General features: G+C 69.6%; 56 protein-coding genes and 3 tRNA genes. 26 read left to right on the top strand and 33 right to left on the bottom strand.

Annotated elements, in window-relative coordinates:
• Positions 1-292: CGNR zinc finger domain-containing protein (locus WBA97_RS04775; RefSeq protein WP_424229448.1), on the top strand; the 292-nt coding region annotated here is incomplete at its 5' end.
• Here WBA97_RS04775 and WBA97_RS04780 read toward each other — a convergent pair.
• Positions 257-1,537 carry a DUF445 domain-containing protein gene (locus WBA97_RS04780; protein WP_424229449.1) on the bottom strand — a complete coding sequence of 427 codons (1,281 nt, stop codon included), beginning with the start codon at positions 1,535-1,537 and terminating at the stop codon, positions 257-259. The genes WBA97_RS04775 and WBA97_RS04780 overlap by 36 nt on opposite strands.
• A gap of 29 nt (positions 1,538-1,566) precedes the next feature.
• Between WBA97_RS04780 and WBA97_RS04785 the strand changes: the two genes are divergently transcribed.
• Both WBA97_RS04785 and WBA97_RS04790 read left to right on the top strand, forming a co-directional pair.
• Positions 1,567-2,727 (top strand): pyridoxal phosphate-dependent aminotransferase, encoded by a 1,161-nt coding sequence (locus tag WBA97_RS04785; RefSeq protein ID WP_424229450.1) that lies wholly within the window; start codon positions 1,567-1,569, stop codon positions 2,725-2,727.
• Between the two features lie 242 nt (positions 2,728-2,969).
• Positions 2,970-3,734 (top strand): hypothetical protein, encoded by a 765-nt coding sequence (locus WBA97_RS04790; protein ID WP_424229451.1) that lies wholly within the window; start codon positions 2,970-2,972, stop codon positions 3,732-3,734.
• A gap of 369 nt (positions 3,735-4,103) precedes the next feature.
• Here the strand turns inward: WBA97_RS04790 and WBA97_RS04795 are convergent, their stop codons facing one another.
• Entirely contained in the window at positions 4,104-5,516 is a 1,413-nt protein-coding gene (locus tag WBA97_RS04795; RefSeq protein ID WP_424229452.1) for a PLP-dependent aminotransferase family protein, read from the bottom strand.
• A 60-nt stretch (positions 5,517-5,576) separates the two neighbouring features.
• Here WBA97_RS04795 and WBA97_RS04800 point away from each other — a divergent pair, with 60 nt between their 5' ends.
• The gene (locus WBA97_RS04800; protein ID WP_424229453.1) at positions 5,577-6,200 is read left to right on the top strand and encodes a YczE/YyaS/YitT family protein; all 624 of its coding nucleotides are present in this window, start codon (positions 5,577-5,579) and stop codon (positions 6,198-6,200) included.
• A gap of 1 nt (position 6,201) precedes the next feature.
• On the opposite strand, the gene WBA97_RS04805 is transcribed toward WBA97_RS04800, so the two are convergent.
• Positions 6,202-7,029, bottom strand: coding sequence for a hypothetical protein (locus WBA97_RS04805; RefSeq protein WP_424229454.1), 828 nt, complete (start codon positions 7,027-7,029; stop codon positions 6,202-6,204).
• 61 nt (positions 7,030-7,090) lie between these two features.
• On the opposite strand from WBA97_RS04805, the gene WBA97_RS04810 reads away from it, so the two are divergent.
• Both WBA97_RS04810 and WBA97_RS04815 read left to right on the top strand, forming a co-directional pair.
• Positions 7,091-7,300 carry a helix-turn-helix domain-containing protein gene (locus WBA97_RS04810; RefSeq protein WP_424229455.1) on the top strand — a complete coding sequence of 70 codons (210 nt, stop codon included), beginning with the start codon at positions 7,091-7,093 and terminating at the stop codon, positions 7,298-7,300.
• A 1-nt stretch (position 7,301) separates the two neighbouring features.
• Entirely contained in the window at positions 7,302-7,808 is a 507-nt protein-coding gene (locus WBA97_RS04815; RefSeq protein ID WP_424229456.1) for a Clp protease N-terminal domain-containing protein, read from the top strand.
• A 167-nt stretch (positions 7,809-7,975) separates the two neighbouring features.
• On the opposite strand, the gene WBA97_RS04820 is transcribed toward WBA97_RS04815, so the two are convergent.
• Positions 7,976-9,280, bottom strand: coding sequence for a UDP-glucose dehydrogenase family protein (locus WBA97_RS04820; RefSeq protein WP_424229457.1), 1,305 nt, complete (start codon positions 9,278-9,280; stop codon positions 7,976-7,978).
• A gap of 197 nt (positions 9,281-9,477) precedes the next feature.
• Between WBA97_RS04820 and WBA97_RS04825 the strand changes: the two genes are divergently transcribed.
• The 12 genes from WBA97_RS04825 (at position 9,478) to WBA97_RS04880 (ending at position 27,372) form a co-directional block, all read left to right on the top strand.
• Positions 9,478-10,794, top strand: coding sequence for a nucleotide sugar dehydrogenase (locus WBA97_RS04825; RefSeq protein ID WP_424229458.1), 1,317 nt, complete (start codon positions 9,478-9,480; stop codon positions 10,792-10,794).
• Positions 10,775-11,971, top strand: coding sequence for a glycosyltransferase family 4 protein (locus WBA97_RS04830; RefSeq protein WP_424229459.1), 1,197 nt, complete (start codon positions 10,775-10,777; stop codon positions 11,969-11,971). The genes WBA97_RS04825 and WBA97_RS04830 overlap by 20 nt, the downstream gene beginning before the upstream one ends.
• A gap of 130 nt (positions 11,972-12,101) precedes the next feature.
• Positions 12,102-13,460 (top strand): exopolysaccharide biosynthesis protein, encoded by a 1,359-nt coding sequence (locus WBA97_RS04835; protein WP_424229460.1) that lies wholly within the window; start codon positions 12,102-12,104, stop codon positions 13,458-13,460.
• Complete coding sequence (locus WBA97_RS04840) at positions 13,457-15,175, top strand: Wzz/FepE/Etk N-terminal domain-containing protein (protein WP_424229461.1); 1,719 nt, start codon at positions 13,457-13,459, stop codon at positions 15,173-15,175. The genes WBA97_RS04835 and WBA97_RS04840 overlap by 4 nt, the downstream gene beginning before the upstream one ends.
• A gap of 10 nt (positions 15,176-15,185) precedes the next feature.
• On the top strand, positions 15,186-17,081 hold the full coding sequence (asnB, locus tag WBA97_RS04845) for an asparagine synthase (glutamine-hydrolyzing) (protein WP_424229462.1): 1,896 nt from the start codon (positions 15,186-15,188) through the stop codon (positions 17,079-17,081).
• 11 nt (positions 17,082-17,092) lie between these two features.
• Positions 17,093-19,705, top strand: a complete 2,613-nt coding sequence (locus WBA97_RS04850) for a bi-domain-containing oxidoreductase (RefSeq protein ID WP_424229463.1) — start codon at positions 17,093-17,095, stop codon at positions 19,703-19,705.
• On the top strand, positions 19,702-21,675 hold the full coding sequence (locus WBA97_RS04855; RefSeq protein ID WP_424229464.1) for an alginate lyase family protein: 1,974 nt from the start codon (positions 19,702-19,704) through the stop codon (positions 21,673-21,675). Before WBA97_RS04850 ends, WBA97_RS04855 begins: the two co-directional genes overlap by 4 nt.
• 19 nt (positions 21,676-21,694) lie before the next feature.
• Positions 21,695-23,197 (top strand): right-handed parallel beta-helix repeat-containing protein, encoded by a 1,503-nt coding sequence (locus tag WBA97_RS04860; RefSeq protein WP_424229465.1) that lies wholly within the window; start codon positions 21,695-21,697, stop codon positions 23,195-23,197.
• Between the two features lies 1 nt (position 23,198).
• Positions 23,199-24,419 carry an O-antigen ligase domain-containing protein gene (locus WBA97_RS04865; RefSeq protein ID WP_424229466.1) on the top strand — a complete coding sequence of 407 codons (1,221 nt, stop codon included), beginning with the start codon at positions 23,199-23,201 and terminating at the stop codon, positions 24,417-24,419.
• On the top strand, positions 24,416-25,636 hold the full coding sequence (locus WBA97_RS04870; RefSeq protein ID WP_424229467.1) for a glycosyltransferase: 1,221 nt from the start codon (positions 24,416-24,418) through the stop codon (positions 25,634-25,636). Before WBA97_RS04865 ends, WBA97_RS04870 begins: the two co-directional genes overlap by 4 nt.
• Entirely contained in the window at positions 25,614-26,729 is a 1,116-nt protein-coding gene (locus tag WBA97_RS04875) for a nucleotidyltransferase family protein (RefSeq protein ID WP_424229468.1), read from the top strand. The genes WBA97_RS04870 and WBA97_RS04875 overlap by 23 nt, the downstream gene beginning before the upstream one ends.
• A 205-nt stretch (positions 26,730-26,934) precedes the next feature.
• Positions 26,935-27,372 (top strand): DUF5980 family protein, encoded by a 438-nt coding sequence (locus WBA97_RS04880; protein WP_424229469.1) that lies wholly within the window; start codon positions 26,935-26,937, stop codon positions 27,370-27,372.
• A gap of 44 nt (positions 27,373-27,416) precedes the next feature.
• Here WBA97_RS04880 and WBA97_RS04885 read toward each other — a convergent pair whose 3' ends face one another.
• Together WBA97_RS04885 and WBA97_RS04890 are read right to left on the bottom strand one after the other, a co-directional pair.
• Positions 27,417-28,547 carry an asparagine synthase-related protein gene (locus WBA97_RS04885; RefSeq protein ID WP_424229470.1) on the bottom strand — a complete coding sequence of 377 codons (1,131 nt, stop codon included), beginning with the start codon at positions 28,545-28,547 and terminating at the stop codon, positions 27,417-27,419.
• Positions 28,548-28,604: 57 nt separating this feature from the next.
• Complete coding sequence (locus WBA97_RS04890) at positions 28,605-28,745, bottom strand: lasso RiPP family leader peptide-containing protein (RefSeq protein ID WP_424229471.1); 141 nt, start codon at positions 28,743-28,745, stop codon at positions 28,605-28,607.
• 108 nt (positions 28,746-28,853) lie between these two features.
• Here WBA97_RS04890 and WBA97_RS04895 point away from each other — a divergent pair, with 108 nt between their 5' ends.
• Entirely contained in the window at positions 28,854-30,599 is a 1,746-nt protein-coding gene (locus WBA97_RS04895; protein ID WP_424229472.1) for an ABC transporter ATP-binding protein, read from the top strand.
• On the opposite strand, the gene WBA97_RS04900 is transcribed toward WBA97_RS04895, so the two are convergent.
• Together WBA97_RS04900 and WBA97_RS04905 are read right to left on the bottom strand one after the other, a co-directional pair.
• On the bottom strand, positions 30,590-30,763 hold the full coding sequence (locus tag WBA97_RS04900; protein WP_424229473.1) for a hypothetical protein: 174 nt from the start codon (positions 30,761-30,763) through the stop codon (positions 30,590-30,592). The two genes, WBA97_RS04895 and WBA97_RS04900, sit on opposite strands and share 10 nt — an antisense overlap.
• Positions 30,741-30,956, bottom strand: a complete 216-nt coding sequence (locus tag WBA97_RS04905; RefSeq protein ID WP_424229474.1) for a hypothetical protein — start codon at positions 30,954-30,956, stop codon at positions 30,741-30,743. The genes WBA97_RS04900 and WBA97_RS04905 overlap by 23 nt, the downstream gene beginning before the upstream one ends.
• 58 nt (positions 30,957-31,014) lie before the next feature.
• Here WBA97_RS04905 and WBA97_RS04910 point away from each other — a divergent pair, with 58 nt between their 5' ends.
• Positions 31,015-31,839 carry a helix-turn-helix domain-containing protein gene (locus tag WBA97_RS04910; RefSeq protein ID WP_424229475.1) on the top strand — a complete coding sequence of 275 codons (825 nt, stop codon included), beginning with the start codon at positions 31,015-31,017 and terminating at the stop codon, positions 31,837-31,839.
• A 2-nt stretch (positions 31,840-31,841) separates the two neighbouring features.
• A complete protein-coding gene (locus WBA97_RS04915) occupies positions 31,842-31,997 on the top strand; it encodes a DUF397 domain-containing protein (protein WP_424229476.1) in 156 nt (51 codons plus the stop codon).
• On the opposite strand, the gene WBA97_RS04920 is transcribed toward WBA97_RS04915, so the two are convergent.
• The 3 genes from WBA97_RS04920 to WBA97_RS04930 are packed head-to-tail and all read right to left on the bottom strand — an operon-like array spanning position 31,959 to position 33,528.
• Positions 31,959-32,873: a hypothetical protein gene (locus WBA97_RS04920; protein WP_424229477.1), complete on the bottom strand. Its 915-nt coding sequence runs from the start codon at positions 32,871-32,873 to the stop codon at positions 31,959-31,961. The genes WBA97_RS04915 and WBA97_RS04920 overlap by 39 nt on opposite strands.
• Entirely contained in the window at positions 32,870-33,280 is a 411-nt protein-coding gene (locus WBA97_RS04925; protein ID WP_424229478.1) for a lasso peptide biosynthesis B2 protein, read from the bottom strand. The genes WBA97_RS04920 and WBA97_RS04925 overlap by 4 nt, the downstream gene beginning before the upstream one ends.
• Positions 33,277-33,528: a PqqD family protein gene (locus WBA97_RS04930; RefSeq protein WP_424229479.1), complete on the bottom strand. Its 252-nt coding sequence runs from the start codon at positions 33,526-33,528 to the stop codon at positions 33,277-33,279. The genes WBA97_RS04925 and WBA97_RS04930 overlap by 4 nt, the downstream gene beginning before the upstream one ends.
• A gap of 192 nt (positions 33,529-33,720) precedes the next feature.
• Between WBA97_RS04930 and WBA97_RS04935 the strand changes: the two genes are divergently transcribed.
• The gene (locus tag WBA97_RS04935; RefSeq protein ID WP_424229480.1) at positions 33,721-34,263 is read left to right on the top strand and encodes a phosphatase PAP2 family protein; all 543 of its coding nucleotides are present in this window, start codon (positions 33,721-33,723) and stop codon (positions 34,261-34,263) included.
• Positions 34,264-34,510: 247 nt separating this feature from the next.
• Here the strand turns inward: WBA97_RS04935 and WBA97_RS04940 are convergent, their stop codons facing one another.
• From WBA97_RS04940 to WBA97_RS05015, 16 genes are all read right to left on the bottom strand, one after another.
• Positions 34,511-35,161: a DNA-binding response regulator gene (locus WBA97_RS04940; protein WP_424229481.1), complete on the bottom strand. Its 651-nt coding sequence runs from the start codon at positions 35,159-35,161 to the stop codon at positions 34,511-34,513.
• Positions 35,158-37,395: a sensor histidine kinase gene (locus WBA97_RS04945; RefSeq protein WP_424229482.1), complete on the bottom strand. Its 2,238-nt coding sequence runs from the start codon at positions 37,393-37,395 to the stop codon at positions 35,158-35,160. The genes WBA97_RS04940 and WBA97_RS04945 overlap by 4 nt, the downstream gene beginning before the upstream one ends.
• Before the next feature lie 64 nt (positions 37,396-37,459).
• On the bottom strand, positions 37,460-38,758 hold the full coding sequence (locus WBA97_RS04950) for a glutamate-1-semialdehyde 2,1-aminomutase (RefSeq protein WP_424229483.1): 1,299 nt from the start codon (positions 38,756-38,758) through the stop codon (positions 37,460-37,462).
• A gap of 4 nt (positions 38,759-38,762) precedes the next feature.
• Entirely contained in the window at positions 38,763-39,308 is a 546-nt protein-coding gene (locus tag WBA97_RS04955) for a dTDP-4-dehydrorhamnose 3,5-epimerase family protein (RefSeq protein WP_424229484.1), read from the bottom strand.
• 1 nt (position 39,309) lies between these two features.
• Positions 39,310-40,092, bottom strand: coding sequence for a class I SAM-dependent methyltransferase (locus WBA97_RS04960; protein ID WP_424229485.1), 783 nt, complete (start codon positions 40,090-40,092; stop codon positions 39,310-39,312).
• 59 nt (positions 40,093-40,151) lie between these two features.
• A complete protein-coding gene (locus WBA97_RS04965; RefSeq protein ID WP_424229486.1) occupies positions 40,152-41,354 on the bottom strand; it encodes a polysaccharide pyruvyl transferase family protein in 1,203 nt (400 codons plus the stop codon).
• Positions 41,351-42,295, bottom strand: coding sequence for a glycosyltransferase family 2 protein (locus WBA97_RS04970; RefSeq protein WP_424229487.1), 945 nt, complete (start codon positions 42,293-42,295; stop codon positions 41,351-41,353). Before WBA97_RS04970 ends, WBA97_RS04965 begins: the two co-directional genes overlap by 4 nt.
• Positions 42,292-43,551, bottom strand: coding sequence for a hypothetical protein (locus tag WBA97_RS04975; protein WP_424229488.1), 1,260 nt, complete (start codon positions 43,549-43,551; stop codon positions 42,292-42,294). Before WBA97_RS04975 ends, WBA97_RS04970 begins: the two co-directional genes overlap by 4 nt.
• A complete protein-coding gene (locus WBA97_RS04980) occupies positions 43,552-44,805 on the bottom strand; it encodes a DUF4910 domain-containing protein (RefSeq protein WP_424229489.1) in 1,254 nt (417 codons plus the stop codon). It abuts the gene before it with no gap.
• A complete protein-coding gene (locus tag WBA97_RS04985) occupies positions 44,798-45,820 on the bottom strand; it encodes an NAD-dependent epimerase/dehydratase family protein (protein ID WP_424229490.1) in 1,023 nt (340 codons plus the stop codon). Before WBA97_RS04985 ends, WBA97_RS04980 begins: the two co-directional genes overlap by 8 nt.
• A 3-nt stretch (positions 45,821-45,823) precedes the next feature.
• Entirely contained in the window at positions 45,824-46,468 is a 645-nt protein-coding gene (locus WBA97_RS04990; protein WP_424229491.1) for a PIG-L deacetylase family protein, read from the bottom strand.
• Complete coding sequence (locus tag WBA97_RS04995; RefSeq protein ID WP_424229492.1) at positions 46,465-47,247, bottom strand: glucose-1-phosphate cytidylyltransferase; 783 nt, start codon at positions 47,245-47,247, stop codon at positions 46,465-46,467. The genes WBA97_RS04990 and WBA97_RS04995 overlap by 4 nt, the downstream gene beginning before the upstream one ends.
• Positions 47,244-48,467, bottom strand: a complete 1,224-nt coding sequence (locus WBA97_RS05000; protein ID WP_424229493.1) for a class I SAM-dependent methyltransferase — start codon at positions 48,465-48,467, stop codon at positions 47,244-47,246. The genes WBA97_RS04995 and WBA97_RS05000 overlap by 4 nt, the downstream gene beginning before the upstream one ends.
• Before the next feature lie 2 nt (positions 48,468-48,469).
• Positions 48,470-49,975, bottom strand: a complete 1,506-nt coding sequence (locus WBA97_RS05005) for a sugar transferase (RefSeq protein WP_424229494.1) — start codon at positions 49,973-49,975, stop codon at positions 48,470-48,472.
• A gap of 252 nt (positions 49,976-50,227) precedes the next feature.
• A complete protein-coding gene (locus WBA97_RS05010; protein ID WP_424229495.1) occupies positions 50,228-50,641 on the bottom strand; it encodes a PPOX class F420-dependent oxidoreductase in 414 nt (137 codons plus the stop codon).
• A gap of 54 nt (positions 50,642-50,695) precedes the next feature.
• The gene (locus WBA97_RS05015) at positions 50,696-51,568 is read right to left on the bottom strand and encodes a hypothetical protein (RefSeq protein WP_424229496.1); all 873 of its coding nucleotides are present in this window, start codon (positions 51,566-51,568) and stop codon (positions 50,696-50,698) included.
• 290 nt (positions 51,569-51,858) lie between these two features.
• On the opposite strand from WBA97_RS05015, the gene WBA97_RS05020 reads away from it, so the two are divergent.
• Positions 51,859-52,032 (top strand): hypothetical protein, encoded by a 174-nt coding sequence (locus tag WBA97_RS05020; protein WP_424229497.1) that lies wholly within the window; start codon positions 51,859-51,861, stop codon positions 52,030-52,032.
• Between the two features lie 25 nt (positions 52,033-52,057).
• Positions 52,058-52,429, top strand: a complete 372-nt coding sequence (locus WBA97_RS05025; RefSeq protein WP_424229498.1) for a type II toxin-antitoxin system death-on-curing family toxin — start codon at positions 52,058-52,060, stop codon at positions 52,427-52,429.
• Positions 52,430-52,609: 180 nt separating this feature from the next.
• On the opposite strand, the gene WBA97_RS05030 is transcribed toward WBA97_RS05025, so the two are convergent.
• From WBA97_RS05030 to WBA97_RS05050, 5 genes are all read right to left on the bottom strand, one after another.
• A tRNA-Phe gene (locus tag WBA97_RS05030) sits at positions 52,610-52,683 on the bottom strand.
• 92 nt (positions 52,684-52,775) lie between these two features.
• Positions 52,776-52,849 (bottom strand) — tRNA-Asp (locus tag WBA97_RS05035).
• Between the two features lie 157 nt (positions 52,850-53,006).
• Positions 53,007-54,272 (bottom strand): DUF11 domain-containing protein, encoded by a 1,266-nt coding sequence (locus WBA97_RS05040; protein WP_424229499.1) that lies wholly within the window; start codon positions 54,270-54,272, stop codon positions 53,007-53,009.
• 256 nt (positions 54,273-54,528) lie between these two features.
• A tRNA-Glu gene (locus WBA97_RS05045) sits at positions 54,529-54,601 on the bottom strand.
• 164 nt (positions 54,602-54,765) lie between these two features.
• Positions 54,766-55,014: a hypothetical protein gene (locus WBA97_RS05050; RefSeq protein WP_424229500.1), complete on the bottom strand. Its 249-nt coding sequence runs from the start codon at positions 55,012-55,014 to the stop codon at positions 54,766-54,768.
• 378 nt (positions 55,015-55,392) lie between these two features.
• Here WBA97_RS05050 and WBA97_RS05055 point away from each other — a divergent pair, with 378 nt between their 5' ends.
• Positions 55,393-55,605: a heavy-metal-associated domain-containing protein gene (locus tag WBA97_RS05055; protein WP_424229506.1), complete on the top strand. Its 213-nt coding sequence runs from the start codon at positions 55,393-55,395 to the stop codon at positions 55,603-55,605.
• Positions 55,606-56,001: 396 nt separating this feature from the next.
• Positions 56,002-56,337, top strand: coding sequence for a hypothetical protein (locus WBA97_RS05060; RefSeq protein WP_424229501.1), 336 nt, complete (start codon positions 56,002-56,004; stop codon positions 56,335-56,337).
• Between the two features lie 113 nt (positions 56,338-56,450).
• Here WBA97_RS05060 and WBA97_RS05065 read toward each other — a convergent pair whose 3' ends face one another.
• Positions 56,451-56,654, bottom strand: a complete 204-nt coding sequence (locus WBA97_RS05065) for a cold-shock protein (protein ID WP_133905397.1) — start codon at positions 56,652-56,654, stop codon at positions 56,451-56,453.
• Positions 56,655-56,657 lie beyond the last annotated feature (3 nt).

The following is a 56,657-nucleotide window of genomic DNA, read 5'->3' on the forward strand; positions in this document are numbered from 1 at the left end:
AGGCGGGGTCGCCGCGCGGGTGACGGTCGAGCTGGCGGGCGGCGCGCCGCGGCTGGCCGCCACCGAGGTGGTGGGCGCGGTACTGGCCGCGGCGAGCAGGCTCGCCGTGCTCGGTCACTGGGAACGCGTGAAGATCTGCCCTGCCGACGACTGCCGCTGGGCGTTCTACGACCGTTCCCGCAACCACTCCCGCACGTGGTGCTCCATGCAGGTGTGCGGCAACCGCGAGAAGGCGCGCTCGTGGCGGGGACGAAGGTCAGAGGACCAGATGGGCGATCGAGTAGATCAATAAGCCCGCCAGCGCGCCGACGACCGTGCCGTTGATCCTGATGAACTGCAGGTCACGGCCCACCTGCAGCTCGATCTTCCTGGACGTCTCCTCGGCGTCCCATCGCTGCACGGTGTCGGTGATCAGCGTGGTGATCTCGGCGCGGTAGTTGACGACCACGTACGCGGCCGCGCCCTCGACCCAGCTGTCGGCCTTCTCCCGCAGCGCGTCGTCGCCGGTGAGCTTGCGGCCGAGTGACATCAGGCCCTCGCGCACCCGCTTGCGCAGCTCGCTCGACGGGTCCTCGGCCGCGTCGAGCAGCATCCGCTTGGCCGTCGACCACGCGGAGCCGATCACGTTCTGCACCTCGCGGTGGGCGAGCACCTGCTGTTTCACGGCCTCGGCGCGTTCCATCAGGACCGGGTCGGTCTGCAGGTCGGCGGCGAACTCGGCGAGGAACTTGTCGATCGCGAGCCGCATCGGGTGGTTCGGGTCGGTCTTGACCAGCCACGCGAACGACAGCACCTCGCCGTACACCTTGTCGGCGACCATCGAGTCGACGAACTTCGGCGACCAGGTCGGCGCCCGGTCGGACACCACGCGCAGCACGGTCCCGTGGTTGTCCTTGACGTACTCGTAGGCGCGGTCGCACATGAGGTCGACGAGCTTGTGGTGCGAACCGTCGGCGAACACGCCCGCCAGCAGCTTGCCAAGCGGCGGCCCCCACGGCACCGCGACCACGCGCTTGACGACGGCCTGTTCCATGACCGCCTGCACGTCCTCGTCCCGCAGCACGGCGACCACACCCCGCACGACGGTCGCCAGCTCGGCGGTGACCCGTTCCGCGTTGTCCGGCTCGGCCACCCACGCGCCGAGGCGGGACGCGACCCCGACCCGCCGCAGCCGCTCGCGCACGACCTGCTCGGCCAGGAAGTTCGCGCCCACGAACTCGCCGAGGCTGTCGCCGATGGCGTCCTTGCGGGTCGGGATGATCGCGGTGTGCGGGATCCTGATCCCCAGCGGGTGCCGGAACAGCGCCGTGACCGCGAACCAGTCGGCGAGCGCGCCGACCATGCCCGCCTCCGCGGCCGCCTTCACGTACCCGGTCCATGCGGGCTCGCCCGGCCACAGCGACATCACCACGAACAGCACGGCCGCGCCGACCAGGAAGGACAGCGCGACGAGCTTCATCCTGCGCAGGGCGCGCCGTTTCTCCGCCTCATCGGGGATGGGCGCTGCGATGTTCTTGCTCTCGGTGAGTTGCCGCACCGCACCATTGTCCGTGAGGATGGCTGACCGTGCGTCGTCCTGCTCTCGTGTCCCGCCTGACCCCGTTCACGTCGACGATCTTCGCGGAGATGACCGCGCTCGCGACCAGGACCGGGGCGGTGAACCTCGGACAGGGCTTCCCCGACACGGACGGCCCGCCCGCCATGCTCGAAGCGGCCCAGCGGGCGATCGCGACGGGCGTGAACCAGTACCCGCCCGGTCCCGGCCGCCAGGAGCTGCGCGCCGCCATCGCCGCCCAGCGCGCCGGGTACGGGATCGAGTTCGACCCGGACACCGAGGTGCTGGTGACCGTCGGCGCCACAGAGGCCATCGCGGCGGCCATGTTGGCACTGGTGGAGCCGGGGGACGAGGTCATCCTGTTCGAGCCGTACTACGACTCCTACGCCGCTTCTGTCGCACTCGCGGGAGCGGCACGCAAGGTCGTCTCACTGGTCGACGGGGAACGGTTCTCGGTCGACCTCGACGCCGTGCGTGCCGCGATCACCCCGAAGACGCGAGCGATCCTCGTGAACTCCCCGCACAACCCGACCGGCACCGTGTTCACCCGCGAGGAACTGGCCGGCATCGCGGCGCTCTGTGTCGAGCACGACCTGATCGCGATCACCGACGAGGTGTACGAGTCGCTCACCTACGACGGCGTGCCCCACCTGCCGCTGTGCACGTTCCCCGGGATGGCGGAGCGGACGGTGACCATCTCCTCCGCCGGGAAGATGTTCAACTGCACCGGCTGGAAGATCGGCTGGGTGTGCGCGCAGGAGGAACTCGTGTCGGCGGTGCGTGCGGCCAAGCAGTTCCTGACCTTCGTCGGCGGCGCGCCGTTCCAGCCCGCCGTGGCCTACGCGCTGACCAACGAGTCCGCGTGGGTGACGGCGCTGCGGGACGGCCTCGCCGTGAAACGGGACCGGCTGTCGGCGGGTCTCGCGGCGGCCGGGTTCGGTGTCCGGCCGAGCGCGGGCACGTACTTCGTCTGCGCGGACGTGCGGCCGCTGGGTTTCGAGGACGGCGAGGAACTGTGCAGGAAGCTGCCGGAACGCATCGGTGTCGCCGCGGTTCCCGTGCAGGTGTTCACCGATACACCGGACGCGTGGAAACACATCGTCCGCTTCGCCTTCTGCAAGAAGGACGAGGTTCTGGACGAGGCGATCGAGCGGTTGCACAAGCTGGCGTGACGCTGTGCGTTGGCCCGAAAGTCGGCGGCCTCCCGAACGGGTAGGGCCGTGAGGCGGCGGGACAAAGGTTCACCTCGTGTGATCAACATTGCCCCATCCGGCCGATACAGTGCGCTTTTGCCGTCTTTCCGGGTAGAACCCACGCGGCTAGGGTGCACATTGTCGGTGCGGTGCTAGATAGTGTGCAATGTCGGCACGGGCACCTGTCGGCTGACTCGCGTTGACGGACGGTGGTGGTCGCAGTGGAGTTTTCGCGCCTGCTGCGCCGTGGGCTGCTCGTCGCCGCCGTCGCGGCGGCCGGGTGGTTGATCAGCGCCGTCTTCGCCGGTTCCGCCAGCGCAGAGGAGTCGCCGGCTGACCAGTCTCCGCCGCAGCAGCAGCAGCATCCTTCCGGTGGGCTTCTCGGTGGCCTGGTAGGCACGCTCACCGGCCTGACCGACGCGCTCGCCGACGTCACCGGAGCCGTGCTCGACACGACGTCGACGCTGCTGTCACCGATCACCCAGCCCGGCCAGGACCCGCTCGTCGACGTGCAGGAGTCGCCGCACGCCGACGACTGGACCGGCACCAGCGGCACGGCTCGCCAGGTCGCACCACCGGCACCGGCCGCGCGGACACCCCTCGCCCCGGCACCACAGCCGGTCGCGCGGACAAAGACGGTGGCCGCCGAAAAGGTGGCCGCTGAACCAGTGGCAGCACCCACGCCCTCGGCATCGGTACCGGCACCACATCCGGCCACCCCGCCGAGGACCCAGGACGAGGAATCCGGCCGGCAGGCAGGAACGGGTTCCGCGCCGGAGCCGGTGAAGACGCCCGCCGGGCCGTCCACGCCCGGCACGGCGGTGTCCGCCGCACACGACTACTGGAGTGGTGCCCGCGGCACGCACGGCGTGCTGGTCTCGCACGCCACCCTCGCCCACCCGGCGGACGCCGGATTCAGCACCCGCAGCCGCGCGGTGAGCACCGCGGGCCGCGGCGTCGGTTTACCGGTCTCCACGCCTGACTGAATGGGCCGCAGGCACGGACACGTGTGCCCCCAGCCGCCCACAACGACTTTCGCCGTGCTCCACCTGGGCGTACCGACTGATCCGAAAAGACCTCTCCCGGTCTCCCCCCAGAACTACACAAGCTACCCGACCTGCCGACCGCGCCCGGTCAGGTCGGGACCTAGCCCCGGCGCCGCGATGCCCCCGCGGCGCCGGGGCCCCCCTCTGGCTGCTCGCCCAGCCGGCGCAACGAGGGGCTGTGCCGGTTGGCCCCCGACGGGCACCCAGAGGCGAACGGTGCGCTGGATGGCCGCCACCCGGCCGATCGGCCGACGGTGGACTAGGCCATCCAGCGCACTGTTTCTACCGGTATACCGTCTTCAGGTCCAGTCATGTGACCGGAATGAGCCCGCTCTCCGCGATCGGGGCGCGGCTTTCCGCCACTGAGGCAGCGGCCGCCGCGAGCCTGCGCACCGCCTCCCCCAGCACGTCGACCGGCTGGGTGTACGGCACCCGCAGGTAGCGCTCGAGTCCCCCGTGCGGGGTGAAGAACGAGCCGGGCACGACCCGCACCCCGAAGTTCTGCGCCACCGCCGCGATCCGCGTGCTCACCGGCGTCGGCAGCCCGCACCACAGGCTCAGCCCGCCGCCCGGCACGGCGAAGGTCCAGTCCGGGCAGTGCTCGCGAAGCAGGCCCGCCAGGGCGTCCCGCCGTTCGACCAGCATGCGGCGGCGGTCGAGCAACGGCTCACGCGGGCCGTCGAGGAGCTCGCACAGCACGAGCTGCTCGAACACGGGAGACCCGAGGTCAAGGCCGCGGCGCGCGACGGCGAGCCGGGTGATGATCTCCGAGGGGGCGCGGACCCAGCCCAGCCGCAGCCCGCCCCAGTACGACTTGCCCGCCGAGCCCGCGGCCAGCACCAGGTCGCCGCCGAACGCGCCGAACGGCGGCACCGGCTCGCCGGTGAAGTCGAGGTCGACGCTGGTCTCGTCGACGATGACCGGGGTGCGGGCGCGCCGGAACGCGGCGCCGAGGAGCCTGCGGCCCGCTTCGTCGAGGCGGTGGCCGGTCGGGTTCTGGAAGTCGGCGATCAGGTAGGCGAGCCGGGGCGCGGCCTGGCGGAGGGTGGCCTCCATCCCGTCGACGTCCCAGCCGTCGTCGGTCATGGCGACCGGCACCGGGACGGCGTGCGCGCCGCGGATCGCCTCGATCGCGTTCGGGTAGGTCGGCTGCTCGATCAGCACGCGGTCGCCGGGCCCGGTGAACAGCCGCAGCGCCATGGCGAGCGCGATGTGGGCGCCGTTGGTGACGAGGATCTGGTCGGGCGTGGTGGGCAGGCCGCGCGCGGTGTACCGCGCGGCCAGACGTTCCCGCAGGTCAGGCATGCCCTGTTCGTAGTAGCCGTGTGAGCACAGCTCGGCGCCGAGCCGGGGTGCGGCGGCCTCGGCGGCGGCCGCGATCCCGGCGATGGCGGGTGGCACCGCCCGCGCAAGGTCGATGGTCTCCGGGTCCTCGATCGGCTCCCGGGTGCCCCCGGCCGACGGGATGGCGGTCCACGATCCGGCGCCGCGGCGGCTGACCACGAGCCCGTCGGCCTTCAGCCGTTCCCATGCGGCGGCGATCATCGTGCGGCTGACGTCGAGCGCGGTGGCCAGCTCCCGCTCGGGCGGCAGCGCGGTGCCTGCGGGGAGGCGGCCGTCGAGGATGAGGAGCCGCAGGCCGGCGGCCAGGTCGGCCGCACCCTGCCGCGAGCCGTGACGGCGCCAGTTGCCGAGCAGGTGTGCCAGACGTCTCGCGTTCATCAAGCCAATTTATGGTGATTGGCTATTGATGACAAGCCAATCGGTACCAAGTATGGCCACATGTCCTCGATTGACCTGCGCCCAGTCCCTGTCACCTCGTCGCCGGCACGCCGCCTGTCCCAGCTGTTCAGCGGGCTGGCTCTGTACGGCGCGAGCATGGGCCTGATGATCAGGTCCGGACTGGGCCTCGACCCGTGGGACGTGCTGCACGAGGCGCTGTCGGGGCTGACGGGCCTCACGTTCGGCACGGTCACGGCGATCGTCGGCGCGCTGGTGCTGCTGTGCTGGATCCCGCTGCGGCAACGCCCCGGCATCGGCACGGTGTCGAACATCCTGGTGATCGCGGTGGCGGTGGACCTGACGCTCGCCGTGGTCGCGCCGCCGTCGGCGCCGGCGCACCGGATCGTCCTGCTGGTGACCGGGGTGGTGCTGAACGGCTTCGCGTCGGCGGCCTACATCGGCGTCCGCCTCGGCCCCGGCCCGCGCGACGGGCTCATGACCGGCCTGCACGCCCGCACCGGCTGGTCGATCCGCATCGGCAGGACGGCCATCGAGCTGACCGTCCTCACCGGGGGCTGGCTCCTCGGCGGCACGGTCGGCGTGGGCACGGTGCTCTACGCACTCGCGATCGGACCGCTGGTGCAGGCGTTCCTGCCGTACGTGACCTGGCAGACCAAGAACTGAGTCACCGCGTGAAGTCGGCCACCACCATGGCCTGGTCGTCGTGGGGTTTGGGGCGGGGCCAGCGGGTGCCGTTCGGGTCCTCGTTCTCCGCCGCGCGGACGCGGTCCAGCACGGCTTCCGGACCCTGCGCCATGGCCAGGTCGCGGACCGCGGTCCAGTCGGCGAACACCCCGTAGGTGTCGACACCGCACGAGACGCCGTCGCTGGCCATCAGGACCGTGGTCAGGCCTGCGCGGGGCCAGGTGGCGCGCTCCGCGTAGTGGGCCGCGTCCGGGTCGGCCTCCGCGACCCAGAAGCCGCCGTCGATGTTGCGCCTCCTGCTCATGGACGTGGCCGCGTCGCGCAGTGCCACCAGGTGGTCGTCGCCGTAGCCCGCGCCGGACGCGAGGCGGTCGCGGTAGCCGACGCCTCTCGGCATGGCCGCGAGCCTGCCGTCGACCAGCGGAGCCGGGCCGCCGTCGGTGAACGCGACGATCGGGCTGTCGGCGAGCACGAGGCCCTCGACCACCCGGTCGTTCCAGCGCAGCAGCGCGACCGTGCTCGAAGGGGACTCGCCGGGCACCAGCCCGTGGTCGCGGGCGACGGCCTTGATCGCGGCGGCCAGCAGGTCGGCGATGTCCGCGTCCGGGTAGCCGACGAGGCGCCCGGCCAGCTCACCGGCCAGCCGCGACGCGAACCAGCCGCCACTGGGTAACGCGGGGTCGAGGGCGGTCGCGCCGTCGAGCAGCACCACCGCGTTCGGCAGCACCACCACCACGTCCTCGCTGGGGCGAACCGCGCCGTCGAGTCCGACGCCGGGCCGCTCCGCCACCTCGATCCGGGGCAACATGATCAAATGATAGATGTCAACCCAAGTTGACACACTCGGAGTGTCAACCTATGTTGACGTCATGACAGAGGCGACACACCTCGCCGCCGCCGCGGGCGACCGGGACCCCCGGGTCGGACTCCATGCGGTCGCGGCACTGCGGAAGCTCCTCGAACGGCTGGAGGCCGTCCAGGTCCGCAACGCGCGGACGAAGGGTTGGTCGTGGCAGGAGATCGCCGCTGAGCTGGGCGTCTCCCGGCAAGCGGTGCACAAGAAGCACGGGAGGGCCTGACATGTTCAACCGCTTCACCGACGTCGCGAGGCGGGTCGTGCGCGAAGCCGCACGCGAGGCGAACCGCGAGGTCACCGACGAGCACCTGCTGCTCGCCCTCCTCGACCAGCGGGGCACGACCTCGGCGAAACTGCTGTCGGCGGCGGGGGTGACCCCGGACAAGGTCGGACAGGCCTTCCGCACCTCGGAGCGCAAAGGCGGCCTTTCGGACGCGGAAACCGCCGCGGTGCTGTGTGAGCTGGGCATCGACGTTGACGAGGTCGTGGCCAGCGTTGAGCACGCACTCGGCGAGAACGTGCTCGCGCCGCCGGCACACGGGGGCCGCTTCACCCGCACGGCGAAGGACGTCCTGCGCGGCGCGCTGGCACAGGCGAAGTCACTCCGCGACCGCGAACTGGGCGACGAGCACCTGCTACTGGCACTCGCCGCCCACGACGGCGTCGCCGGGCAGCTGCTCGCCGACCACGGCCTGAGCTACCTGGACGTCAGGGCGAGGCTCGCCGCCTAGCCTCGGGTCACTAGAGCCTGTCCCATGGATCTTTGTGCAAGGGTCTGGACCTGACCAACAGCGACCTCAGGGGAACGTGACGGCACCCAGCCACCAACCACCTGCGATCCGCGGCTGTCGCTGAGTCGAGACCAACACTTTTACATTCCGGGGAGGCGGACCAGGGCCTAGGGGCGGCCGAGGCCGTTCCACTCGAAGCCCGCGCGGCGCAGCACGTCCGGGTCGAGCAGGTTGCGGGTGTCGACCACCACCGGGCGGGACACCACGCCCGCCAGCTTGCCCCAGTCGAGACCGCGGAACTCGGGCCACTCGGTCAGCACCACCAGGGCCTCGACCCCCTCCGCCGCGCGGTAGGGGTCGTCGACGACGGTGATGCCGTCCAGATCGGCGCGGGTGTCGCTGGAGCGCAGGGCCGGGTCGTAGCCGGTGAGCTTCGCGCCCGCCTGCCGGAGCAGCGCGGACACCGCGAGTGCCGGGCTGTCGCGCAGGTCGTCGGTGCCCGCCTTGAACGTGAGGCCGAGGATGCCGAGGCGCACCTTCGACAGCGAGCCGCCGCGCTTGCCGGTCACGGCAAGGCGGACCTTCTCGACCATGCGCTGGCGCTGGCGGTTGTTCGTGTCGATGGTGGCGCGGATGAGCCGGAACTCGAAGTCGGCGGCGTCGGCGAGCTGCAGCATCGCGGACGTGTCCTTCGGCAGGCACGAGCCGCCCCAGCCGGGGCCGGGCTGCAGGAACGCCTGGCCGATGCGCTTGTCGTAGCCCATGCCCTCGGTGACGTCGGAGATGTCGGCGCCCAGCCGGTCGCACAGCTCGGCGACCGCGTTCACGTAGGACAGCTTCATCGCGAGGAAGCAGTTCGCCGCGTACTTCACCAACTCGGCGGACGCGGCGTCGGTCAGCACGGTCGGGGCGCCGAGACGGGCGTACAGCGCGGCAACCTTCTCCGCGGCGTCCTGCGTGTCGCAGCCGACGACGATGCGGTCCGGGTGCAGGAAGTCGTGGACCGCGGAGCCCTCGCGCAGGAACTCGGGGTTGCTCACGACCGCGATGTCGTCGCGTTCCAGCAACTCGGCGGTGCGCTGGGCGGTGCCGACCGGCACGGTCGACTTGTTGACCACGACCGCTCCGGCCGGCAGCAGCGTCGCGACCTCCTCCAGCACCGACTCGACCACCGACAGGTCGGCGACGCCGCCGACACCCATCGGAGTCGGCACGCACAGGAACATGACCTCGCTGCCCTCGACCGCCGCGGCCGCTCCCAGCACGAACGACAGCCGCCCCGCCGCGAGCCCGCCAGCCACCAGGTCGGCGAGACCTGGCTCCAGGATGTCGACCTCGCCGTTGGAAAGGCGCTTGATCTTCTCCGCGTCAACGTCCGCACACACCACGTGATGCCCGAGTGACGCGAGACACGCACCGGTTGTCAGCCCGACATATCCGGTTCCCACCACCGCAATCCGCCGTACGAACACAGGTCGGACTCCCCTCCAGGCTCCCAATACTTAGACAGGACGCTACATGCGTCGTAACGGGAACACCCTGACGGCCGACCTACAGTCTGAACCAGGTGCGGATCTCGGGGGCCCGCACTGTGCGGAAACATCCCATCGGAGGAACGCGTGGAAATGGCACGCTTCTTTTGTGCTGCCCTCAGACAGGCGGTCAGCCAATGAGAATCAGCGTCTTCGGCCTCGGCTACGTCGGCTGTGTGTCCGCCGCGTGCCTGGCCTCCCGCGGCAACGATGTCATCGGTGTCGACGTCAACCCCACCAAGATCGACCTCGTCATGGGCGGCCACGCGCCGGTCGTGGAGGAACGGATCGGTGAGCTGACCGCCGAAGTGGTGGCGACGGGACTGCTCAGGGCGACGACCGACGTGAAGTACGCGGTCGACAACACGGACGTCTCGCTCGTCTGTGTCGGCACGCCGTCCGCGCCGAACGGCAGCCTGTCCACCGTCTACCTCGAGCGGGTCGCCGAGCAGATCGGCGAGGCGATCGCGGACCGGAAGACCCGCCACACGGTCGTGTTCCGCAGCACGATGCTGCCGGGCACCTGCCTGAACCTGCTGGTACCGATCCTGGAGAAGGCGTCCGGCAAGACCGCGGGCGTGGACTTCGGTGTGGCGGTGAACCCGGAGTTCCTGCGGGAGGGCACGAGCGTCCGCGACTTCTTCGACCCGCCGAAGACCGTGATCGGCGAGCTGGACGCCGCCAGCGGCGACGCGGTCGCGAACCTGTACGAGGGGCTGCCCGGCGACGTGTTCCGGGTGCCGATCCCGGTCGCCGAGATCACCAAGTACGCGGACAACTCCTTCCACGCACTCAAGATCGGCTTCGCGAACGAGCTCGGCGCGATCTGCGGGGCGCTCGGCCTGGACTCGCACCGGGTGATGGACGTCTTCCTCGCCGACCGCAAGCTCAACATCAGCGCCGCGTACCTGAAGCCGGGGTTCGCGTTCGGCGGGTCGTGCCTGCCCAAGGACCTGCGCGGCCTGGTGCACGCGGCACACCGTGCGGACGTGTCGGTGCCGATCCTCGCGCATGTGCTGCCCTCCAACGAGGAGCACCTGAAGCGCGCGTTCGAGCTGGTCACCCGCACCGGCAAGCGCAAGGTCGGCCTGTTCGGCCTGTCGTTCAAGCCGGGCACCGACGACCTTCGCGAGAGCCCGATGGTGGAGCTGGCCGAACGCTTGCTGGGCAAGGGTTACGACCTCAGGATCTACGACGCGAACGTGAGCATGTCGCGACTGCTCGGCGCGAACCGCGAGTACATCGAGCAGCGCCTGCCGCACCTCGGCCAGCTGCTGGCCGCCGACGTCGACGAGGTCCTCGACCACGCCGAGGTGTGCCTGGTGGCGACGAACGACCCGGATGTCCTCGCGTCGCTGCCGCCAGGCGGTGACCGCACGGTCATCGACCTGGTTCGCCTGCCCGACGCGGAATCACGCCGAGACGACAAGGGGTATGTCGGCCTTGCCTGGTAAAGCTCTCATCCTCGTCGAGAACCTTTCCGTCCCGTTCGACCGGCGCGTGTGGCAGGAGTCCCAGACACTCCGCGACGCGGGCTGGGACGTGCACGTCATCTGTCCACAAGGGACGAAACGGGACCAGGAGCCGTACGTCGAGCTGGACGGAGTGAAGATCCACCGGTATCCCCTGGCCGCCGCGACCGGCGGTCCGAAGGGATATGTCAAGGAGTACGGCACCGCGCTGTGGCACACGATGCGCCTCGCCCGCAAGATCGCCAAGGCGGGCAGGATCGACGTCGTCCATGCCTGCAACCCGCCGGACCTGCTGTTCCTGGTGGCGAAGATGTTGAAGCGCAAGGGCACACGCTTCGTCTTCGACCAGCACGACCTGTGCCCGGAGCTGTACCTGTCGCGGTTCGCCGAGCGGGGCGAGGACCTCCTCTACCGCGGGGTGTGCCGCCTCGAGCAGGCCACCTACCGCGCCGCCGACGTGGTGATCTCGACCAACGAGAGCTACCGCGAGGCGGCGATCACGCGCGGGAACATGGCGCCGGACAAGGTGTTCGTTGTCCGCAGCGCGCCGGTGATCGAGCGGTTCCGGCAGGTCGGCCCCGAGCCGGCGCTGAAGAAGGGCAAGCCGCACCTGCTGTGCTACCTCGGCGTGATGGGCCCGCAGGACGGCGTGGACTACGCGCTGCGCTCACTGGCCCACCTGCGCAAGGAACGTGAGGACTGGCACGCCGTGTTCGTCGGCTCCGGGGACACGTTCGACGAGATGGTGGCGCTGGCGAAGAGACTCGGGCTCGACGACATCGTCGAGTTCACCGGCCGCATCCCGGACGAGGATCTCGTGCGGTACCTGTCGACCGCGGACGTGTGCCTGTCACCGGACCCGCACAACCCGCTCAACAACGTGTCGACCATGAACAAGGTCATGGAGTACATGGCCATGTCCCGGCCGATCGTGTCGTTCGAGCTGCGGGAGGCGCGGGTGTCGGCGGGGGACGCGGCCGTCTACGCGCCCGCGAACGACGAGCTGGAGTTCGCGCGGCTCACCGCCCGTCTCCTCGACGACCCCGAGGAGCGCGAACGCATGGGCAAGCTCGGCAAGGAACGTGTCGAGGGCCCGCTCGCCTGGACCAACTCCCAGAAGGCATTACTGGCGGCCTACGACGCCGCCGCCTCAATTTGATCAACCAAGAGTAATCGTCGGGGCGAGAATTGAACCCGGTGTAACCAAAACCGGTTCCGCCGCGACGGGACTCTTGAGGCGCCGGCCCCACTCAGGTGCCGATCTACCTCTTGAAAGGGGGCCCGACGCGATGAACGACGATGCCGCTGACACAGCGCGACTGTCCATCATCTGGCAGGTACTGCGCCAGCGGTGGCGGTTGCTCATCGCGGTCGCCGCGTTGGGCGCGCTGGTGGGGGCGGGTGCTTCGGTGTTGTTCTCACCCGGCTACGAGACCTCCGCGAGCGTGCTGTTGCAGGGCCCCAGGGACCCGGACGAGCTGATCACCGAGGCCCAGGTGGCGCACAGCTCTGTGGTGCTGGACCGCACGGCAGCGGGGCTGCGCTGGGGCCGGTCGGCCTCGGACCTCGCCGCCGACGTGACCGCGGTGGTGGCCGACGGCAACATCATCGACATCACCGCCATGGCGGACAGCCCGGAACGCGCGCAGCAGCTCGCGGACCGCGTCGCGCAGGAATATGTGACGTTCTCCACTCAGCTGCTGGCGAACACGGCGGACGCGTCGGCGCAGGTGTCGCAGGAGCAGCAGCAGACGCTGCGCCAGCAGATCATCGAGACGAACCAGAAGATCTCGGACCTGCACAACTCCGCGGGCCAGGGCCAGACGATCGACAGCGTCGGGGTGCGCACGGAGCTCGAGTCGCTGCGAACCGCGCTGTCGCAGGGGGTGGCGAAGCTCGACGAGCTGGACACGGTGTCCGCGCAGGCGAAGATGGTCGTGATGGGGCCCGCCGAGCGCCCGCCGGGGCCCGCCGCGCCGACGATGACCGACTTCGTCGCGGGTGGCGCGGCGGTGTTCTTCCTGATCGGGCTGTTCGGCCATCTGCTGCTGGCACGGTCGGACAAGCGGCTGCGGAACGAGGCGGAGATCGCCTCCGCGCTCGGCGCGGATGTGCTCGCCGGTATCGACGTGCCGGACCTGCCGGGGACCGCCGACGAGCCTGCCGAGAAGTCGCTGCGCCAGAAACTACGGGGCCTCCTGATCACCGACACCGTTCCGTGGGACGCGCGGGAGCTGCCCGCCGCCGTTGACGAGGCCGGTCTCGACATCCGCTACCGCCGCACGGTGTCGCGCCTTCACGAGCACCTGGCGGCCGGTCCCGGCCGGATGCTGACGGTGGTCACGGCGGACGACCGGCCCGCGCGCCGGGTCGCGGACCGCCTCAGCGCGGTCGCGGCGGAGCGCGGGCTGACGCTGGACGTCGTCGAGGTGAGCGCCGACCGGCCGGTCGTGCCGGACGCCGATGTGCCCGGCGTACTGGTGGTCGCCACGACGGGCACCAGGACCGGCTGGGAGCTGGTCGGGCTCACCGAGGCCTGCACGGACGCCGGCCTCGATGTCCTCGGCGTGGTCGTGGCGCACCGCACCAAGGCGCACGCCGCGAAGCCTGCCGAACAGGCAGAGCGCGCGATGGCGGGTGCACTGTGACGAACAACACGGCGACGAACAACACGGCGACCAAGCGCACAGCGCCCAGGCACACAGCGGCGGCCGCACCCCAGCATCTGCTCGACTTCGCCCGCCTGTGGGCGGGGATCCGCCGCCGACGCGGGTTGTGGCTGGCGTTCGCGCTGATCGGTTTCCTCGCGGGCGGCATGCTCGCCGTGCTGATGCCGCCGCCACCGAGCGCGGTGACGCGCATCCTCGTGGTGCACGAGGAGGACAGCCCGTCCGACGGTGGCAGCCTGATCCGCACGGACGTCACGTTGATGACCACCACGCGGATCGCCGCCGCCGCACTGAAGACGCTCGGCTCGAACGAGCGGCCGGAGGAGTTCCTCAAGCAGTACGAGGTCGTCGGCGTCACCAACAACGTGCTCGAGGTGACCGCGACGGGTGCGACGGGCGCGGAGGCGGCACGCAGGGCGAAGGCGCTCGCGGACGCGTTCATCGCCGACCACGTCGGGCGCATCCAGGCAGGCGCGGAGGCCGAGGCGGCGGCGATCGTCGAACAGCGGAACCAGGTGCAGGCCGACCTGGACGCGGTCAACGGCGAGATCTCGGGCGCGGAGGCAGCGGCGGCCCTTGGAGCGCAGAACAACCCGGAGGGAACCGCGCCCCCGCAGCCGAACGCCGCGGGCCTCGACTCCTTCTACGCGCGCCGCGCGGAGCTCACCGACCGGATCACCCAGCTGACACAGCAGGCGCAGGAGGCGGGACTCGGCGCACCGAGGGCGGCCGCCGGCACGCAGGTCGTCGACGCGCCCCGCCCGGTGCGGACCTCGTTGAAGATCACCGGCGCCACCAACGCGGGCATCGGGCTGGTCCTTGGGCTGGTCCTCGGTCTCACGTTCGCCGCGGTGACCGGTGCGGTCAAGGACAAGCCGGTGCTGCGCAGGGACATCGCGGAGAACCTCGGCGCGTCGGTGATCGCGCAGCTGCCACCAAGGCGGCGCGGACTCGCCCGGCTTCTGCCGAACAAGAAGGCCGTGCGGCAACGCGACCGGGTCGCGGCGACGCTGGTCCGGCTGGTGCGCGACGGCTCGGGACCGGTGTCGGTGCTGGAGCTGGGCGCGGCGAACACGGCCTCGGGACTGGCCACGGCGGTCGCCAGAGAGCTGTCCGCGGACCGCGCGGTCGCGCTGGTGGGCGACCCGGCCCGGATCACCGAGGCGCCCACCGGGACCGAGCATCCCGTGCGGTTGGTGGACGTCGCGGACACGAGCAGGCCCGTACCGGGTGAGGCCCGGCTCGGCGTCGGCTCGGTCGCCCCCGGCGCCACCTGGACCGACCTGCCGCACCTCGGCAACGAGGCGCTGCTCGTGGTGCGTGCCGGGTACGCGAACACGGCGTGGTTGCACGTGGTCGCCCGCCAGCTCGCCGACATCGGCATCCCGGTCGTCGGTGTCGTGCTCGTCGACCCGGACCCCCGCGACAAGACCGACGGCACCCTGTGGGACGGCCTGCACACCGCGCTGCGCGGCCGAGCAAAGCACGCCGGGCGGAAGACCAACGGCACCAACGGCACGGCCGTGACCAACGGCAGCGACCTCCCGACCAAGAGGCTCACCCCGGTGCAGCCCCCGGCGAGGAAACCGGCGACGACAGCGTCGACGACAGCGGCGCACGACCTGCCGACGAAGAAGTTCGCACCCGTACGGCGCGAGACCGAAGAACTGACCCAACGCAGGACACAGGGCTGAGAGGGCATACATGTGCGGCATCGCAGGCAGCTACCTGTGGCCCGACGGCGGACCGCTGACCGACCGGCTCACGAAGACGCTGGCGCACCGCGGCCCGGACGGCTCCGGCCGCTGGTCCGGCCGGGCGGGCGACGGTGAGGTCCATCTGGGACACCGGCGGCTCTCGATCATCGACCTGACCGAGACGGGCGCGCAGCCGATGGTCGCAGAGGGCCTCGCGCTGACCTACAACGGCGAGCTGTACAACGCGCCGGTGCTGCGCCGTGAGCTGGAGTCGCTCGGCGACCGGTTCCGTGGCACGTCCGACACCGAGGTGCTGCTGAGGGCGTGGCGGCGCTGGGGCGTGGACTGCCTGCCCCGGCTGCGCGGGATGTTCGCGTTCTCCGTGTTCGACGAGCGGACCGGGGAGATGACGCTGGTCCGCGACCAGCTGGGCATCAAGCCCCTGTTCTACGTGCGCCGAGGCGCCGGGCTGGTGTTCGCCTCCGAGCTGAAGGCCATCGCCACCGAGCTGGGCAACCTGACCGTGGACGACGCGGCGCTGGTGGCGTCGCTGCTGTACTACTGGGTGCCGGACAGCCGCTGCGCGTACCGGGAGGCGGAGAAGCTGCCGCCGGGCAGCTGGTTGCGGGTCAAACCGAACGGCAGCACGGAAAGCGGCACCTACTGGTCGCTGCGGGAGGTCGCCGACGAGGCACAGCACGTGTCCGATGTGGACCTCGCCGCGGTGATCGAGGAGTCGACGAAGGCGCACCTGCTGTCGGACGTGCCGGTCGCGACGTTCCTGTCCGGTGGCCTCGACTCCAGCTACCTGACCGCACTCGCGGCCCGCCACCAGCCGGGAATCTCCGCGTACACCATCGGTTTCCGCGCCGAGGACGCCAAGTTCGAGGCGATGCCGGACGACCTGAAGTACGCACGGATCGTGGCTGAGCGCTTCGGGGTGGACCTGAACGAGATCGAGATCGCGCCGCAGGTGCTTGACCTGCTGCCGAAGATGACCTACCACCTCGACGAGCCGATCGGCGATCCCGCTGCGATCAACACGTTCCTCATCTGCACCGCGGCCCGCGAGGCCGGCGTGAAGGTGATGCTGTCCGGCATGGGCGCCGACGAGCTGTTCGCCGGCTACCGCAAGCACCTCGCGAACAAGCTCGTGCTCGGCTACCAGCGGATCCCCGGCGCCGTGCGGAGACCGGTCCACTCCATCGTGGACAGGTTGCCGGTGGCGACGGCGAACCGCGGCTACCGCTCGGTGCGGTTCGCCAAGCGGTTCCTGTCGTTCGCCGACCTGCCGGAGGAGACGGCGTTCCGCCGCAGCTACACCATGTACGACCGCGCGGAGCTGGCCGGTCTGGTGAGCCCGGACCTGTCGGGCGCGGTCGACGACGTGATGACCGAGCACGCGGACACCTACCACGACAACACCTTGTCGGACTTCGTGAACCGCATGTGCCTCGCCGACTCGCGCATGTTCCTGCCTGGCCTGAACCTCGCGTACACGGACCGGTCGAGCATGGCCGCGTCGACGGAGGTGCGGGTGCCGTTCGTGGACGTCGAGGTCGTGAAGGCCGCGTTCGCGATCCCCGGCAACCGCAAGATCGTGCGCAGGCAGGGGAAGATGGCGCTGAAGAAGGCCGCGGAGCAGATCCTGCCGAGCGAGATCGTGTACCGCCCCAAGGGGTTGTTCTCCGCACCGCTACGCGCATGGATGAGCCGGGACCTCGCGCCACTCGTCCGCGAGGTCATCGAGGACGGCCTGCTGGTACGCAACGGTTTCCTGCGGCGCGACGCCCTTCGGCGCCTCGCAGAGGAGGACGCGTCCGGTCAGCAGGACCGCTCCAAACATCTCTGGCACGTGTTGACGCTCGAACACTGGTACCGCGCCGCTCTTTCGGCTGAGTAAAGGAAACGGTCTTGAAGCAGGTTGTGCAGAACTACAAGAGCGGCGAGCTGGCGCTGCTGGACGTGCCGGCACCGGCGTGCAAGCCGGGTGGCGTGCTGGTGTCGACCCTGTTCTCGCTGATCTCCACCGGCACCGAGCTGATGAAGGTCAGCGAGGCGAGCAAGTCGTTGCTCGGCAAGGCGAAGGCCCGCCCGGACCAGGTCGCGAAGGTGATGCAGAGCGTCGCGACGAACGGTCTGTCCGCCACCTACCGCAAGGTGACCAGCAAGCTCGACTCGTACACGCCGCTCGGGTACTCGCTGTGCGGCGAGGTGATCGCCGTCGGCGACGGGATCACCGACGTGTCGGTGGGTTCGCTCGTCGCGTGCGCCGGGAACGAGCACGCACTGCACGCCGAGCTGAACTGGGTGCCGAAGAACCTGTACGCCCCCGTGCCGTCGGCGCTGTCCCCTTCGCACGCCGCGTTCGGCACGGTGGGTTCGATCGCCATGCAGGGCGTGCGCCGCGGCGAGCCGCAACTCGGCGACGTGGCGCTGGTGATCGGGCTCGGGCTGATCGGGCAGCTGGTGGTGCAGTTGCTTGTCGCGTCCGGCGTGACGGTGATCGGCGCCGACCCCGACCCGCAACGCTGCGAGCTGGCCGAGTCGGTTGGCGCGTCGCTGTGCGCGGCCCCCGGGTCGGACACCGTCGAGCTGGCGGTCGCGTCACTGACGAACGGCCATGGCGTGGACCAGGTGTACCTGGCCGCGGGCGGCGCGACGAACCAGCCGGTCGAGCTGGCCGCGAAGCTGTCGCGCGACCGGGGCACGGTCGTGGACATCGGCAAGTGCAACCTCGACCTGCCGTGGAACGCCTACTACGAGAAGGAACTCGACGTCCGTTTCTCCCGCTCCTACGGGCCGGGCCGCTACGACCCCTCCTACGAGCTGGAAGGCCGCGACTACCCGATCGGGTACGTGCGCTGGACGGAACGCCGCAACCTCGAGTGCTTCCTGGATCTCGCCGCCCGCGACAAGATCGACGTCTCGCCCCTGATCACCCACATCGCCCGCTTCGACGACGCGGTGGAGACCTACCGCGCACTCAACGACGGCGAGCTGAAGGCAGTGGCGGTCCTGTTCGACTACCCACGCAACGATCCCCGAGAACTGTCGGTGCCCACTGATAGCGTTGAAAACGGGGGCCCCCCGGCAGAGCCAATGGGACTCTCGCACGAGGACGCCACTTCACACGCTTCAGAATCCGCACCGTCCAACGGTAAAGTCGAAAACGGGGGACCCCCTGGCGTGCCAATGGGACTCTCGCACGGGGACGCCGCCCCGGACGCTTCAGAAAACCCCCACTCCAACGGTAAAGTCGAAAACGGGGGACCCCCTGGCGTGCCAATGGGACTCTCGCTCGGAGACGTCGCCGCGGACGCTTCGGAATCACCGCTTCCCGACGGTAATGTGGAAACCGGGGGCCCCCCGGCCGAGTCAATGGGACTCTCGCACGGGGACGTCGCCGCGGACGCTTCGGAAAGGCCCCTCTCCAACGGTAGTGTGGAAATCGGGGGGCCCCCTGGCGTGTCAATGGGACTCTCGCGCGGGGTGGGTGGCGGGAAGGGCTTGACAGGGACTGGCTCGAACGGGCGGTCCGTCCGGAAGTCCACGGTGCGGGTCGGGTTCATCGGGGCCGGGAACTACGCCTCGTCGATGTTGTTGCCGCACCTCGCCGAGAACGACCGGGTCGACCTGCATCGCGTCGTCACCACCTCCGCGCTCTCCGGCGCCAACGCCAAGCGCAAGTTCGGTTTCCGTGACGCGTCGACCGACCTCGACGATCTGCTCGGCGACGACACGATCGACGCCGTCTTCGTGGTCACCCGGCACAGCACGCACGCCGAACTGACCAACCGCGCCCTCCGCGCGGGCAAGGCCGTCTTCGTCGAGAAGCCGCTCGCACTGTCCGAAGAGGAACTGGACAGCGTCCGCGCCACCATCGAGGAGACCGGCAACGACCGACTCCAGGTGGGCTTCAACCGCCGCTTCGCCCCGCTGCTCAACGAGACCCGCCGCCAGTTCGGCCGTCGCGTCGGCCCGGCGTCGGTTCGCTACCTGGTCAACGCGGGCCCACTCGGCGGCGGCAGCTGGTACACCCAGAACGCGGAAGGCACCCGGTTCGCGGGTGAGGGCGGGCATTTCATCGACACCGTCTCGTGGCTGCTCGCCGACGACCCCGCCACGGTCTACGCGACCGCCACCCCCGGCCACACCGACCTGCAGGTCGTCCTGACCTACCCGGACGGCTCCACCGCCGCGGTCACCTACACCACCACCGGGTCGACGCAGTTCCAGAAGGAGACCATCGACTTCACCGCCGACGGCAAGGTTCTCCGCTTCGACGACTTCGCCCGCGCCGCCGTGTTCGCACGCAAGAAGTGGGTCAGCTCCCGCCTGCCCAAGGCCCGCGACAAGGGCCAGGCCGCGGAACTGCGCGCGTTCGTGGAGGCCGTCGCCACCGGCGGCCCGATGCCGGTGCCGTTCAGCTCTCTCACCGCGACGACCCGCGCGACCCTCGCCGTCGAGGCCAGCCTCAACACCGGCGTGCCCGTGCACATCTCGTCCCCTGAGCACACGCCATGAGACCCACCTGGTACCTGCGCCGCCTGTCCCGCATGGGCCCGCGTGAGGTCGCCGCCCGTGCCGTGGTCGCCGCCCGCGTCCACCGCTGGCGGCGGGTCCTCCACGACACGGGCGCGATGAACGCCGTGTGGCTGCCCGGCCGGCGGTTCAAGCCCGTGCTACCCGACCAGGCACTCGCCGCGGTCACGCCTGCCGCGCGGGAACGCCTCGTCGCCACCGCGGACGAGCTGATGGCGGGCCGCGCCGAGTACTTCGGGATCGTCCGCGAGGACATGGTCGCGCCCGACTGGTCGCGGGACCCCAGGACCGGCAGGCACGCGCCAACCGACCGGTACGCGTTCGACATCCCCTACCGGGACGAGCACGCCGTCGGCGACATCAAGCAGCTGTGGGAGCCGTCGCGGCACCAGCACCTCACGGTCCTCGCCGCCGCCTTCGCCCTCACCGGCGACGAGCGGTACGCGGACCGCGTGGCCGAGCACCTGCGTTCGTGGTGGGCCGGGAACCCGCCGCTGCGGGGTGTGCACTGGGTGAGCGGCATCGAGCTCGGCATCCGGCTCATCTCGTGGGTGTGGGTGCGCCGCCTGCTCGACCGCTGGTCCGGCGCCGCCGAGCTGTTCGAGGACAACCCCGTCGCGCTGCACCAGATCTGGCACCACCAGCGGTGGCTCGCCTCGCTCGGCAGCCTCGGCTCGTCCGCCAACAACCATGTCATCGCCGAGACCGCGGGCCAGCTCGTGGCGGCGTGCGCGTTCGACTGGTTTCCCGAGTCGCCATCGTGGCGGTCCTCGGCACTGCGCCAGTTCGACGAGCACCTGCACCACAACACGTTCGCGTCCGGGCTCAACCGCGAGCTGGCGACCGAGTACCACGGACTGGTGCTCGAGCTGGGCCTCGCGGCGGCCGTCGAGGCCGACGCGGCGGGGGTCCGCGTGCCGGACACGACGTGGCTCGTGCTGATGCGCATGTGCGACACGCTCGCCTCGATCGTCGATGTCGAGCTCAACCCGCCCCGACAGGGCGACGCCGACGACGGTCACGGCCTGGTCGTCGACGGCGCGGGTGTACGACGCTGGGCGAGCCTCCTGCACACCGGTGACCAGCTGTTCGGCAGGCAACCCTGGTGGCCGCAGGTGCCCGTCGACGATGTCCGCACCCCGCTCGTCGCCGCGCTCAGCAACGGCGCCCGCAACGACGCGGTGCGTCCCGCGGCACGCCCGGCGCACTTCGCGGACGCCGGCATGACGATCCTGCGCACCGGCGAGGGGGAGCCCGGCGAGATCTGGTGCCGTTGTGACGGCGGCCCGCACGGGTTTCTGTCGATCGCCGCCCACGCGCACGCCGACGCGCTGTCGGTGGAGGTGCGCCACGACGGGGTCGACATCCTCGCCGACCCGGGCACCTACTGCTACCACGGGCAACCCGAGTGGCGTGCCTTCTTCCGGTCCACCATCGGGCACAACACGCTCGAACTGGACGGCCGGGACCAGTCGCAGTCCGGCGGCCCGTTCATGTGGACCCGCCATGCCAACACCAACGTGCTCGTCGCGGACGCGGGCAAGGGCGGGGTCGCGACGTGGACCGCCGAGCACGACGGTTACTCCCGCGGCCGCGAACAGGCCGTGCACCGCAGAACGGTCCGCCTCGACCGCAAGGCCCGCGAACTCGAGATCCACGACGAGGTCCTGTCACCCACCACACACGTCTGCCGCCTGGCGTTCCACCTGGGACCGCGGGTGACGGCGGTGCTGGACGGCAGCGCGGCACTGTTGTCCTGGAACGACCGGACGGCGGTGCTCGAGCTGCCCGAGGACCTCGCGTGGAACGTGCACCGAGGGCAGGAGGAGCCGCCGCTTGGCTGGTACTCAGCCGACTTCGGCCGCCGCGAACCCGCCACGACGCTCGTCGGTAAGGGCCGCGCGGGCGGTAAGACCGCTCCACTAGTGACCATGCTCCGCTTTGACAGCTAGACCAGTCCGGAGGTTCCCTGTGCGCACTCGACCTTGGTCGCGGTGGCTGCTGGCGGGTGCGCTGATTACCCTGCTCGTCTCGTGCACCAATGCCGATGCGCCGTTGCCGGACAACAGTTCGGCGGCGCCGGAGAAGATCGCCGCGGTGTGCGGCCACACCAGGCCAGGACCCGCCAAGCCGCCGGACGGCGCGGTCGAGGTGGACCCGGAGGTCGACGACGACCTGGCGAACAAGACCGAGTCGAACCCGCCGGGCACCGTCTTCTGGCTGGCGCCCGGCACACACGTGCTGAACACGGGTGAGTTCAGCTCGGTCTCCCCGAAGGACGGCAACACCTACCTGGGCGCCCCCGGCGCGATCCTGGATGGCCGGCGCGTCAACAAGTACGCGTTCGTGGCCTTCGCGCGGGATGTGACGATCCGCGCGCTGACCGTGCGCAACTTCATCGCACCGCTCAACGAGGGCGTGGTGAACCACGACTCCGGCGACGGCTGGGTGATCGAGGACAACACGTTCGAGAAGAACGGCGGTGCCGCCATGATGACCGGCTCGCACCAGCGGATCCGCGGCAACTGCCTGCGCGACAACGGCCAGTACGCCATCAACGCGTACAAGGACGGCGAGCTCACCGACATCCTGGTCGAGGGCAACGAGATCACCGGCAACAACACCGACGACTGGGAGTCGAAGGTCGACAGTTGCGGCTGCACCGGCGGGGTGAAGTTCTGGGCGGTCGACAAGGCCGACATCCGAGGCAACTGGGTGCACGACAACCATGGTGCCGGGTTGTGGGCCGACACCAACAACAACGACTTCCTCATCGAGCACAACGTCATCGAGGACAACGACGGCCCAGCGGTCTTCTACGAGATCAGCTACAACGCGGTGATCCGCGCGAACACCCTGCGCCGCAACAACATCGTCGAAGGACGCGAGTTCGCCTCCAACGGCGACAACTTCCCGTCGGCCACGATCTACCTTTCGGAGTCCGGCGGCGAGCCACGCGTGCCCGCCAGGACCGCGAAGATCGAGATCTACGGGAACGTGCTGGAGGACAACTGGTCCGGCATCACCCTGTGGGAGAACGCCGACCGGTTCTGCAACAGCGACGCCAACACGTCCGGCGGCTGCACGCTGCTCGTGCCCGACATCGAGCGCTGCAAACGACCGGACATCGCGAAGGACCCGCTCTACGACGACTGCCGGTGGAAGACGCAGAACGTGGAGATCAAGGACAACCGGTTCTCCGTCAACCCCACGACCGTCGGCTGCAACGCGCTGTGCGCGCGGATGGCGGTCATCTCCAACTACGGCACGTACCCCGCCTGGTCGCCCTACCACGGAACCGCCGTGCAGCAGGCGATCACGTTCGCACAGAACAACACGTGGCACGACAACCACTACTCGGGTCCCTGGACCTTCATGGCGCAGGACACGAGCCGCGTGATCAACCCGTCGCAGTGGCAGTCGACGCCGTACACACAGGACCGCCAGAGCACCTTCGTCCAGGCGGGTGGCTGACATGACGACCACCGCCGCGGCCAGGGCAGGCGCCACCACCCAGCCGGAGTTCCTCCAGGAGCAGCGCACGCCACGGCTGGTAGCGGTCGTGTGGGTGCTGCTCGTCGTCAACACGCTGGGCACGCAGCACTCGTTCACCGTCTTCCCGTTCCCCAAGCCGGTCGCGCAGATGATCACGATGGGCGCGGTCGTCGCCGCGTTCATGCTCGCGCTGCTGCTGAACCCGCGCGGACGACTCCGCCCCAGCGCATACCTGCTGATCCTCACGTTGCTGCTGGTGGTGAGCATCGTGTCCAGCGCCCGGCTCGAGTCCGGGTTCGGCGCGTTGTTCCGCTGCTTCCGCCTCGGCATGTTCGTGGCGACGCTGTGGCTGCTCACCCGGTGGTGGGACGACTGGCTGCTGTTCGTGCGCACCCATGTCCGCGCGCTCGCCGCGGTGCTGTTCACGGTCGTCCTCGGACTCGTCATCTCGCCGGGCACCGCGATGTCCCCGGTGTACGGCGACGGCAGGCTCCTCGGCGCGGTGTGGCCGCTCACCCCGCCCCAGGTCGGCCAGTACTCGGCGACCGTCGTCGGCCTCGTGATCCTGTTGTGGCTCGGTCGCTACACCACCCGCACCAGCATGTTCGTCATCGGTGTGCCCGCGCTGGCGGTGCTGCTGCTCAGCCACACCCGCACCGCACTGCTCGCGCTGGTCATCGGACTCGCCGTGGCGTTGCTGTCGCTGGCGACCTCGTCACGACGCGCCCGCAAGGTCTTCACGTGGACAGTGGTCGTTGGCGGGTTCACCACGGTGATCGCCGGAGCGGCGATCGGGACCTGGTTCCGGCGCGGGCAGGACGACCTCACCGAGCTGACCGGCCGCGAGAAGGTGTGGGACGCCCTGCTCTCGGAACCCCGCACGCTCATCGAGAAGATCTTCGGGATCGGGCTCAGCAACAAGTCGTTCGGCGGTCTGCCCATCGACTCGAGCTGGCTAGCCGTCTACCACGAACAGGGCTACCTCGGGCTCACGCTCGTCGTCGTGTTCCTCCTGACGCTGCTGGGGGTCGCCATCCTGCGGCCACCGTCGATCACCAGGGCGATCGCGTTGTTCCTCGTCGTGTACTGCGCCATCGCCTCCTACACCGAGGCAGGGCTCGCCGACGCGTCGCCCTACCTGCTGAACCTGACCATCGCGGCGTTGCTGCTCGCACGCGTGAGACCCGGAGCGTCACCATGACCGAGCGTTCCCCTGACCTACGCGTTCTCGTGCTGCACAACCGGTACCGAAGCGAACAGCCGAGCGGCGAGAACAACGTCGTCGACGCCGAGGTCGCCATGCTGCGCGAAGCGGGCCACCAGGTGGACCTGTTCGAACGGCGCAGCGACGACATCGCGGAGATGTCCATGGTGCGCAAGGCACTCGTGCCACTGCGCGTGCCGTGGAATCCGGCCACTCGCACCGCGCTGGCCGAGCGGCTGCGCCGCGAGCGGCCGGACATCGTCCACGTCCACAACACGTTCCCGCTGCTGTCACCGTCGGTTCTGGAGGCGTGCCGGGACGCGAACGTGCCCGTGGTGGCGACGCTGCACAACTACACCCAGATCTGCCCGACCGGCACGCTGTACCGCGACGGTGCGACGTGCACGGCATGCGCCGGGAAGATCCCGCTGCCCGCCGTGCGGTACGGCTGCTACCGCGGTTCCGCCGCCGCGACCGTTCCGGTCGCGCTCAACCTCCTCACCAACCGCCGCCGCTGGTGGTCGACGGTGTCGCGGTTCCTGTGTATCTCGGATGCGCAGCGCCGCACGCTGATCGCGAACGGCATGCCTGCCGAGCTGCTGACGGTGAAGTACAACTTCGTCGAGGACATGGGCGTCCGCAGGGTCGGCCCGGGCGAGCACCTCCTGTATCTCGGCAGGCTGGCCGAGGAGAAGGGTGTGCGCCTGTTGATGGCCGCGTGGGACCGGATCGCGAGCGCGGGCGGACTCGGGGTGCCCCTGGTGATCGCGGGTGCCGGGCCGCTCGCCGACGAGGTCACGACGTGGGCCCGAGGACGGGCCGACGTGCGCTTCGCCGGTCTCCAGGACAAGGCGGGGAGCCGGGAGCTGACCGCAAGGGCGATCGCCGTGGTGGTTCCGTCGCAGTGGCTGGAGACGTTCGGACTCGTCGTGGTCGAGGCCATGGCCGCGGGGGTGCCCTCGGTGGTCGCCGGGCACAGCTCACTCGCCGAACTCGTGCAGGACGGCGTGACCGGGATGACGCACACCCCCGGCGACGCCGCCTCACTCGCCGCCGCCCTCGGTCAGATCGTGCGAGCACCCACGTCCCTCGGAAACGCCGCGCGGGCCCGGTACGAGCGCGAGTTCACCAGGACGGCCGGGCTCGCGAACCTGGTCGGGGCATACCACCAGGTAATCGAGGAGGCCAGCCGTGGCGCGCAGACTGTGCGGTGAGGACAGCTACCCCGCGCCACTGCTCGCGGTCACCGGCCACGGACTTTTGGGCACCACGCGGCCCTTCCCGGCAACACCACTTGCCGACGACGAGTGGGCGATGTTGCTCACCACCGCCAAGGCGAACCGGGTGCTGGGTCAGCTGCGTGCGGCGGTCGACGCCGGCCGCCTGCCCGTCACCGACGACCAGCGCCGTCAGGCACGTGGCGCGCACCGCGCCGTGCTGATGCGGGTGCTGTCGCTGGAGCAGCACCTGGTGTCCGTGCACGACGTGCTCGACGGCATCGACTGCCGGGTACTGAAGGGCAGCGCCTACGCGCACCTGGACTACCCGGAGCCCGCGCTGCGTTCGTTCATCGACCTCGACCTGCTGTTTCGCCCCGAGGACATCGAACGAGCGGTGGCGGTGCTGTCGGGCGCGGGGTTCGCCCGCACCCTCGCCGAGCCACGGCCGGGTTTCGACCGCCGCTTCGACAAGGGCACCACGCTGCGCGGCAACGGCTTCGAGATCGACCTGCACCGGACGTTCGTCCTGGGGCCCTGGGGGGTGCGGGTCAACATCGACGAGTTGTGGGACTCCGGTGAGGAGTTCACCGTCGGGGGACGCACGCTCGTGGCGTTGTCGGCGCGCAACCGCTTCCTGCACGCGTGCTACCACGCGGCGCTGGGTGACTGGCCCCTGCGGCTCGGGTCGTTGCGGGATGTCGCTCAGTTGCTGCCTGGCTCCTTGGCCGCGGTGGATCGGGCCCGGGCCTGGGGTGTCCAGGCCGTGGTGGCCGCCGCCGTCGCCGACGCGACCCGGTTGCTCGGGTTGCCTTCCGTCAGTCCGGTACAGGACTGGGCCGCTTCCTATGTGCCCACCCGGCGGGAGGAGCACTGGCTCGGGCTCCACACCCAGTCCACCAAGACCTTTGCCGCACAGGCGATCGCGACGTTGCCCGTGCTGCCCGGGGTGCGGAACAAGACGGCCTATCTGCGGGCGTTGATCATGCCTGACCCGCAGTACACCGACGGGCGGCACGCCACGGCGCTGTCGCGCTTCCGGTTCGGGGTAAGGGAAGCGCTGCGGGGACGCGGGAAGAGCACCAGTTGAATCGAACATATGAACAGGTTACGCCGAATGGCCCAGACGTCCAGCGAGTCCGGGAAGTTCACTCGTTCGGGTAGCGCGGTGACCTGCAGTACGAAACTTTCGGTTGCGGGACAAGGGAAACACGACCCAACCGGGCTTGAACCATATCCGTGGACCGCGCGTAATCCAGCTTCGGACAGTGTCCGGACAACTCTGGAGCGTGCACATGAGGTACCGAACGAAGCCGGTCCGAGGTGGCGTCAGGGTCGCCTCCGCCCTGGTGGCGGCGATCACACTGATGCTGGCCGGTGTCGCACCCGCATCGGCGTCGACATGGACCCTGCAGGACATCGACCAGCGGATCTGCCTCCGGCCCGACAGCCCATTCCCCAACACCTACGTGCTCGCTCCCGTGGTCGGGACGTGGACGAGCACCATCACGACCGGGATCAGGAACTTCCCGCCCGGTTCGACCAACAACGGCAGCTCCACGTTCCCGCCGGGTTCGCACGACGGGTCCTACATCAACGGGTTCATCGGGGTGTCGATCGCGGCCGCGCCGGAAGGCGACCACATCGGTGAGGTGTGGGCGTCCGACGGAACCGTGACCCAGGCCGTCCCGGTGCTGTTGCGCTACGACTACCGGACCAACTGCTGGGTGTGACCGCGCGCGAACGGGTGCCTCACGCCGCGGGGCACCCGTTCGCGCTAACGCGACCTCCGCTGGGACAGCCACGCCTGTTGCAGCAGTGACATCGACGGGGCGTGCGGCGTTGGCGACAACCAGTTGTCGCGCAGGGCATCCGGGTCGACCAGGTTCGTGTCCACACCGGAGCCGTCCCACCGCCGGGCGAACTCGCGGGTATGCCTGGTGAACACGGCGTTCGCGAACAGTGCCTTCGTGCGGCGCTCAAGAACCTCGCGCGGGAGCAGGTCACCGAACAGGGAGCGCATGGTCGCGGCTCTGCCCGTCCACCCCAGGAAGCCGCCCTTCGCCGCCACCGCGGCCACCAGGGACGGCTCCGCGAACGCCTGCACATACGTCACGTTCAGATCGGCGCCCAGCGCCTGAACGGTTTCGTAGCCGATGCGTGCGCAGCGCCGGGTCGCGAACTGCCACGTGTTGCGGCCCGCGTGCAGTGCGAACGCGGCCATGTCCGCCGCGTCCCTGCGGGCCAGTTCGACCTCCACGTCCGCGCGCAGCCATGGCCTGCGGTAGCGGTCGCGCATCGCCGAGTGGCGCCGGAACACCGCGGGGGCCAGCGCGTGCGGCACATCCGCGTACACCCTCGGCGACACCCGCCCCCGGGACTTGAGGATCTTCGTCACCGGGGTGACGCGCTTCAGGCCGAACGCCTCGTCGCCACCCTCGCCGGTGAGCAGCACGCCGCCGCGGGCCATGGTCATCATGCGGAGGGTCGGGGCGAAGTTGGGGGGCCACACCAGGCCGTGCCGCAGCAACACGGGGGTGGCGACCGGGCCGAGCGGGTCGTGTTCGTCGTGGACGGTCAGCACGATCCGGCGCGTCACGCCGAGGTGGTCGAGCACCACCCGCTGCCACTCCGCTTCCTCGGTGTCGGCAGCGTCCGGATAGGACAGTGTGACCGGGGTCGGCAGTGGGAGCCCCTCACGGCGCGCCAGGGCGACCGCGGCCGCCAGCAGTACCGACGAGTCACGGCCGCCCGAGAACGCCACCAGGCACGGGGACCGTCGCAAGTGGGGCAACAGCAACTGGTCGAACACGTGCCGAGGGGTACCGGCCGGCGGCATCGGCAGCGGGTCGTAGCCGTTTACCCAGCCGCCCGCGACTTCCAGCGGGTCCAATGTGTACAAGCCCAAGGCTGCTCCCTTGCGATCAGGTGACGGGTCCGGGGCTGGCGGACCCGCCACCGCAGATCAGGAGTAGTCGTCGCGGTCACCGAGGATCGGGATTATCCACGTCAGGTTGTCGGAGGACTGTCCGAACAGGTTCGCCTGGGTGAGATCCGAAAGGGAGCCCAGTGCGGTGATCTCGGGGGATTCGTAGGGCTGGAGCATGTTTCACCTCCTTGTGGTGTGACTGGTAAGTCGTCGTTCCATCCGATTCATTACGCAACGAGACCGTCTGAGCAGTAACGAAAGCTGTCCGTAGTCGACCTTAGGTACATGCGCCGGTTGGTGAGGACCCCACGATTGATCGCCGCCGCCGCACGGGAGGTGCGGCGGGCGGACCGGGGTGGCACCGTGCTCGCGACCGTCTACCAGTTGGTCGGCGCACTCGCCGCCCTTGGCATGGTGGCGGCGGGCAAGCTCACCTTCGACGCGCTGCTCACGCCGGAACAGGCCGCGCTCGGCCTCACACCGGCGTTGTTGATGCTCGCGCTCGCGACGGCGTTGTCCGGCTCCGTCGGTCCACTCCAGACACAACAGCACCGCATCCTCGGCGAGCGGGTGTCACAGCGCGTGTGGGACCGGTTGCTGGACACGACCGCCCGCGCCGACCTCGTCACCTACGAGTCGACGGGTTTCGCCACCGCGCTCGAACGAGTGCGGCAGCACGCGCTCACCCGGCCCTTCGCGGTCACGGCGGCATTGCTGGGGCTCACCGGGAGCCTGCTCGGGGTGACCGCCATGTCGGTCGTGTTGCTGACCGTCGAGCCGCTTCTGCTGCCGCTCCTGCTCGCCGCGGGAGTGCCCGCGGTGCTTCTGTCGCGCTGGGCGAGCCGCACGGAGTTCGCGTTCGCGCACCGGCTCACGACGTTGTTCCGGCGCCGCAACTACCTGCAGGAGCTGCTGACCCAGCGCCGGTACGCGGCGGAGGTCCGCGCGTTCGACGCGACGGGGCCGCTGCGTGTGAAGCACGACACGCTCAACGCCGAGGTGAACGTGGCTCTGCAGAGCCAGGTCCGGCGCAGGCAGCTGATCGCGGCACTCACCACGCTGGGGGTGGCGGTCGCACTGACCGGCGCGTTGCTGGCGATCGCGCAGCTGGTGCGGACCGGACGCATCGACCTCGCCGAGGCTGGTGCCGCGGCGATCGCCGTGCGGCTGCTGAGCGGGCAGCTGGGCACGTTGTTCGGCTCGATCGGCGGGCTGCTCGAGTCGGCGCCGTTCCTCGCGGACCTGGAGCGGTTCGTCGCGAGTGGACCGCCGCCAGCACCCAAGGGCCGCAAGCACGCGCTGACCGACCGGGTGACGTTGCGTGGCGCGCGGTTCAGCTACCCGGGGCAGGAGCGGCCCGCGGTCGACGGGGTGGACCTGGAGATCCGCGCCGGTGAGGTCGTCGCGGTGGTCGGCGAGAACGGGTCCGGCAAGACGACACTCGCCAAGATCGTCGCGGGCCTGTACGAACCCGACGACGGCAGCCGCAGCTGGGACGGTGCCGACATGCCCGCGACGGACGTGCGTGCCTCGGTGACGGTCATCTTCCAGGACTTCGTGCGTTACCAGATGACCGTGCGGGACAACATCGTGATCAGCGGTGACGACACGGACCCGTCGGCCGCGGCCAGATCCGCGGGCCTGGCGCCGACCGTGCGGGCACTGCCGGAGGGCATGGACACGATGCTGGGCCGCGACCTCGACGAGGGTGTGGACCTGTCCGGCGGGCAGTGGCAGCGGGTGGCCCTCGCCAGGGCGCTGCATCGCGACACCCCGCTCATCGTGCTCGACGAACCGGCGGCCGCGCTGGACCCCAGGGCCGAGCACGAGCTGTTCACGAACGTGCGCGCCACCCTCGGCGGACGCGCGGCCCTGCTGATCTCGCACCGGTTCTCGAGCACGCGGATGGCCGACCGGATCTACGTCATGGACGCGGGCCGGGTCGTCGAGTGCGGCACCCACGACGAGCTGATGGCCGCGGCCGGGCAGTACGCCGAGCTGTACCGCCTGCAGTCGGCGGCCTACCGCTGACCCTCGATCTGCAGCCAGACCTCGACACACGGCCAGCCGACGCCGCACACGACACAGAGGCCCGACCGGTCGCCGGGGCGGTGCTGCCGGAGGGCGAGCACGAGTAGTTCGTACTGTGCGGTCGCTTCCAGGACCCCGGACTCACTGCGCCGATGTCTGCCCACGCTCGTCCATCTCCCCGAGGGCGGTCGTGCCGAGGCGCAGGAAGTCGCGCAGCGCGGTGGCGTCGAAGACGAACTCGAACGTCTCGCGTGCGGCGCCGAGGGAGAACTCGACGATGTCGCTGTCCACCACGTGGAAACGCATGGGGCAGTGATCGCGGATGGTGACGTACGAACAGACGCGCAGGCTTGTCATGCAATCAGACGCTACGCTCCTTCTGGACCGGCCAGGATCGATTGCCAGGGGTGACAGGATGAGCAGGAGCGATCCGCGAGCGCGCGACCGCATCATCGGAGCAAAACTGCGGGCCATTCGCACCGGGCGGGCGGAGATTTCACTCGAACGTGCTGCCGAGTTGGCCGGGTGGGCACCGAGTCGGCTCAGTCGCACCGAGCGGGGGTTGCGCCAGGTCGCCACTGACGAGGTGGCAACGCTCCTCACCGCATGGCGGCTTCCTGTCAGAGAACGGGAAGAGGTGCTGGCGGAGATCCAGGCGGGATCGTCGTCGGGGTGGTGGGATCGGCCGCTGCCGGGAGTGCCGAGTTATGTGGGCGCGTTGGCGAGCTACGAGGCAGACGCGACGGAACTCGCGAACGTGGCCATCGCGGTCGTGCCAGGTCTGCTGCATACCTATGAGACAGCAATCGCGGTGATGCGAGCAGGCGGCGCTTCGCCGCAGGATGCGGAGATCAGCTGGATGGCTCGACTGCGACGGCAACAGATTCTGGGGGGCGTCGAATACTCGGCCTACATCACCGAGTCTGCGCTCCGGACGCCGTTCGGCGGAACGAGGGCGTTGCGCGATCAACTGACGCACCTGCTGACCGCCCAGGACAGGGGCATGCGAGTGCGCATCATCCCCGCACACCAGACGAAGGTACTGCTCCTGCATCCGTGGATGTTGATGCGTTTCCCGAACACGAAACCCGTGGTCCACGTCGAGCTGGCGTCGGGTGCCTTCTTCCTGCACGACGACGACGTGGCGCCCTACGCGGACACCCTCGACCGGCTGAACAGGGTCGCCCTGTCCCGGGAGGACAGCCGTAGGATGATCAGTGGTCTGATGAAGGAGTTGTGAGCATGTGGCGTAAGTCGAGCAAGAGCGACACTGGTACCCAGTGTGTTGAGGTTCGGCACGATCTGGCCGCGCTTCGGGACAGCAAGCAGCCTGATGGGCCTGCGCTGGCGACGCCCGCGTTAGGCGCGCTGATCAAGAGGTTGAAGAGCGGTCAGTAGGCCTTCCAGGACGCCGTCGTCGAACGGCGGGCCCCACGGGATCGTCGCCTCGAACACCGGCACCCGCTCCACCAGGTCTCCCAGCCCCTGGAACGTCGCGGCCATCGACGCGGCGTCCTGCCAGCCCAGCACCCTCGGGTAGCGGCTCAGCCGCAGCAGCGCCTCCGCCGCACCCAGGCGGCGCAGGGTCACCTCGGTCACGTCGCGGCTCGGCCTTGGCACCACGCATGCCGACAACGGCAGTGGGGCGTCGACCAGTTCCCGTGGGCGCAGTGCCAGGCGGCCGTCGGCGGTTTCATAGGTCTCGCCGGTGGCCAGTTCGCGGGCGTTCTCCCGCAGGCGGTTCTCCGTGCCGCCCGGGTGGACCATGCCGTCGTCGACGCGCAGCAGGTCGTCCGACACCAGGCCGCAGCCCAGGCCGCACAGGGCGGCCGCCAGCGTCGACTTGCCCATGCCCGACGAGCCAACGAACGCTATCGCCGAGCCACCCGTCCGGACCGCGCTGGCGTGGAGGACCAGGGCGTGGTGCAGCATCAGGTGCACGGCCAGCACCGCACCCGAGATCAGGACCGGGAGCAGGCCCTCGTCGGCACCCGGGTGCAGGTGAACGGTGACGCGTTCGAGTTTCGGGTCGCCGGTGAAGTCGCACAGGCCCGGGTAGCGCAGGACCGTGCTCGAGCCGCGGGCGAGGGTGTAGAAGATCGTGTGGTCCGGGCGGGCGACCTCCGCCAGGCGTTCGCCGGGCGGTCGTTCGTGCGGGATCTCCCGGTCGGGGCCTCGGCGCAGGACCAGGTCCGGGGTGCCCGTTCCCGGCGGCAGGGGCAGTGGGACATCGCTGGTGATCCGCAGGCCGTAGGCGTGGTAGGTGAAGGTCATGCCGCCCCCAGGGTGGCGTAGCGGGCCGACTCCGGGTCGAGGGTGCGGCCGTCGACCTCCAGCCAGGAGTGGGCCACGAACTCGCCCGACTCGTCTCGGCGGACACCGATCCGCAGGACCGGGCCCAGGCGGCGCAGCCTCCTGCCCAGGACCAGGCAGCGGCGCAGGCACGTGTTGCCTGGCGGCCAGTGCGCCACCGCGTACTGGCAGGCGTACACCGGGGTGCGGGTGTGGCGGGGCAGCACCGCGCGCTCGGTGGCCGGCGGGGCGGCGCTGTGCAGGTCGCAGGCGATGCCAAGCACCCGGCACACGGCTGGCAGGTCCTCGCGGCGCAGGCCGCGCTCGATGCGGGCGAGCCAGTAGAAGGCCCTGACCACCTCCAGTGCCAGCCGTGCGCGGCGCTTCATGCCAGCAGCTGCGCCTCACGCAGCCGGTCGACGAAGACCCCGATGTCGCGGCGTGCGGTGAGCTCGTCGACGTCGAACTCGGCGACGATCGCCGTGACGAGGTCGTCGACGGACCGTTCCTCGCCGAGCAGTTCGAAAACGCGGCTGCCGACGCCGGTGATGGCGAAATACTGCGAGTTCGGCAGGTCCAGCACGATGGTCTCCCCGCCGATGGTGCGTGCGGAGATCTCTGTGGTGCGCAGTCGCATGTCGTTTCCTTCCCGCGCGGTCCACTGTGGATTCGGGATTTACCCCGCTGTTGTTACCGCTGGAGAAACAATCGTGACCGCTTCGACGACATCCTGTGTGTGCGGGTCGAATTGGAGGTACGTGCGCTGCCTGCGCGGGTCGGCCCGCCCATTGGCGTGACGTCCGCGCTCGCGGCGATTGCTCTTGTTGTCATGGGTTTCGTGTTCGCTGGGCAGTCGACGGGTGCCGCCATCGACGTCTGGGCCGGGGATTACCTTCGGCACCTCGAGTCGCCATGGCGGCAGCTCGCGCTGATCGTCGACTGGACCGGGGAACCGGTCGGCGCCGCGCTCGTGCTCGCCACCCTCGTGACTGTCTTCCTACGGGCGGGAAACCGGCGGGCCGCGTTACTGGCGGTCGCCGGGCCCGCTGTCGCCGTCGCCGTCACCACCGCGATGAAACCATTGGTGGGCAGGACGATCAACGACGGGTTCCTGTCGTTTCCCAGTGGCCACACGGCAACCGCCACGGCGTTCGCGCTCGTCGTGATGCTGGTGGTGGTGCGGGAGCGGACCGCGGGCGCGGGCATGGCGCTGATCGCGGTGGTGACCGTGCCGGTCGCGGCGTTGATGGCGTTGGCGCAGGTGCTGCTGAACGCGCACTACCTGACCGACACGCTCGGCGGGTTCTGCACCGCGGTCGCGGTCGTGCCCGCCGTAGCGTGGGTGCTCGACCGGCTGCCCTGGCCGGAATGAGAAATGAGAACGGCCGCTGCCTCGGGCTGCCCCGTCCCGAGGCGAGCGACCGCCTGAGCGAGAAACACTCTCTCCCCGCGCGCGGCGGCGCACCAGCCGTGCCGCCGTCACCGAGCGCTACCCACGACTACCGATGGGTTGCCGTCGCCTGTGGAGCTGGGTGCTGTCGTTCGGTGCCGCGCATGATGTTCCTGCTGTACTCCACGTTACTGGCCAATCACTGCGGTGAATGAGACACGTTCGTACCTCATAGCTCGTCGATCGTGACCAAGCCGTCCTGGAGGGCGCGTGCGACCAGCGCGGCCTTGGTCGGGGCGGCGCGGCCCGCGCTCGCGTACTTGGCCCGCACCCTGGTCAGGTAGGTGTTCACGGTGTTGACCGTGATGTTCAGTGCGTCCGCCACCGACTTCTTGGACTCACAGTGGAACCACTCACGCAGGACGTTGACCTCCTGCTCGGACAGCTTCGGGCGGTTCGGGTTGGTGTCGGTGCCGAGCGCGCCGGCCAGCGCGGGCGGGGTGTACGGCTCGTGCCGGGCCGCCGCGTGGATGGCGGCGACGAGGTGGGACTCGCCCTCGGCCTTCGTGAGGTAGGTGAAGGCCCCGATGTCGAGACAGGTCAGCGCGGTCTCCTGGTCGTCCCGCATGGTGCTCACCACGACGGTGCGGCCCGCGTCGACGAGGCGTTTCAGCTCGCCGTAGGCCGGGCCGGTCATGTCGAGCTGCAGGTCCAGCACGACCACGTCCGCCTCGGCGCCAGGGCCGACCCACGCCGTCGCCACCGTCGGGCCCGCCGCGACCACCTGGATCGGCGGCTCCGCCAGCGCGCACCACGCCCGCACCCCGGCCACGACCACCGGGTGATCGTCGACCACCACCACCGTCATACCCGCACTCATGTCCGCCGCCATGTCGTCTTGACCCACAGCTTGCCCCCATTGTCCGAAGTGGACACCACGATCGCCGGGTCCATCGCCGTCGGCACCAGCTCCGGCGGCGAGTCCGCGACCACCGACACCGTGACCTCGTCGGCGGCGCCGATGACCGTCACCCGAGCGGTGCTGGCCGCCGTCGCCAGCGCCGCGACCGCCGGGTCGGTCAGCGCGCGGCGCACCGACTTCGGCACCTGCGGGCGTTCGCCGCGTTCGGCGAAGTGGACCGTGATCCCGTTGCGTTCCGCCAGCTCCACGCACGCCCGCAGCTCGTGCGACAGCTGGTCGGGCACGCTCGTGTCCTCCGCCAGCAGCCGCCGCACCCGCGCCGCCTCCACCGCACACGCCCGCCGGAACACGGGGTCGCCAGGGTCGGCCTCGCCGGACGCGAGGGCGGCGAGCAGCGGGGCGGTCGAGTCGGCCAGGGCGGCGTAGCGCTCGGTGCGGTCGCGGTGGACCTGCTCGGCCACCGCCCGCTCGGTCCGCAGCCGCTCCTGCCGGTAGGTGACCGCCGCCGCGGTCACCGCGACCGGCCGCAGCACCACGGTGACCACGCCGACCGCCAGCTGGTAGCTGAACACGACGACCGTCGCGTTGACCGCCTCGGCCACGGTGATGGCCGCGTCGCCGCCGAGGGCGGTCTGGGTGAAGGTCATCGCGTAGTGGGCGGCGAGTGCCACGGCGATGACCGCGACGCGGAAGTCCAGGACGAGCAGCAGCAGGGTCCACGCCGCGTCGCCCTCCGACCAGTGGGCCATGCCGAGTCGCAGCTCCGGCGGGACGGCGTCGTTGCACAGCGCGGACACGGCGAACACGATCGCCACGAGCGGCCAGCGCACCATCCCGAGCGGACGCTTCCGCCACAGGTGCCATGCCACCACGAGCGTCACCGCGGTGAGCACCACCAGGGTCAGGACCTGCATGCCGAGCGACCGGTAGTGCTGCTGGTTCGCGACGAGCCTGGGCAGGTCGAGGCCGAACAGGATGATCAGGTTCATCACGACGACCGACCACCGCAGCCCGGTGCCGACGCCGGTCTTGATGGTCTCGACGTCGCCCCCGGCGTCCGTGGACACCGAGAACGGGCGGGTCAGGCGCACGCGGGTGCCGTCGCCGGGGCTGCTGATCACCTCGGCGGTGCCGCCCGCGCGGGTCAGGCGTTCGAGGATCGACCTGGTCACGCCGTAGCGGTGCCCGTTGACCTGGGTCGGGTCGAACCCGGCGCCCCGGTCGGCGACCTCCACGACCACCTCGCCGTCGTCCCGCCGCACCGACACGGTGGCCTCGCCGACGCCCGCGTGCCGGACCACGTTCGTGAGTGCCTCACGGACACCACCTGCCAGCGCGACCGCGTCGGCGGCCGGGACGGTCAGGTGGTCCGGTGCCTCCCACCGGACGGTCAGCGGCATGTGACGGCCGACGTCCCGCAGGTGCGCGACCAGGTCCACCTCGCCTGCCGGGGACGCGTGGTCGCCGCTGATGGCCGCGAGGTCATGGGCGGCCTGCGCGGCGAGGTGGGGGTCCGGCCGGTCCGCGACGCCGGAGCCGACCATGAGCAGCGTCGCCGACGCGGTGTCGTGCAGGGCGGCCAGGTACTCGCGCTCGTCGGCGCGGCGGGCCTCGGCGACCGCCGCGTCCCGGCGCGACTGTTCGCTGCGGGCCACCGCCAGGTCGGCGTCGCGGGCACCCTTGCGGACGAGCACGTACAGCGCCCGCGACAGCCCGGCCTCGATCACCGTCCACAGCTGGAGCGGCAGCACGTCGAGCCAGCCGGGTGAGTCGGCGATCGCCGCGCCGACGAGGAACGCGGCCATGACCGTCAGCGTCGCGGCCGCGTGCGCGATCAGCGGCAGCTGCCACGCGTAGGCGATGACCGTGATGCCGATGACCGCGATGACCCACGTGATGCCATGCGCTGAACCGGTCGGCACCGTCCACAGCTGGGTCAGGCACAGCGCGCACATCAACGCGACGTCCAGCGGCACCAGCAGCCGGCCGCGGCGCGGGAAGCGATAGGCGTAGAAGACCGTCCATGCGACGAGCCCGACCACCACGAACACGGTGAGCAGGGGCGCGGCGGTCGTCTCGAGCAGCACGGACACCAGCCCGGCGACCGCGGACATGAGACACCGCAGGCCGAGGGAGTACGCGGCACCGGCACGCAGCAGTTCCCGCTCCGTGCTGCCCAGGTCCCCGATCACGCGCCACCGCCTTGCCGCAGGGATGCGTCACCGCATGTTAGTCCGCCTCCCCTGGCGCGGGACACTAGGCAAAACGGCGGAACACCGGCTTAACGGGGCGGCCGCCCTGCCACGGCGACGGGTCGCCCGTGTCGAGCGCCTGGCGGTACACGGCGCACGCACCGGCCACGACCTCGACGGTGCGGTCGATGTCCTCGTCGGAGAGGGCGCTGCTGACCACGAACGACGGGCCGACCACGCCGCCCTGGATCAGCCTGCGCAGGAACAACGTGCGGAACTCCTGGGACGGCCTGCCGTCCTGGTCGAGCGTGGCGAACACGAGGTTGCTGTCGCGGCCGCGCACGACGACGTGCTCCGCGACCCCCTCGGCCGCCGCGACCTGCCGCACCCCGGCGGCCAGGCGCGCGCCGATCGCGTGGAGCCGCTCGGCGATGCCCTCCTCGACATAGGTGTCCATGACGGCCATCGCGGCGGCCAGGGCGTGGGTCTCCCCGCCGTGCGTGGTGGACAGCAGGAACACGCGTTCGCGGGTGTCACGCAGCCCGCCCAGCTCCATCAGGTCCCGGCGGCCGGCGAGCGCGGACACGGCGAACCCGTTGCCGATCGCCTTGCCGAACGTCGACAGGTCCGGGGTCACGCCGTACACGCCCTGCGCACCCGCCTCCGACCAGCGGAAACCGGTGATCATCTCGTCGAAGATCAGCACCACGCCGTGGGAGGTGCACAGGTCACGCAGACCCCGCAGGTAACCGGGCGGCGGGTCGTTCTGTGTGGCGGCCTCGAGGATCACGCACGCGACGTCGTGCTCGGTGAAGAGGCGTTCGACGGCCGCCAGGTCGCCGTAGGGGAACGTGACCGTCAGGTCATGGCCGGGAATGCCCGAGGACATGGCGGTGGTGCCGATGAACCAGTCGTCGGTGGAGAAGAACGGCTGGTCCGCACACAGCGCCACGACCTCGCGGCCGGTGGCGGCACGCGCGAGGCGGACGGCGGCGGTGGTGACGTCCGAGCCGTTCTTCGCGAACTTGACCATCTCCGCGGTCGGCACGGTCGCGAGGAACTTCGCGGCCGCATCGACCTCCAGCTCACTGGGGCGCACGAAGTTGCTGCCCAGCTCCAGCTGTGCGCGCACGGCCTCGACGACCCGGGGGTGCGCGTGGCCGAGGCTCACGGCACGCAGACCCGAGCCGTACTCGATGAACTCGTTGCCGTCGACGTCCCACACGTGCGCGCCGCGCCCGCGTGCGATCACCGGGGCCATGCCCTCCGGGTACTGGTCCTCACCCTTGGCGTAGGTGTGGGCGCCACCGGGCACCATGTCGTGGAGGCGCTTGTTCGCCTCGCGGGAACGGGTGAAGTCCATTGCGTCATACCCTTTCGAGGGCCACAGCCAAGGTCGGCGCCTGCCGGTCCCGTTCGGACAGCAGCGCGGGCGGCAGCGGCCACGGGATCGCCAACTCGGGGTCGTCGAAGGCGATCGCCACGTCCTCCGCCGGGTCGTGGCGCCTATCGATGCGATAGGACACGTCGGCGGGGTCGGTGAGCGCCTGGAACCCGTGTGCACAACCGGCGGGCACGTACAGCGTCACCTGTGTATCGCCAGAAAGTTCCAGATGTTTCTGGTTCCGGAATGTGGCGGAGCCCGGTCGCAGGTCGACGATCACGTCGAAGACGCGGCCATACGAACAGCGGACCAGCTTCGCCTCCCCGCGCCCGGACCGCAGGTGCATGCCGCGCAGGACACCCCGTGCCGAGCGCGACAGGCTGTCCTGCGAGAAACCGTCCGGGTCGATGCCCGAGGACCGGACGACCTCGGCGTCGAAGGTGCGGCTGAAGAAGCCGCGTTCGTCGGCGTGCGGTGTCGGCTCGAACAGGAACGCACCCTCGATCTCGGGCACGGGCGTGGCTTTCACGTCACTCCCCCTTGGAGACCAGGAAATACGCGTAGTTGCGGTCCAGCTCGTTCTCCGGGATCAGCTCCACGACCTCGGGCCGCAGCCCGCACCTGGTGACCAGCTGCCAGAACTCCGGCACCGAGTACGTCGTCATGCCCGCCACACTGGTGCGGTAACCGCGGCGGCGAGGGCGGTTCCAGAAGCCGCCGTCGTGGTACTTGACCTGGATCAGCGCCAGCCCGCCAGGCGCCAGCATCCTGGACGCGATCCGCAGGAGCCGCTCGCCGTACTCGGGGGTGGGGATCAGCTCGAAGACGTAGAAGCAGAGGAAGAGATCGCAGGTACCGACCTGCTCCACCACGCGCTCGGGATGGGCGACCTCGGCGAGCACCGGTGTGTAGCGGGTGTCGCCGTGCGCGGCCACCTGCCGTGCGCACTCGTCCAGTGTCTCCGGCACCACGTCCACCCCGACGAACTCGCTCGCCCTCGGTGCGAAGTGGACGGCGTTGGCGCCGCCGCCACAGCCCCACTCCACCACGCGCCCAAGTGGACGGTCGAACCCGACCGAGCGTGCGCCGCGGTCGAACATGTCGAGGTGCCGCTTGCCGATCTCGTACCAGAGGTCACCGTTGTCGAAGACGGGTGCGTCCCGCCAGTGCGAGTTCGCCTTCCACTTCGAACTTCCCGACTCCGCCCAGTAGTCCTGGGCGTCCTCGGCGATCCGGGACTCCGAATGGGACAGTCCGACGCGGGTGAGGACGCGCTGCAGCAGGTCTTCCGCCCGGCTGCCCAGCTGCCGCACGGTGGCCGCCAAACTCGGGGGACGAACGGTCTGCCGCGGCCGTCCTCCAGCTGTGATGCTCACGAAATCACTTCCCGTGTGCTTTCCTTCGCGGTCTCGACCGGCATTCCCAGAGCAGCCGAGAGAACTTCGAACTGCCGCGCCAGTTGCGCGGACTTGCGTCCCGCATTCTCGCCAAGCACGAGTCCGATGCGGTCCGCTGCCGCCACGACCTCGGTGAACTGAACGATCAGCCGGTCCGCGTCCACGGTCCTGGCGTCCTGTGTGTACTCACCGATGCCCATGTCGGCCATGATCCGGTCGTTCTTCGCCGAGTAGCTGACCGAGACGGTCGGCTTCCCGAGCTTCAGAGCGCACAACACGTTGTGGTAGCGGGTGGCGACCACCACCTCGGCGCGCGCGATCTGTGCCATCACGTCGCCGAGCGTCCTGATTTGTTCGTAGACCAGGGTTTCCGGCATGTCGGCCATGAACTCGCGGACGATCTTCTCGTCCACCTCGTCCCCGATGAGCAGTCGCACCCGGTGGCCGCCGTCGACCAGCCAGCGTACGAACCGCCTCATACCCTCCACATAAGTCTTGTGTATTAGGTCGGCACTGGCCCTGTCGTCGTTACTACCGTGGTAGTCCATCAGACCCACGGCGACCGTGCCGCTCTCCACGGTGACATCCGGGCCCGGCAGGGCGAAGACGAGGTCCGGGAAGACCTCGTCGCGGGAGGTGTCCACCCCCATGGTGGCGAGCGAGTCGCGGGACAGGGAGTCGCGGAAGGAGCGGTAGTGCGCGAGACCGGCCGCCCAGCGGATGAGGAACCGCATCATCCGCTGGTTGATCACGTTGGAGCCGACGTTGACGAACGCGACCTTCGTGCCGGTGAGCCTGCCGAAGACGCTGAGCAGGAACAGTGACAGCGGGAAACCCCACGCCCGCAGGGGAAGCGTGTTCTCCAGCACGCCGGCGCCCGGCACGATCACCACGTCCTGCCGCCGCACCCAGCGCAGCACCCGCGCCGAGTCACGGAACTTGGCGAAGACCTTCAGCCCGAACCTGGCGAGCGGGCCAGGGTCGCGGTCGCGGGTGTAGTACCAGTGCAGCGGTTCGGCCGGGACGCCGTAGCGAGCCTCGACCACGTCGGCGCCGGAGCACAGGCTGCTCAGCTCGGCGGACGGGTGGTGCTCACGCAGGTAGGCGAGGATGACCTCCAGTGAGCCGTCGTTGCCCATGTTCCCGGAGCCCAGCAGGCCGAACAACCCGACCTTCACTGGTGGACTCCCCTCGGCACGATCCCGTCGATCGACAGGACCTGGTCCTTCGGCGCCACCGCGGGCTGGCCGGAGGCGCTGACGACGCGGCGGGTGACGCGGCTCGACAGGTACTCGGCCAGGTAGCGGTAGCACTTCCGCTTCTCCGCGCGGTCGATGGGCGCGCGGCGGATCAGGGTGACGTAACCGAGGGCGTACTCGGCGAGCAGGCGCGGCGCCGGGTTGAAACCCTTGGCGCGCTTGGGGTCGAGGTTCGCGCAGCGGCTGCGGATGCTCGGGTTGGCGCGTTCGGCGCGGGTCTCGTGGTCGCGGCGGAAGTACAGCAGCTCCGGCACCTGGTGGAAGCGGCCCTGCATGGCCATGTCCATCACGAACGTGCGGTCCGCGTGGTGGTAACTGTCGTGCGGCCTCACGTTGCGCAGCGACGCGGTCCGGATGACGCCGTAGAAGTCGTCGCCGCCGGAGGCGTGCAGGAGGCCCCGGAACCGTTCCGCCGCGGACGGCGAGTCGGTCGGCATGCGGTAGTCGTAGGGCTCGATGATCTTGCCGTGGCTGTCGATCGTCGCGTTGTAGGAGTGCGCGAGGACGAAGTCCTGGCGTTCGTCGAGGGCCTCGACGCAGCGTTCCAGCAGGGTGGCGCCGTAGAGGTCGTCGTGGGAGGCCCACTTGAACAGCTCGCCGCGGGCGAGGGTGACCACGTGGTTGTGGTTGCCCGCGGCGCCGATGTTCTCCGGCAGGCGGTGGTAGCTGACGCGTGAGTCCATGGCCAGGTACCGCTTGCAGATGTCGGCGGTGCCGTCCGTGGACGCGTTGTCGGTGATGACGAGCTCGTAGTCCTCGTAGGACTGACCGATCAACGCGTCAAGAGACTCCGCGAGGTACTCCTCACCGTTGTAGACCGGCAGGCCGATCGTGAGTCTCGGGGCTCTGGTCCGCTTCATGATGTCCTCGATTCGGCGAGGTTCGGGAGTTCCTGGACGGGAGTGCGCTCGCGCAGCGCCGCGCGAAGCTGTAGCCACCACAGGCCCGCACCGAGCCACATGGCGATGGTGGAGCCCCAGCTCATGCCGACGGCCCCGCCGAACCACGCGCCGACGAGACCGAAGCCGAGGTAGCCCGCCGACGCCCACAGCTGGGCCCGCAGGCTCCGTGGCGCCGCACCGAGCGCGCGGAGCCCGGCCGCCGCGCCCGCGACGATGCCCGCGCCGGTGACCGACAGGGAGACCGGCAGGATCAGCGGTTGCGCGTGTGCCCACACGTCGTCGAGCACGAGCGTGCCGAGCGCGTCTGGTACGAGGAACAACAGGATGGCGCCCCAGGTCGCGGCCGCGATGGCCTGCACGCCACCCAGGGTGAGACAGAAACGGGCGAGACGGCCCGGCGCCTCGCGCAGGACGCGGGCCGCCTCCGGCACCGCGACCAGGTTCAGGCCCATGAGCAGCGCGAGGAACGGGCCGAGCAGCAGCTCCGCGCCGCGCACCGCGCCGACGGCGGAGAGGCCGGCGATCGCACCGAGGCCGTACATCCGCAGCTGTGCCGCGCCGGAGTTGCTGACGTTCTCGATGAGGTAGCGGGAGCCGAGCTCCTTGTGCTGCCGCAGCCAGTCCCGCACTCCGGCGAAGTGCGGCACGATCCGGCTCTGCAGCCACCCGCAGCCCGCGGCGAGCAGCGACGCGCCACCCCAGGCGAGCACGAAGCCCCAGACACTGCCGTGCACGGCAGCCAGCAGCAGCAACGGGATCATGGTGATGGCCCACACGACGTCGTTGACGAACGCCTTGTGTCCCTCTCCCGCGGCGAAGAACGCGAACCGCCAGCTGTCCTGCAGCAGCATGCCGGGTGCGACGACGGCGAGCGCGACGAACGCGGCCCCCAGCGTGCCGCCGATGGCGAACCCGGCGAACGCCGCGAGCACACCGAACGCGGCACCGACGGCGATCGCGGTGCCGCTCGCGCGGGCGGTGGCCTGCCGCCAGTCCGCGGTGGACGCGCCACTGAACCGCACGACGAGCGGGTCTGTCGCGAGGCCACGGGAGATGTTGAGGATCACCCCGTAGGTGACCCAGACAAGGCTGAAGATGCCGAACGCGGCGACGCCAAGCTCGCGGGCGACGAACACGCCGACCACGAAGTTGGTCATGCTGGACACGGCCTGATCGCCGAGTCCCCAGGTCAGCCGCCGCGCGATGCCACCCATCTAACCAACTTTCAACAATCCGGCCGCAGCCAACGCGTCCGCCGCCGCGGCCACTGCCTGGAACGGCAGCCGTGCCCGGTCGGCGATGGTGAGCAGGTCGTGGTCCCCGTCGGACAGGTTCAGCACCCACAGCATCGCCAGCTGCGCGTCCTTCGCGTCGCTGCGGCCGCCGAGCGACTCGTACAGGCCGCGCCTGCCCAGCTGCGGTTCGCCGTACGGGCTCATGTTGACGTAACGCCGGTTCCGTTCGAGGACGTCGACGGCCTCCCGGCACACCGTGAGGGTGTCCACCATGGACTCCGGCGTGACGAAGTCCGGGTCGTCGCCGGAGGTGTGGTACTCCGGGTAGCCCGCGTACGGGGTGCGGGTGAGCGAGCCGACACCCAGGTTGTAGCCGGGTGAGCAGTACTGGCGCTCGTCGTAGCCGTACGGGGAGAACTCGCGGATCTCGTGCGGACGGTCGCGGAGCACGTGCGCGAGGACGCGGTCGATCTCCGCGTCGCCCCGGCGGCTCTGCTTGTAGGTCAGGGAGCCGCGGTCACCTGCGCAGGCGAGCACGAGGCCGTGCCTGACACGTGCCGCGTCGTTGCGGGCCAGCCAGGTGATGGCGCCGATCGTGCCGGGCGCGAAGATGAAACGGTAGGTGTAGTACGGGTTCCGGAGCGACTTCGCCAGCTCCACCGCGACCGCCACGCCCGCCATGTTGTCGTTGGCCAGCGACGGGTGGCACACGTGGCAGGAGACGATGACCTCGTCGTCGACCTGGCCGGGCACCACGTGCTCGGCGTAGGTCAGCGACCCGTCGGCCAGGTCCGAGTCGATGACCACCTCGTAGTCGCCGTCCGGCATCGCGTCCAACGTGGCCTGTGCGAGGCAGAAACCCCACGTCGGCGCGTAGTAGGAGGTGCGGTACGGGACGAGCGACGGCTGGTCCGGCAGCGTGTGCAGGTGGCCGCGCAGCTCATCGAGCGTCATCGTCCGGTGCACCGGCACGCTGTAGCCGACCACGTGCAGGTTCAGCGCCTGGAAGTCCACGATCCGCTCGCCGTCGCGGGAGATGTGGGCGTCACGGATGTTCCACTCCTGCGGCACGGTCCAGTCCAGGACCTGCGTCCCGGTCGGCACCTCGTGCACGGTCAGGTCGAGTTGCTCGCCGACGATCGCGAGGGTCTCCCGGACACCGTCACCGGTGATGCTCCGGCACAGCGGGTACAACCGCCGCACCAGAGCATGCATCCGGTCACCCTCAGGCATAGCGCATGGTCTCGTCCACGGCGCCGCTCTCCGCGCGGTCCTTCAGCCAGGCCAGCCTGGTGAACCGGCGGTCGAAGGACTCCTTGGTCAGGCCGTGCTTCTGGTAGGCCTCGATCAGCTCGACCGCGCCCGCCTTCACCGACCACTCGCAGTCGAAGCCGGGGATCGCCGCGCGGAAGCGGGAGAAGTCGACGCGGTACGAACGCGGGTCGGCACCCGCCTCGCCGGTGATCCGCAGCGTCGAACCCGGCACCGCCTCGATGACCTCGTTCGCGATCTCCGCGACCGTCACGTTGTTGCGTTCGGTGCCGATGTTGAACGCCTTGTCGTGCACGGCCTCGCGCGGTGCGGCCAGCGCGGCGGCGAACGCACGCGCGATGTCGGCGGCGTGCACGAGTGGGCGCCACGGCGTGCCGTCGGACAGCACCAGCACCTCGTTCGACAGGAACGCGTGGCCGACCAGGTTGTTCAGCACGATGTCGGCACGCAGACGCGGTGAGTAGCCGAACGCGGTGGCGTTGCGCAGGTACACCGGCGTGAAGTCGTCGTCGGCCATGTCGTGCAGGTCGCCCTCCACCAGCACCTTCGACTCCGCGTACGGGGTCGCGGGCCGCAGCGGCGCGTCCTCGTCGACGAGGCCGTCACCGCCGGACGCGCCGTACACCGAGCACGTCGACGCGTACAGGAACCGGCGGACCCCGGCGTCGCGGGCCAGCCGCGCGAGCCGCACGGACGCGTGGTGGTTGATGTCGTAGGTGAGGTCCGGCGCGAGCGCGCCGAGCGGGTCGTTCGACAGCGCCGCGAGGTGGATGACCGCGTCGAACCCCTCGAGGTGCGACGGGTGCACGTCACGCAGGTCCACGGTGTGGCCGGGCGGGTCCTGCGGCGCGGGCCCGAGCAGGCACTGCGCGAACAGACCGGAGTCGAGGCCGGTCACGTCGTGGCCAGCAGCCTTGAGCACCGGCGCCATGACCGTGCCGAGATAACCCTTGTGCCCGGTGAGCAGCACACGCACGGCTCAGCCCTCCCAATCGAATGTCAGCTTCCGCACCGAGAACGCCTCCGCGTAGCGCTCCTGGCATTCGATGCCGCGGATGCGCGCGAGTCCGAGGAAGGCTTCCCGGTCGTACCAAGGACGGTGTCGCTGCGAGGCGTAGTGCTGTTGCAACAGCTCGACTTTTTTCTCCGCCGTCTCGGCCGACAGCGGCTGATAGGCGGTGGGGCGGCCCAGGTCAGCGTCCCATTTGACGATCTCGTAGCCGAGCGCCAGGTGATTCCGGTACACGGTCGGCACCAGCTTCGCGAGGCCGCGGTGGTCCTGGTGCGCGTCCTCGGTGCGCGGAGCGAGGATCAGGTCCGGGTCCGTGTTGGCACGGAGCTCCTCGAGCGCGGCCTTGGCCTCGTCCCAGTGCGCCGGCAGGCGGCCGTCCGGCAGCTTGTGCACGGTCACGTCCAGCTCCGCGCCCTGGCAGAACGCCGCCAGCGCCGCCCGTTCCTCGTCCTCGCGTTCGGTGCCGCCGCCGGACAGGACGAGCGCGTCGACGCGCAGTCCGGGGTTGGCCTTGCACAACGTCAGCAGCGTGCCGCCCGCACCGATCGCGATGTCGTCACAGTGCGCCCCCAGCGCGACCACTCGCGTGACGCGCGCCCCCAGACCGATCACGCCGGCACCTGGTCCCACAGGGCCCAGGGCTTGACGCCGTGCGTGTAGCCGTCGTCGAGCATGGTGCGTTCCTTGACGGTGTCCGTCGGCTGCCAGAAGCCGCGGTACGGGAAGGCGCTGAGCCTGCCGCGCTTCGCCAGCTCACCGCAGCCGTCGGCGACCAGGTCGCCGCCCTCCGGGATGTGGTCGAAGACCTCCTGGCGGAGCACGAAGTAGCCGCCGTTCTCCCACAGCGGCATCTCGCTGACGGCGGTGATCGCGCCGACCATGCCGTCGGTGCCCATCTCGACGCAGTGGAACGACGACTGCGGCGGCACGACCATCATCTGCGCGCCCGCGTCGGAATTCCTGAACTTGTCGATCATGTCCGGCAACGGGGCGTCGGTGAGCACGTCCGCGTAGTTGGCGAGGAACATCTCCTCGCCGTCCAGGTGCTCACGCACCCGGCGCAGCCGCTCACCGATCGCCGACTCGATACCGGTCTGCACGAACGTGATCGTCCAGTCGGCGATGTCGGTGGAGAGCAGCTCCGCCTTGCCGTCACGCAGGACGAAGTCGTTGGACGTGGTCTCCTCGTAGTCGAGGAAGAACTTCTTGATGTGGTGGGCGCCGTAGCCGAGGCACAGGATGAACTCCGTGTGCCCGAAGTGGGCGTAGTAGCGCATCACGTGCCAGATCAGCGGGCGCGGGCCCACCATGGCCATCGGCTTGGGCACGTCGTCGGCGGCACCGTTGCGCATCCGCATGCCGTAGCCGCCGCAGAACAACACGACCTTCATGACTGAACCTCGACGATCTCGAGATGAGGAATGGGGAAGACGAGCTTTCCGCCCCAGTCGCCCACATAGGACAGTTGGGCGGTGAGCTCCTTGCGCAGGTTCCACGGCAGCACGAGCACGTAGTCCGGCTTGTCGACCGCGATCTGCTCCGGCGGCAGGATCGGGATCCGCGTGCCAGGAGTGAACCGGCCGTGCTTGTACGGGTTGCGGTCCACTGTGTACTGCAGGAGGTCGGGGCGGATGCCGCAGTGGTTGAGCAGCGTGTTGCCCTTGCCGGGTGCCCCGTAGCCGACGACGGTCTTGCCATCGGCCGCCGCGTCGACAAGGAAGCCGAGCAGCTCACGGCGCACCTTCGCCACCCGCTGGGCGAACTCGGCGTACCCGCTCAGCTCGTGCAGGCCTGCGGCCTTCTCCCGGCTCAGCACATCGAGGACACGCCGCGTCGGTTCGGGAGCACTCTCCGTCGGCTGGGCCAGCAGGCGGATCGAGCCGCCGTGCGTCGGCACCAGCTCGACGTCCACAAGGGACAGTCCGCCGCTCGCGAGCGCACGCTGCGCGGACGCGACCGTGTAGTACTGGAAGTGCTCGTGGTAGATCGTGTCGTACTGGGTCAGCTCGATCAGCGTGAGCAGGTGCTGCACCTCGATCGACACCCAGCCGTCGTCGGCGACCAGCGCACGCAGGCCCCTGGTGAACCCGACGACGTCCGGGATGTGTGCGTATACGTTGTTGGCGACCACCAGGTCGGCCGGGCCGTGCTCGTCGCGGACGGCCTGCCCGGTTTCCGGGGACAGGAACGCGGTCAGCGTCGGCACACCCTTGTCGCGGGCGGCGGAGCCCACGTTCACCGACGGCTCGACCCCCAGGCAGCGGATGCCGCGCTCGACCACGTGCCGCAGCAGGTAGCCGTCGTTGGAGGCGACCTCGACCACGAACTTCGGGTCGATGCGCGCGACCTGCGCGTCGACGAACTCCTCCGCGTGCCGCACCCAGGAGTCCGAAAAGGACGAGAAGTACGCGTACTCGGTGAACGTCTCCTCCGGGGTGATCAGCGGCGGCAGCTGCGCCAGCAGGCACTCCGTGCACAACCGCAGGTGCAGCGGGTAGGTCATCTCGGGTTCGTCGACCTGTTCGGCCGAGAGGAACAACTCGCAGGGTGGAGTGGCGCCGAGATCGACAACGCTGGCGAGATTCGTCGAGCCACAGAGTCGGCAGTTCATCGTCAGTACGCTCCCTGCCCGCCGAGCACCGCTCGGAAGGTCTTCCACAGGATCATCGCGTCGAGCGCGAGTGACCAGTCCTCCACATAGCGCAGGTCCAACCGGACCGCCTCTTCCCATGGCAGGTCGCTCCGTCCGCTGACCTGCCACAATCCGGTCAAGCCCGGTTTCACGAGCAGCCGCCGCCGCACGTCCGCCTCGTAGCGGGCGCTCTCCTCCGGCAGCGGTGGCCGTGGCCCCACCAGCGACATGTCGCCGGTGAGCACGTTGAACAGCTGCGGCAGCTCGTCGATCGAGTAACGCCGCAGCAGCGCGCCGACCCTGGTGACGCGCGGGTCCCGGCGCATCTTGAACAGGACCCCTGCGCCTTCGTTGGCGGCCTCGAGGTCCTTCTTGACCCGGTCGGCGTTGCGCACCATCGTGCGGAACTTGAGAATCGTGAACTCCTCGCCGCCCTTGCCGACGCGGCGCTGCCGGTAGAACACCCCGCCCCGGCTGTCGATGAGGATCGCGAGCGACGCGATCAGCATCACCGGCACACCGACCGTCAGCAGCGCGAACGCGCCGATCCGGTCGACAACGCCCTTCACCACGCGGCGGACGCCGGTGAACGCGGGTGCGCTGACCCGGAGCAACGGCATGCCGAGCACACCCGACACGTGCAGCCGCGGCCCGGCGACCTCCATGAGCATCGGCGCCACCACCATCTCGGCGCCGCTGCCCTCGAGTTTCCATGCGAGCTGCTGCAGTCTGCGCGGCGTCCAGTACGAGTCGGCGGTGATCGCGACGATGCGGTAGCCGCCACGGCGGACGTGGTCGGACAGGTCGTCGAGGGTGCCGATGACGGACACGCCGTCGACCTCCATGCCGCCGCTGCCGCTGTCGCCTTCGCCATCGACGGTGCAGATCGCGGCGACGCGCCACCCGACGTGCGGCGCGGCCTTCGTGCGGGTGATCAGGTCCCGCACGGTGTCGACGCCGCCCGCCGCCATCACGGGCAGCAGGCACTCGCCTTCGTAGCGTGCCCTGTGCAGGACCTGTCGCAGCAGGTAGCGGGCCAGCAACGCGATGACGGCGGTGGCCGGGATGACGACGAACACCCACGGCCGGGTCGACACGACGCCGGTGGCGAGGCCGGCGAGGCCGAGCGCGGCGGCGGCCGCGAACATGCCGCGACCGAGGCGGACGTACTCCTCGGCGCCCTGGCCCAGCACGGTCGGGTGCCACGCCCGGTTCATGGCGAGCGAGCAGACGACGGAGACCACGGACAGGAAGCCGAGCGTGAGGTCCTTGAAGAGAGCCGCGGCACCCACGCTGAGCAGTCCGCCGATGGCGACCGCGGTGAGGATCGTGACCAGGATGTCACTGGTGATCACGTAACGGCGATACCGGGGTTCCCACCCGCCGACGGGTGGGTGACTGGGCTCCTGCGGGAGCAGGCGGTTGGCAGACAGGCCCCGCAGGATCACCGGTCTCCGCCGTGGGGCGCCTAGTTGCTGGTCACGCATTGTGGTCCCCCCCAGCCACATGTGCGCATGCACGCATGGCGGGTTGATGGGCGTCCCCGCTTGCCCGGAATGGACGAATGTCGTTGCGACCCAACGATTCGGATTGCCCCTGCCGCTCCGAGGCCGCGTTCACTGATTCGCTCGGAGCGGGGGCGCCGTTACACGGACAGTGAGTTGTCTCACCCTTAGGAACAGGGTTACAGGCTGGTCAACGGTCAGGTAACACAGGTGACCAGCCCAGTTTTACAATTGTCAACAGCCGGAATGGGCCGTTCGTGTCATCGAGTACCACTCTTCGGCGGCAGGCTGCCCGTCGAGATTCCAGCTCCACGAGATTTCGGCCGTGATCCGCACGTACGTGCCCGGCCCGACGAGCCCGACCCGCTCCTCCGGCTCACCCGAGGACCCGTACACCCGCACCCCTCTGGCGATGAACGGCCGCAGCGACACGAGGTCGTCCACGACGAGCGCGACCCGCCGCCGCCCCGCCACGACGTTGCGGATCTTGCGTGTCGAGACCACGGTCGGCCCGCCCCCGACCCAGAACCCGGTCTCGTCGACCTCGAAGGCGACGGGCACCACGTCGGGCCGCTCCCCGGCGTTGAGGGTCGCGAGGCGGGCCAGCGGCTGGCCGCGCAGGTACTCGAGTTCGGCCGGACTGAACACAGGTTTCTCCTCTCGTCGCCGTCCACACGATCGGAGCCTGCCCTGATCGACAGCTCAGCGCGAGAAGGACGCCCGGCGCCGAGGTGGCGGCGGCGCCGCCGCGGCCCGCCGGGACTGGGCGGCCGCCACGAACCCGCCGACGAGGATGGCGATCCCGCCGACCCCGCACACGACCCAGGCGATGGTCATGACCTGGCTCGTCAGCGCGTCGTAGAAGACGCCGGCCAGCTCCGGCTTGGGACTGCGTGCGGTCACCTGACTACGGGCGAGGAACTGGAACAACACGAGCAGCAACATCATCACGACGAGCCCGACGCCGCCGACGACGAGCACCCGCCCCCGCCCCCCGGCGACCGCCACCCCGCCGATGAGCAGGCCCAGCGCCACGATCGGCAACACCACGCTGAGCTTCTCGAGCAGGTCGAACGCGGGCACCAGCTGCCGCACGGCAGGCCGGGAGATCAGCTCGACGGACGCGTTGATCCGCGGGATCTGCTCCGCGAACGGCGCCCCCGCCTCGGTCATCCGCTGCCGGAGCAAAGTGGCGACGTCACCGAGGTCCAGGACGATCGCGTCGCCCTGGACGCTGAGGCTGCCGCCTTCCTCGCCACGCAGCATGGCGAGCACCTCCGGGTGGACCTCCCTGTTCACGGTGATCCACAGCTGCCGGAACTCGTCGCTCCTGACGAACGAGTTCACGCTCTGGTCGACCAGGGGCTGCGCGGAGGCAGGCACCTTGTCCGCGAGCGCCGCGTTGATCTGCCCGGCGACGGACGCGTGGATGTCGGGGTCGTCGGCGAGCGGCTCCACCGCGTCGAGGTACCGCTGCTGGTCGGTCACCTCACCGACAAGCGCGTAGGCCGCCACCGCGGGCGCGGCGAGGAGACACCCGAGCAGGACGAGGATGGTGCCGAAGGTGGTACGCACGCGCGCACACTAGCGGCTCACCCGACCCCCGTGCGGACTCACCGCACCAGCAACCCTTGCAACCGCCCATCGACGGCGAGATCGACCGGACGGACGTCTGGAACTAGCGAGTCTCTAGTCGCCCAAGACATCATTTGACCTGATCAGACCCCCCAACACAGTTCCTGTAGCAAATGTCTCCCGTGGTTCGTCCGATTGGGGAAGACCAGCCGGGAGTACGTCGGCTACCCTTGCTGTTGTTGCATGCATGCACTCCCTTCTCGGGAGTCAACTTTGGCGGGGAGGCGAAGATGACCATCCAGGCGATTGAGGACGAAGTCCGTGAGGCTCGCGAGGCCACAGCTCATCTCTTGCCCGCCCGCGACTTCACGAAGCCAGGCCCTCACCCGATGTCTCTCACCGACGCAATGAACAAGATCCGGTGTGAGTACGGCGAGGCGATCAAGCTGCTGGGCAAACTCTGAGGTTTAGCGCTGTAGGCTGCTGCGGGTGTCCGACTGGGTCTACCTCACTGCGGATCAGCTAATCCATGAGACTAGGCCTCTTGGAGTAGGTCCCGTTCGAGATCATGGTGCGCTTGATGCCTGCATGGCGTCTCCTGCACAGAGCTTCGACGGTGATCTCTATCCGGACATCTCAGCCAAAGCCGCGATTGTGTGCTTCAACATTGCTAAGACCTACCATCCGTTCGTCGATGGCAACAAGAGAGCCGCGGCAGTGGCGATGCTGCTCACGTGCTACCTCAACAGCTTCGTGCCCATGCTCACAGAGGCAGAGCTGGTCGCTGTCATCCTGCTCGTTGCGCAAGGCGAGATGACGCAGGAAGGCCTGGCGGCGTACCTACGCCTACGCATGACGTAGAGCTCCACCTGGCGACGCGCCTAAGCGAGCGAGCGATGCTGAGCAGGTTTCGATGTGCGTGTCGGCGCTGTCATAGACACAGCGTCATGCGACGCCCCTGAAAGGGGGCATCGAGACGGAAACTGAGACGAGAAACGCCCCGGCCTGCACAGGGCCGGGGCGTTTTCGCTGGTCAGAGGGTGGCCAGGGGCGGGATCGAACCGCCGACCTACCGCTTTTCAGGCGGTCGCTCATACCAACTGAGCTACCTGGCCAAAAACACCAAAGTGGTCCAGCGGCCCGATATGGGTGCCACCAGACCACGCTGGATCAGAAGCTCCGAGAGCATGATCCCCCGGAACTTCCGCGACCCTGACGGGACTCGAACCCGCGACCTTCGCCGTGACAGGGCGACGCGCTAACCAACTGCGCCACAGGGCCTTACTGGTAAAGCATGCCCCGACGGTTTTCACCAACACCGTTTGGAGCAACGGTTGTGACTCTAGCAGACCCTTACCCCCTGGTTTTCGGGGGTCTCATGCCCGCGGACCTTGGGATTGTCCGCTGACTCGAGGCGCAGACGTGCTCGGCGACCTGATCATCGGCCGCCGAACCGGCCGGGTTGTTTCGCGCGGCTCCGGAACCGCGTGCGGTGCACCAGTAGGAGAGCGCCGGTGAGGAGCAGGGCCAGCGCGACGGCCGCCGGGGCCATGATCGAGGGGCCGGTGGCCGCCAGCGTCGGTCCGGAGGCCTGCGGTGCCGGGTTCGTGGGGTCGGGGGGCGTCGGCGTCGGTTCTGGGGCGATGACGAGGTCGGTCACGACCGGGCTGACCGCGCGCTCGTTCGTGGCCCCGACTCCTTCCACGTAGTCCACGGTGGCCTGGTTGTCCACGGAGGGCAGGTACTCGACGACGCGGACCGCGTAGCTGACGGTGGCGGTCGCGGTGCTGGTGAGCGCGCCGCCGGCGGTGGCGCTCGCCCCGGCGCCGAGCCGGGCGGTGACCTGACGCGGGTCCACTTCGCCCGCATCGTCGCCGGGCTGGTCGGTGACGGGCAGGCCGTCGATGCGCAGCGATCCCGGCACGAAGCTGGTCGCGGCCGGGATGGGGTCGGTGAGCACTGTGTCGAGGGCGCGGGAGTTGCCGTCGTTGCGGGCGGTGATCTCGTATCGGATCTCGTCACCCACGTTGAGCGGGCCGCCCGAGGAGGTCTTGGTGAGGGTGAGGCAGGCCGGGGTACCGAACTCGATCTGATCGAGGAAGTTGCCGATCGACGGGTCTCCGGTCGAGGTGTCGACGGCGCCGAAGGCAAACCGGATGACGGTCTGCCCGGCAGGCACGGTGTACCGGCCGAACCGGCTCCCCCACTCGTCCTCGCCGTCGACGATGTCCGGATCGCTCTGCCCGCTGGGCGTCTGCACGACCACGTTTCCCGGTGGGCCGATAGCCACCCGCATCGTGTCCTCGTCGAAGCCGTCGGTGGAGTTGCGGGCCCGATGGTGGACCTGCCACAGCATCGCCTGTCCCGGCGTGGCGACCACGTCCTGGTACAGCGTCGACGGCTCGTTGGAGTTGAGCTCGACGAACTGCGTGCCCTCCACCGCCGGGACCTCCAGCCCCCGGTTGATCGGCGCGTTGTCCGGGCCCCACATCTCGATCGTGCCGTCGCTGGCCGTGGTGTCCCAGCCCGGCACGTCGCCCTCGGCGACCACAGCATGACGTGAGTCGTGATGTGGCTCCTCGAAACTGCCGTTCGTCAGGCCGACGGCCGGCTCCGGGCAGGCCTGCTGTGCCCCGACAGCCTCGGCCGGCACGACCGCCAACATCGCCACCAACGCCGCCACCGCGAAGATCCGTCCAAACATGCCGACACACTAGGGCTGATCCGCCCCGCTCAACCTGGGCTGGACGCGGGATGTACCCGACCTGCGGGCAGAAGCACTCGATGGACTGAAGCGGTCCGAAAAACGGTTACGCGATAGGCCGTTGCCGACATCGTGAGGGTCGCCAGAACAACACGGTTAGGGCAGATGACTGCCCGCGACGGTGATCGAGTCGGGGGCGATGAAGCGGCACTGATCGACCTGATCGCGCCGCTGGGGCCGCCTCGGCGGCGGAGAGTGCTCCCAACGGGATTCGAACCCGCGCTGCCGCCTTGAAAGGGCGGAGTCCTAGGCCGCTAGACGATGGGAGCCCGGGCCCGCTTTGGAGCACCGAAAGCATATGACATGCCCTCTGACCCCTTCGAAGCGGGTATCCGAACCACCCTCTGGCTGCGACAACTCCGCGAGCCCGACCGGCACGACTGTCGAGCTTGACCGACCGGCCGACGGCGTGCGGGCCGGCCGGTCGGTGTCGTCAGCGGCGAACTGGCGCGATGCCGTCCTCTCCGGGCACCAGGCCCAGCATGTCCAGCAGTTCCCGGCAGTCCTCGACGCCTTGTGCGCCGCGGGCCACGGCGAGCTGTGCGCGGTGCACCTGCTCGTCCGACACGCGTGAGGTCTCGCCGCTCCGCTGGGCGGGAACACCACCGTTACCGAAGTTGAGGGCTGTGTCCTTGGACTCGTGCTGCAACAGAAAGTCACGAACTTCGACTGGACCGCTCATGCCGCCTCCCCGACCATCAGGTTTCGGGGAAGGCTATGAGACGGGGGGCACTTACCACAGCCCCCCGAGGAGTGAATCCGGCCCCCACGCAAAGTAGTCAAGGTCGCACCGGCTGACGGTCACGGCGTGGACACCGGCGCCGACGGCTACCGCCGGGTCACTCGAATGGCCGCATCTGATCACCCGTCACCACCTTCCGACGTCGCCGCGCGTGCGCGCCGCTCGGGGTTTCCCGAGCGATCCCCTTGCTACCAGCGGAAACGGCATTCGGGCGAGGCGACCCATGTGGGGGACACGTGATTCCTCAAGCGCGGCGGGCCCAGGGTCGAAGACCTAGGTGGGGAGCCGTATGAGAAAGGAAGTCAGAGACCAGTGCCCATGCACACGATCTACAACGTGTACCGGGTCGCCGGCATGACCTGCGACCACTGCGCCAGGTCCGTGACCGAGGAGCTGTCCGGGCTCGACCACGTGACCGACGTGGCCGTGAACCTGACGACCGGCGCGGTGACCATCACGAGCGCGGACGAGCTGAGCCGCCCCCGCGTGGAGGCCGCGTTGGCCGTGGCGGGCCACCGTCTGACGGAGTGAATGCCGCTCGCTGAGCGGGCCCTGCCAACCTTGCTTGGCAGGGCCCGGCTTGTCGAAGCCCTCAACCCGACAAGCCCCGGGGGTTCGCGCTGGTCATCGGACCACCGGGTGGAGAGATGAGCATCGCCGTGAACACCAGGTGAATAGTTCTCGAGATTTTTCGCGTTTGCCCTCTCCCACGACGCGCGTGCGCGTGCAACAATCGACAAGCTGACACACCCCCGGTCAGCGCCTGTGGAGATCCCCTCCGGCCCCCGCGTTCCTCCCCCTGGCGCGGGGGCCTCTCCATGTCCACACCCGGTTCACGCAGCACAAATACCCACAGTGACGCAACCCTTACTCGTGATTTTGGTTGCTTTGCTGGTGAGACCGCAATCGGTTCGTTATCCTTCTCTGGTGCTTTTCACCGGACGTAGTCGACCCAGCGGCAAGGCGGCGGCAGACGCCGCGAACGCTGGACGCCATCGCACCGAAGTGGAGCAGGGCGAGGCCCTGCCCGACCACGAGCTCGAGTCGTACCTGGCCGCCCTTTCCCCCGAGGGCGACCCGGAGACGACCGGCTCCGGCCGCCGCTTCGGTGGGTCGCAGGTCTACCAGTTGCGTCTGTCGCTGATGGCGAACGAGCAGCTGCGTGAGATCGCGGCGCACAACCAGACCTCACCGCTCGCGCTGGCCCAGGAGTGGGTAATGCAGCGCCTCGAGTGGGAGGCTCAGCAGCTTCCCCGCCGCTGAACCAACCCGAGCCCGACCGACACCGCAGGACCAAACCAACGCTCTGCCAACGCTCCATGCCAACACGAAGGGCCCCGGTCGCACCCGACCGGGGCCCTTCGGCGCTGAGCTACCTACAGTGCGCGCACGTTCGTCGCCTGGGGACCCTTCGTGCCCTGCCCGACCTCGAACTCGACACGCTGGTTCTCCTCCAGGGTCCGGAATCCCTTGCCCTGGATCTCCGAATAGTGCACGAAGACGTCGTCGCCGCCTTCGTCAACGGCGATGAAGCCGAAGCCCTTTTCGGAGTTGAACCACTTCACTGTGCCCTGTGCCATCCG

This window comes from Actinophytocola sp. (genome assembly GCF_049647105.1).
Lineage (GTDB): Bacteria > Actinomycetota > Actinomycetes > Mycobacteriales > Pseudonocardiaceae > Actinophytocola.

Bases quoted from the DNA above. Each gene is read 5' to 3' on its own strand.
- WBA97_RS04795 (WP_424229452.1), bottom strand. From the start codon at position 5,516: ATGAACGCGAGACGTCTGGCACACCTGCTCGGCAACTGGCGCCGTCAC.
- WBA97_RS04800 (WP_424229453.1), top strand. From the start codon at position 5,577: ATGTCCTCGATTGACCTGCGCCCAGTCCCTGTCACCTCGTCGCCGGCA.
- WBA97_RS04805 (WP_424229454.1), bottom strand. From the start codon at position 7,029: ATGTTGCCCCGGATCGAGGTGGCGGAGCGGCCCGGCGTCGGACTCGAC.
- WBA97_RS04810 (WP_424229455.1), top strand. From the start codon at position 7,091: ATGACAGAGGCGACACACCTCGCCGCCGCCGCGGGCGACCGGGACCCC.
- WBA97_RS04815 (WP_424229456.1), top strand. From the start codon at position 7,302: ATGTTCAACCGCTTCACCGACGTCGCGAGGCGGGTCGTGCGCGAAGCC.
- WBA97_RS04825 (WP_424229458.1), top strand. From the start codon at position 9,478: ATGAGAATCAGCGTCTTCGGCCTCGGCTACGTCGGCTGTGTGTCCGCC.
- WBA97_RS04830 (WP_424229459.1), top strand. From the start codon at position 10,775: ATGTCGGCCTTGCCTGGTAAAGCTCTCATCCTCGTCGAGAACCTTTCC.
- WBA97_RS04835 (WP_424229460.1), top strand. From the start codon at position 12,102: ATGAACGACGATGCCGCTGACACAGCGCGACTGTCCATCATCTGGCAG.
- asnB (WP_424229462.1), top strand. From the start codon at position 15,186: ATGTGCGGCATCGCAGGCAGCTACCTGTGGCCCGACGGCGGACCGCTG.
- WBA97_RS04855 (WP_424229464.1), top strand. From the start codon at position 19,702: ATGAGACCCACCTGGTACCTGCGCCGCCTGTCCCGCATGGGCCCGCGT.
- WBA97_RS04865 (WP_424229466.1), top strand. From the start codon at position 23,199: ATGACGACCACCGCCGCGGCCAGGGCAGGCGCCACCACCCAGCCGGAG.
- WBA97_RS04870 (WP_424229467.1), top strand. From the start codon at position 24,416: ATGACCGAGCGTTCCCCTGACCTACGCGTTCTCGTGCTGCACAACCGG.
- WBA97_RS04880 (WP_424229469.1), top strand. From the start codon at position 26,935: ATGAGGTACCGAACGAAGCCGGTCCGAGGTGGCGTCAGGGTCGCCTCC.
- WBA97_RS04890 (WP_424229471.1), bottom strand. From the start codon at position 28,745: ATGCTCCAGCCCTACGAATCCCCCGAGATCACCGCACTGGGCTCCCTT.
- WBA97_RS04895 (WP_424229472.1), top strand. From the start codon at position 28,854: ATGCGCCGGTTGGTGAGGACCCCACGATTGATCGCCGCCGCCGCACGG.
- WBA97_RS04905 (WP_424229474.1), bottom strand. From the start codon at position 30,956: ATGACAAGCCTGCGCGTCTGTTCGTACGTCACCATCCGCGATCACTGC.
- WBA97_RS04910 (WP_424229475.1), top strand. From the start codon at position 31,015: ATGAGCAGGAGCGATCCGCGAGCGCGCGACCGCATCATCGGAGCAAAA.
- WBA97_RS04915 (WP_424229476.1), top strand. From the start codon at position 31,842: ATGTGGCGTAAGTCGAGCAAGAGCGACACTGGTACCCAGTGTGTTGAG.
- WBA97_RS04920 (WP_424229477.1), bottom strand. From the start codon at position 32,873: ATGACCTTCACCTACCACGCCTACGGCCTGCGGATCACCAGCGATGTC.
- WBA97_RS04925 (WP_424229478.1), bottom strand. From the start codon at position 33,280: ATGAAGCGCCGCGCACGGCTGGCACTGGAGGTGGTCAGGGCCTTCTAC.
- WBA97_RS04930 (WP_424229479.1), bottom strand. From the start codon at position 33,528: ATGCGACTGCGCACCACAGAGATCTCCGCACGCACCATCGGCGGGGAG.
- WBA97_RS04935 (WP_424229480.1), top strand. From the start codon at position 33,721: ATGGGTTTCGTGTTCGCTGGGCAGTCGACGGGTGCCGCCATCGACGTC.
- WBA97_RS04940 (WP_424229481.1), bottom strand. From the start codon at position 35,161: ATGAGTGCGGGTATGACGGTGGTGGTGGTCGACGATCACCCGGTGGTC.
- WBA97_RS04950 (WP_424229483.1), bottom strand. From the start codon at position 38,758: ATGGACTTCACCCGTTCCCGCGAGGCGAACAAGCGCCTCCACGACATG.
- WBA97_RS04970 (WP_424229487.1), bottom strand. From the start codon at position 42,295: ATGAAGCGGACCAGAGCCCCGAGACTCACGATCGGCCTGCCGGTCTAC.
- WBA97_RS04975 (WP_424229488.1), bottom strand. From the start codon at position 43,551: ATGGGTGGCATCGCGCGGCGGCTGACCTGGGGACTCGGCGATCAGGCC.
- WBA97_RS04980 (WP_424229489.1), bottom strand. From the start codon at position 44,805: ATGCCTGAGGGTGACCGGATGCATGCTCTGGTGCGGCGGTTGTACCCG.
- WBA97_RS04995 (WP_424229492.1), bottom strand. From the start codon at position 47,247: ATGAAGGTCGTGTTGTTCTGCGGCGGCTACGGCATGCGGATGCGCAAC.
- WBA97_RS05000 (WP_424229493.1), bottom strand. From the start codon at position 48,467: ATGAACTGCCGACTCTGTGGCTCGACGAATCTCGCCAGCGTTGTCGAT.
- WBA97_RS05005 (WP_424229494.1), bottom strand. From the start codon at position 49,975: ATGCGTGACCAGCAACTAGGCGCCCCACGGCGGAGACCGGTGATCCTG.
- WBA97_RS05020 (WP_424229497.1), top strand. From the start codon at position 51,859: ATGACCATCCAGGCGATTGAGGACGAAGTCCGTGAGGCTCGCGAGGCC.
- WBA97_RS05040 (WP_424229499.1), bottom strand. From the start codon at position 54,272: ATGTTTGGACGGATCTTCGCGGTGGCGGCGTTGGTGGCGATGTTGGCG.
- WBA97_RS05050 (WP_424229500.1), bottom strand. From the start codon at position 55,014: ATGAGCGGTCCAGTCGAAGTTCGTGACTTTCTGTTGCAGCACGAGTCC.
- WBA97_RS05055 (WP_424229506.1), top strand. From the start codon at position 55,393: ATGCACACGATCTACAACGTGTACCGGGTCGCCGGCATGACCTGCGAC.
- WBA97_RS05065 (WP_133905397.1), bottom strand. From the start codon at position 56,654: ATGGCACAGGGCACAGTGAAGTGGTTCAACTCCGAAAAGGGCTTCGGC.